At 41.2% G+C, this 46,781-nt stretch carries 38 protein-coding genes, 1 other RNA gene and 2 pseudogenes; 11 read left to right on the top strand and 30 right to left on the bottom strand.

What is annotated here, in order from left to right:
• Nucleotides 1-192, top strand: a 192-nt coding sequence (locus tag V7K41_RS24255) for a hypothetical protein (protein ID WP_334852337.1), incomplete at its 5' end; no start/stop codon positions are given.
• 231 nt (nt 193-423) lie between these two features.
• On the opposite strand, the gene V7K41_RS24250 is transcribed toward V7K41_RS24255, so the two are convergent.
• The 8 genes and pseudogenes from V7K41_RS24250 to V7K41_RS24215 form a co-directional block, all read right to left on the bottom strand.
• Complete coding sequence (locus V7K41_RS24250) at nt 424-2,151, bottom strand: Rqc2 family fibronectin-binding protein (RefSeq protein WP_334852335.1); 1,728 nt, start codon at nt 2,149-2,151, stop codon at nt 424-426.
• A 610-nt stretch (nt 2,152-2,761) separates the two neighbouring features.
• Nucleotides 2,762-3,997, bottom strand: a pseudogene (locus V7K41_RS24245) (glycosyltransferase family 4 protein); the annotation flags it as partial.
• Nucleotides 3,998-5,170: 1,173 nt separating this feature from the next.
• The gene (locus V7K41_RS24240) at nt 5,171-5,470 is read right to left on the bottom strand and encodes a hypothetical protein (RefSeq protein WP_334852334.1); all 300 of its coding nucleotides are present in this window, start codon (nt 5,468-5,470) and stop codon (nt 5,171-5,173) included.
• Between the two features lie 104 nt (nt 5,471-5,574).
• Nucleotides 5,575-5,715 (bottom strand): hypothetical protein, encoded by a 141-nt coding sequence (locus V7K41_RS24235; RefSeq protein ID WP_334852332.1) that lies wholly within the window; start codon nt 5,713-5,715, stop codon nt 5,575-5,577.
• Nucleotides 5,716-5,727: 12 nt separating this feature from the next.
• On the bottom strand, nt 5,728-6,300 hold the full coding sequence (locus tag V7K41_RS24230) for a Uma2 family endonuclease (RefSeq protein ID WP_334852330.1): 573 nt from the start codon (nt 6,298-6,300) through the stop codon (nt 5,728-5,730).
• A gap of 116 nt (nt 6,301-6,416) precedes the next feature.
• Nucleotides 6,417-8,579: a DNA helicase RecQ gene (gene recQ, locus V7K41_RS24225; protein WP_334852328.1), complete on the bottom strand. Its 2,163-nt coding sequence runs from the start codon at nt 8,577-8,579 to the stop codon at nt 6,417-6,419.
• Between the two features lie 612 nt (nt 8,580-9,191).
• A complete protein-coding gene (locus tag V7K41_RS24220; RefSeq protein WP_334852327.1) occupies nt 9,192-10,775 on the bottom strand; it encodes an AAA-like domain-containing protein in 1,584 nt (527 codons plus the stop codon).
• A gap of 142 nt (nt 10,776-10,917) precedes the next feature.
• The gene (locus V7K41_RS24215) at nt 10,918-12,324 is read right to left on the bottom strand and encodes an AAA-like domain-containing protein (protein WP_334852326.1); all 1,407 of its coding nucleotides are present in this window, start codon (nt 12,322-12,324) and stop codon (nt 10,918-10,920) included.
• A gap of 541 nt (nt 12,325-12,865) precedes the next feature.
• Here V7K41_RS24215 and V7K41_RS24210 point away from each other — a divergent pair.
• From V7K41_RS24210 to V7K41_RS24200, 3 genes are all read left to right on the top strand, one after another.
• The gene (locus V7K41_RS24210) at nt 12,866-13,825 is read left to right on the top strand and encodes a protochlorophyllide reductase (RefSeq protein ID WP_334852325.1); all 960 of its coding nucleotides are present in this window, start codon (nt 12,866-12,868) and stop codon (nt 13,823-13,825) included.
• Between the two features lie 220 nt (nt 13,826-14,045).
• Nucleotides 14,046-14,510 (top strand): DUF29 domain-containing protein, encoded by a 465-nt coding sequence (locus V7K41_RS24205; protein WP_334852324.1) that lies wholly within the window; start codon nt 14,046-14,048, stop codon nt 14,508-14,510.
• 897 nt (nt 14,511-15,407) lie between these two features.
• A complete protein-coding gene (locus tag V7K41_RS24200; protein WP_334852322.1) occupies nt 15,408-16,136 on the top strand; it encodes a hypothetical protein in 729 nt (242 codons plus the stop codon).
• A gap of 365 nt (nt 16,137-16,501) precedes the next feature.
• On the opposite strand, the gene V7K41_RS24195 is transcribed toward V7K41_RS24200, so the two are convergent.
• The 5 genes and pseudogenes from V7K41_RS24195 to V7K41_RS24175 form a co-directional block, all read right to left on the bottom strand.
• Nucleotides 16,502-16,954, bottom strand: coding sequence for an Hsp20/alpha crystallin family protein (locus V7K41_RS24195; protein WP_334852321.1), 453 nt, complete (start codon nt 16,952-16,954; stop codon nt 16,502-16,504).
• Between the two features lie 622 nt (nt 16,955-17,576).
• On the bottom strand, nt 17,577-18,263 hold the full coding sequence (locus tag V7K41_RS24190) for a class I SAM-dependent methyltransferase (protein WP_334852319.1): 687 nt from the start codon (nt 18,261-18,263) through the stop codon (nt 17,577-17,579).
• Nucleotides 18,264-18,434: 171 nt separating this feature from the next.
• Nucleotides 18,435-18,515 (bottom strand): annotated as a pseudogene (locus V7K41_RS24185) (IS1 family transposase); the annotation flags it as partial.
• A 198-nt stretch (nt 18,516-18,713) separates the two neighbouring features.
• Nucleotides 18,714-19,226: a DUF3421 domain-containing protein gene (locus V7K41_RS24180; RefSeq protein ID WP_334852317.1), complete on the bottom strand. Its 513-nt coding sequence runs from the start codon at nt 19,224-19,226 to the stop codon at nt 18,714-18,716.
• A gap of 160 nt (nt 19,227-19,386) precedes the next feature.
• Complete coding sequence (locus V7K41_RS24175; protein WP_334852316.1) at nt 19,387-19,584, bottom strand: hypothetical protein; 198 nt, start codon at nt 19,582-19,584, stop codon at nt 19,387-19,389.
• A gap of 178 nt (nt 19,585-19,762) precedes the next feature.
• On the opposite strand from V7K41_RS24175, the gene V7K41_RS24170 reads away from it, so the two are divergent.
• Entirely contained in the window at nt 19,763-21,349 is a 1,587-nt protein-coding gene (locus tag V7K41_RS24170) for an NCS2 family permease (protein ID WP_334852314.1), read from the top strand.
• Between the two features lie 393 nt (nt 21,350-21,742).
• Here the strand turns inward: V7K41_RS24170 and surE are convergent, their stop codons facing one another.
• The gene (gene surE / locus V7K41_RS24165; RefSeq protein ID WP_334852312.1) at nt 21,743-22,423 is read right to left on the bottom strand and encodes a 5'/3'-nucleotidase SurE; all 681 of its coding nucleotides are present in this window, start codon (nt 22,421-22,423) and stop codon (nt 21,743-21,745) included.
• Nucleotides 22,424-23,442: 1,019 nt separating this feature from the next.
• On the opposite strand from surE, the gene psb32 reads away from it, so the two are divergent.
• Nucleotides 23,443-24,180, top strand: a complete 738-nt coding sequence (gene psb32 / locus V7K41_RS24160; RefSeq protein ID WP_334852310.1) for a photosystem II repair protein Psb32 — start codon at nt 23,443-23,445, stop codon at nt 24,178-24,180.
• Nucleotides 24,181-24,243: 63 nt separating this feature from the next.
• Here the strand turns inward: psb32 and V7K41_RS24155 are convergent, their stop codons facing one another.
• The 3 genes from V7K41_RS24155 to V7K41_RS24145 all read right to left on the bottom strand — a co-directional run bounded on the left by V7K41_RS24155 (nt 24,244) and on the right by V7K41_RS24145 (nt 26,964).
• Nucleotides 24,244-24,627, bottom strand: a complete 384-nt coding sequence (locus V7K41_RS24155) for a DUF4346 domain-containing protein (RefSeq protein ID WP_334852308.1) — start codon at nt 24,625-24,627, stop codon at nt 24,244-24,246.
• Nucleotides 24,628-24,942: 315 nt separating this feature from the next.
• Nucleotides 24,943-26,121 (bottom strand): GNAT family N-acetyltransferase, encoded by a 1,179-nt coding sequence (locus tag V7K41_RS24150; protein WP_334852306.1) that lies wholly within the window; start codon nt 26,119-26,121, stop codon nt 24,943-24,945.
• A 102-nt stretch (nt 26,122-26,223) separates the two neighbouring features.
• Nucleotides 26,224-26,964, bottom strand: a complete 741-nt coding sequence (locus V7K41_RS24145) for a RibD family protein (protein ID WP_334852305.1) — start codon at nt 26,962-26,964, stop codon at nt 26,224-26,226.
• A gap of 297 nt (nt 26,965-27,261) precedes the next feature.
• Here V7K41_RS24145 and V7K41_RS24140 point away from each other — a divergent pair, with 297 nt between their 5' ends.
• The gene (locus V7K41_RS24140) at nt 27,262-29,388 is read left to right on the top strand and encodes an ATP-binding response regulator (RefSeq protein WP_334852303.1); all 2,127 of its coding nucleotides are present in this window, start codon (nt 27,262-27,264) and stop codon (nt 29,386-29,388) included.
• 59 nt (nt 29,389-29,447) lie between these two features.
• Here the strand turns inward: V7K41_RS24140 and V7K41_RS24135 are convergent, their stop codons facing one another.
• The 3 genes from V7K41_RS24135 to V7K41_RS24125 form a co-directional block, all read right to left on the bottom strand.
• Nucleotides 29,448-30,536, bottom strand: coding sequence for a Gfo/Idh/MocA family protein (locus V7K41_RS24135; protein WP_334852301.1), 1,089 nt, complete (start codon nt 30,534-30,536; stop codon nt 29,448-29,450).
• A gap of 109 nt (nt 30,537-30,645) precedes the next feature.
• Complete coding sequence (rnc, locus tag V7K41_RS24130; protein ID WP_334852299.1) at nt 30,646-31,365, bottom strand: ribonuclease III; 720 nt, start codon at nt 31,363-31,365, stop codon at nt 30,646-30,648.
• A 116-nt stretch (nt 31,366-31,481) separates the two neighbouring features.
• Nucleotides 31,482-31,664, bottom strand: coding sequence for a hypothetical protein (locus V7K41_RS24125; RefSeq protein WP_118167250.1), 183 nt, complete (start codon nt 31,662-31,664; stop codon nt 31,482-31,484).
• Nucleotides 31,665-31,915: 251 nt separating this feature from the next.
• Between V7K41_RS24125 and V7K41_RS24120 the strand changes: the two genes are divergently transcribed.
• Complete coding sequence (locus tag V7K41_RS24120; RefSeq protein ID WP_334852297.1) at nt 31,916-32,332, top strand: hypothetical protein; 417 nt, start codon at nt 31,916-31,918, stop codon at nt 32,330-32,332.
• 174 nt (nt 32,333-32,506) lie between these two features.
• On the opposite strand, the gene rnpB is transcribed toward V7K41_RS24120, so the two are convergent.
• The 4 genes from rnpB to groL form a co-directional block, all read right to left on the bottom strand.
• Nucleotides 32,507-32,924: RNase P RNA component class A (gene rnpB / locus V7K41_RS24115), an RNA gene on the bottom strand.
• A gap of 44 nt (nt 32,925-32,968) precedes the next feature.
• Nucleotides 32,969-33,667 carry a hypothetical protein gene (locus V7K41_RS24110; RefSeq protein WP_334852296.1) on the bottom strand — a complete coding sequence of 233 codons (699 nt, stop codon included), beginning with the start codon at nt 33,665-33,667 and terminating at the stop codon, nt 32,969-32,971.
• Nucleotides 33,668-33,732: 65 nt separating this feature from the next.
• Nucleotides 33,733-34,875 carry a magnesium/cobalt transporter CorA gene (gene corA, locus V7K41_RS24105; RefSeq protein WP_334852294.1) on the bottom strand — a complete coding sequence of 381 codons (1,143 nt, stop codon included), beginning with the start codon at nt 34,873-34,875 and terminating at the stop codon, nt 33,733-33,735.
• Between the two features lie 286 nt (nt 34,876-35,161).
• On the bottom strand, nt 35,162-36,844 hold the full coding sequence (gene groL, locus V7K41_RS24100) for a chaperonin GroEL (protein ID WP_334852292.1): 1,683 nt from the start codon (nt 36,842-36,844) through the stop codon (nt 35,162-35,164).
• A 158-nt stretch (nt 36,845-37,002) separates the two neighbouring features.
• Between groL and V7K41_RS24095 the strand changes: the two genes are divergently transcribed.
• Nucleotides 37,003-38,085 carry an MraY family glycosyltransferase gene (locus V7K41_RS24095; RefSeq protein ID WP_334852290.1) on the top strand — a complete coding sequence of 361 codons (1,083 nt, stop codon included), beginning with the start codon at nt 37,003-37,005 and terminating at the stop codon, nt 38,083-38,085.
• Nucleotides 38,086-38,545: 460 nt separating this feature from the next.
• On the opposite strand, the gene fabG is transcribed toward V7K41_RS24095, so the two are convergent.
• Nucleotides 38,546-39,292: a 3-oxoacyl-[acyl-carrier-protein] reductase gene (gene fabG / locus V7K41_RS24090; protein ID WP_334852288.1), complete on the bottom strand. Its 747-nt coding sequence runs from the start codon at nt 39,290-39,292 to the stop codon at nt 38,546-38,548.
• Nucleotides 39,293-39,947: 655 nt separating this feature from the next.
• Between fabG and trxA the strand changes: the two genes are divergently transcribed.
• Nucleotides 39,948-40,265: a thioredoxin gene (gene trxA, locus V7K41_RS24085; RefSeq protein ID WP_104907825.1), complete on the top strand. Its 318-nt coding sequence runs from the start codon at nt 39,948-39,950 to the stop codon at nt 40,263-40,265.
• A 467-nt stretch (nt 40,266-40,732) separates the two neighbouring features.
• Entirely contained in the window at nt 40,733-40,945 is a 213-nt protein-coding gene (locus tag V7K41_RS24080) for a GUN4 domain-containing protein (protein WP_334852286.1), read from the top strand.
• A gap of 336 nt (nt 40,946-41,281) precedes the next feature.
• Here V7K41_RS24080 and V7K41_RS24075 read toward each other — a convergent pair whose 3' ends face one another.
• The 5 genes from V7K41_RS24075 to V7K41_RS24055 form a co-directional block, all read right to left on the bottom strand.
• On the bottom strand, nt 41,282-43,201 hold the full coding sequence (locus V7K41_RS24075) for an iron uptake porin (RefSeq protein WP_334852339.1): 1,920 nt from the start codon (nt 43,199-43,201) through the stop codon (nt 41,282-41,284).
• Between the two features lie 549 nt (nt 43,202-43,750).
• The gene (locus tag V7K41_RS24070; protein WP_334852284.1) at nt 43,751-44,293 is read right to left on the bottom strand and encodes a hypothetical protein; all 543 of its coding nucleotides are present in this window, start codon (nt 44,291-44,293) and stop codon (nt 43,751-43,753) included.
• A 220-nt stretch (nt 44,294-44,513) separates the two neighbouring features.
• Entirely contained in the window at nt 44,514-45,272 is a 759-nt protein-coding gene (locus tag V7K41_RS24065) for an isoprenyl transferase (RefSeq protein ID WP_334852282.1), read from the bottom strand.
• A gap of 23 nt (nt 45,273-45,295) precedes the next feature.
• Nucleotides 45,296-46,231 carry a ferritin-like domain-containing protein gene (locus V7K41_RS24060; protein ID WP_334852280.1) on the bottom strand — a complete coding sequence of 312 codons (936 nt, stop codon included), beginning with the start codon at nt 46,229-46,231 and terminating at the stop codon, nt 45,296-45,298.
• A gap of 38 nt (nt 46,232-46,269) precedes the next feature.
• Nucleotides 46,270-46,425 carry a hypothetical protein gene (locus tag V7K41_RS24055; RefSeq protein WP_334852279.1) on the bottom strand — a complete coding sequence of 52 codons (156 nt, stop codon included), beginning with the start codon at nt 46,423-46,425 and terminating at the stop codon, nt 46,270-46,272.
• Nucleotides 46,426-46,781: the final 356 nt, after the last annotated feature.

Below are 46,781 nucleotides of genomic sequence, written 5' to 3'. Positions count from 1 at the left end.
GCCGAAATAACAAATGAGTATGCCGAAATAACAAATGAGTACGCCGAAATAACAAATGAGTACGCCGAAATAACAAATGAGTACGCCGAAATAACAAATGCGTTGGCTAGCAAGAACCGCAGGCATCGCCATGATTGCAACAATTTAGCTTTGTCACGTCAGCGTAACGCACAGCAATTCTTTGGTGGATGAAGTTTTTCCGACTTGTGTGTACACTGTAGCCTTTATAAGGGGGGATTAAGGGGGGTCTATTCGACTTATGCAAGAGGTCTATTCTTAAGCAAGCGCAAGTTACATCGGAAGAGTTCATAGAAAATCTGTGAGCGATCGCTTTGAACGCAAATTAGATTTGATGCAGGTTGAGGGGACTGGGAGACAAGGATAATAACCCATGTCCCATGAGTAATGACTAATGACTAATGACTAATGACTAATGACTATTTGCGGTTTTCCCCAAAGTATGGTTTCCTGCTTGTAAATGGCAATTCCTGGTTTTGCTCCTTTAGGTTTGTAGACGTGTTTTGGCTGGGTGTAAACTACTGGGACTTGCTCACTCTGACGGGCACGACTGTAGTATGCGGCAAGATTAGCTACAAATTGCAAATCAGCTTCTTCGGCAACAGCACCCGGTTCTAGACGTAGTAACACATGGCTACCTGGAATTTCTTGAGCGTGGAACCAGATGTCATAATCCCCAGCTAGACGAAAGGTTAATTGGTCATTTTGGCGATTGTTACGACCGATTAATACTTCAAAGCCACTGGGGGTAAGGTAACGATGAAAGTTAGTGCTGGGAGGTTCATTGGCACTGCGGCTGCGGTATTCTGGATCTTCTAGATACTTTTGCCCAATCAACTCTTCGCGGATTTCTTCTAAAGCTCGCAAATCTTCTGCTGTTTGGTAGGTGTCTATCTGAGCGATCGCAGCTTCTACTTGTTCTAAATACTCAATTTCTGTCTGTACTTCCAATAATAGCGGTTCCACAGCAGCACGAGCGCGCTTGAGCTTTTGGTGCTGTTTGTAAAGACTTTGAGCATTTTGGACAGCATTTTTATCTGGTTGGAGAGCGATCGCTACTGGCAAATTTGTCTCAAAATCAGCAATGATAATTTCTTTCATCCCCGGTTCCCAGTTTTGCAGGTGAGCCATCAATAAATCAGCTTTTTGCCGATACTCATCGGCTCGATCTGATTGCTGCAAGCGCGTCTTAAAGGTTTGAGCTTTATTACGTAATTTCGCCAGAATATTATTCAATTTCTGACTCAACTGATGGCGCAATTGAGAAAATAACTGTTGGTCGATCTGGTTACTATAGTAGCGGTTGAGTAACTCCTGGATATTTTTGACCTTTTCAACTGCACCCCAACCCATTACGGTGTAACCATCTTTTGTCCAAGCGGGTTGAAATTTACTAGAATCCAAGGCTTGCAGCCATTCTTGCCAACGCTCAAACAGCCGTCGCCAGTTGTCAGGGTTGAGAGTATCGGTGGATGTTTCTGGTGCGATATTTGCTTCTAGCAGCATTAACTCCAGTAGTGCTGCACTCAAGCCACTATAACTTTTGAGCAATTGCCGCTTGATTGCTCCTGGTACTAAACTTACCCGTTCTTGCCAACGTTCTTGGGATTCGCTCAAGTAGGGGACAGTTCCAGTTAGTTTCGGTGGTGTTTCATAAGGTTGTCCGGTTTGGATGGGACGGACACTAGATTGTTGCTGACTTACTTGATGAGCGGCGGTGATAATTATATTGTTAGCGTCAGTGAGAATGACGTTGCTATACTTGCCCATGATTTCTGCATAGACATGATATAGAGCGCTTTCTCCAGGACGACGGGCAAATTGCAAATCAATAACACGCTCCCAAGGAGCGATCGCTTCAATCGCCACCAGTGCTAAACCACCCAATTGGTGTATTAATTGTTGGCTAAAGGTAAAGGTATCTGGCGATCGCGGTGGCGGATCGCCAATACAAATATGTGCAGCTTGAGGATGCCAAGAAATCTGTAGCCAATCTCGCTGTTCCAGGGTGCGTAATGCCATCGCAATCGTGTAGCGATCGCGCTGGTAAACTTGTTCTAAGCGTGATGGTAGCCAGTTAGCGCGGATTTCGCTACAAGCAGCTGTGAGAGTGGTAAAGTCAACTGGTTGCAAAGCGATTAGTTGTTAACATTCAAATGGTAGCGATCGCTATGCTTTTATTTTTGTTTAGTTAAAGCATAACAGACCTCACCTATCATAGCGGTTACTTGGTTTGGTGATACCTGCGAATAAAAAAACACAGAAATTATCATCAGATAAGTTCTGCGTTTAGGTAAGAAGTTAGTTTTTTATACAGTTTGTTTTTGGTGTTGAGTTTTTCAAGCTCAGGCGATCGCTGCCAAAGTTGAAGAAAAATTCAGAATTCAGGAGTCAGAATTACTCTCGTGGGAGACTTAAACGTGTTGATTCAGACCCTAACGGACTCGTTAACGCTGCATTATCCACCAGTTTCACAGAATTCAATTCTGTAGCTTGCTTCCCTGAAAGGGTATTCTGGCTTCTGACTCCTGAGTTCTAATTTTGTTAAACCCAAAATATTATCCGAGTTACTCACTCACCATAATCTGTTAAGCAAAAGCGTTATTTAGCAACTAAAACTGGTTTTTTTGCTGCTTGCTGATTGCACTAGTTCTGTGGTTGAGTGTACTAGTTCTTTTGCTGCTGATTGCACTAGTTCGGCGGTTGAGTGTACTAGTTCTTTTGCTGTTGACGCTACTGTTTGTGGCTGCAATAGTTCGGTGTAAAGTTCACTGAGTTGATTTGCGACACCATCCCAGCTAAACTTAGTTTCGACGCGCTTTCTACCAGCTTTACCCAATTCATCTCGCCATTCTGGACTTAAGAGAATTCGGTCAATAGCAGATGCAAAAGCTTCTACATCTTGTGGTGGAGCCAATAAACCAGTTTCTTCATTAACTACAGTAAACTGAAGTCCGCCGACATCACTTGCTACCACTGGTGTACCGCTTGCCATTGCTTCAATCGCCACTAGTCCAAAGGGTTCGTAGTGACTGGGAACAACGCAAACATCGGCAGCGGCGTAATAGGTTGGTAAAATATCTTGACTTAGACGACCAGCAAAAGTGGTAAAGTCGCTCATTCCCAATTCGTTGACGATTTGCTCAATGCGATCGCGCTCAATTCCGTCGCTGTTACCTGGAGTACTACCACCACCAATGATTAGCTGGAGATTGTTGGAGTCACGTAGCCCAGACTGGTTTACTGCTCGGACCAAGGTTTCTATACCTTTGCGTTGGTCAAAACGCCCTACATACACTACAACTTTAGCTTCTTTGTCAATTCCCAATTCAGCCCTAGCTGCTTCTCGTGCAATCGAACCAAATCGCTGAATATCTGTACCACACGGAATAACGTCGATATTACCTTTTGTAGAAACTAGCGATCGCATGTGTTCCTGTTCTTGCGGACTTGTCGCTACAATTCGCTCTGCTTTTTCCAACACCTCTTTTTCCACTGCTAATCGCTGACTAGCAATCAAAGGAATATCTTCTATAGTGTTATACTTTACTGCTCCTAAGGAGTGGTAGGTATGAACCTGTTTACTCTTTTGGATTTTATTTAACTGCATCCCCACCCAACTAGAGAGCCAATAGTTAGTGTGAACCAATTGGTATGTAATTTCGTTTTTTACTTGAAATTTGAGGAAATTATCCACAAATTCTGGCAAATATTCAAAAATATCATCTCGCGGCACAAACTCAAGGGGGCCAGCTTTTAAACGAATAGTTCGACAATTGTTGCTATGTTCAACTATCGAGTCTTGCTCCAGACTCACTTTGCGGGTAAACATATCAACTTGCCATCCTAGTTGCGCTAGTGCTTCACCTACATGGCGCACATAAACATTTTGTCCCCCAGCTTCTTCTTTCCCTATTTCAATCGCTGGGTCTCCGTGGACAGAAATCAAGGCGATACGTTTTTCGGTGGTAGAGTTCATAGTTTGTGTGTTGCAGATTTTAACAAAGTTTTAGGTCGTTCCAAGCTCGTGTATAGCACACTTGGATGGATTGTGTAGGAACTTTGATTATTATTGATTTTAATTTACTATGTCTAATTTTTTTTTACATCTTCTGTCAGAAATAGACTTTTAGGTTAAATACAAATATTTAGTTTCTTGAGATATAGGAAATTGTTATATCCGTATCTCATACTTTTGATAGATAAAAATGAGATTTTTTCATTCATCTCTAGCTCTAATTTCATAGATATGGCAATTTTAATTTGCTCTCTACCTAGAGACTCAGCTAGCTGCCTGACTTGTATGAGGATATATCTGATGAATAGGGGGTTTGACCCCCTAAGACATTTCAGAGCAAGAAGTCAGAACTCAAACATAAAAAGTAGAGTTATGACTTAGATGTTTTCAAAAATCAAATCGGCTTGCTATAGGACTCCTATCGGATTTTTGAACAAAATTTCCGATAAAATCCTTATAAAACAGGCTTTTCAGTCTCAGGATGTTTTCAGAAATCAAATCGGAGTCCAATATATTGCTATTGGATAAAAATATATTTATTTAGCTTATATTCTCTAAAAGAAATCTAAATTCTATTTTTACGCAATTCTACTGATTTTGCTTCAAACTAATAAATATAGTCACCACCAATTTTCAAACGGAGAAGATTAATACATGAGTTTGATAGATGGTATATTTCTGACGATATTAAATAGTGTTGCCTGTCTAGCAGTGCCTAAGCTGCTATCTGTAATTGTAACTGTAAAAAACCAAAACACTGAGCCTTCAAAGTCTGCTATTACATCACAAGATTCTAACTCTGAAATTCCCAGTTTTTCTTAATGTAAACAGATTATCTGTAGATATCGCCTTGATCAGGAGAAAACTTAGTTATTGGTGTAAGGCGATATCTAAACAATAAATTATATAGATTTTTTTGGTAAAAGAATGAGTATGCTAACTTCGACCTTCTAATTTTTGTTATTTTAATCAAAAACGAGAGTTTAATTATTTATTGGTTCTTGCTGTAATTATTTTAGGTCTGAAAGGTTGTTTGAAAAGTGTTTCGCTGTGACTATAGGCACTTTTAGATCCCCCCTAACCCCCCTTAAAAAGGGGGAAACACGAATCAAAGTCTCCCTTTTTAAGGGAGATTTAGAGGGATCTAAAACTTTTGATACCGACAAGAAGACTTTTCAAACATCCTCTGAGGATAATAAAAAATGCCAGCAAAGTAAAAACTAACATTTGCCAGGTTACTAAATTCCAGCATAATAAACCAATGCTAGTACCTACAGCACCACCAATAAAATAGGTAGTCATGTAAACTGTGTTGATCCGACTATTCGATTGAGCATCAAGAGTGTATATCCTTGCGACATTGGTGACTTGGACTGCCTGTACGTCTACATTTACTAACAATACAGCAACAGCGATCGCTAGTGCAGAAAGCAAAGAATTAATTTTTTCTTATTGATTTTATCGCCCAAGGGGATTAAAAAGAAAAGCCCAAAACCGTAACCAACTTGCGTAAGCACAGAAATGCTACCCGCTTCACCTTAACTGACTCGAAAAGATGATGTAATATCTTTGAGGATTGGCTGATTATAATAAACGTTAGCAACACAGACACCAGATGCGATCGCCATAATCAGTACCTGGACTTTAGTTAATCCGCTACTTGAGATTTGTTTTTCCATTTAACCTAAAATTTATACAGGAAAAAACTGGTTTACAGTACAGCTAAAACCAGGTAATAGCGGAGAAATTATATTATCACTACTAAATAAAGTTGCTACCAAGTTAAGTTGACTTTGTTCGCGCCGATAGACCTCTAGTTGACGCGATCGCCAATCCGCAATCCAATATTCTTTGACTCCTCTGGAAGAATAAAGCTTAAGTTTAGCTTCCTTATCTCGTCTTTGGTCTTCCTTACTAGCAGACAAAACTTCGACTACTAAATCTGGTGCGCCAGTTAAATGTCCTGCTTCATCCAATGTTAGCGTCAAGGTTTCTTTAGTAGCCCAAACTACATCAGGAATCACATTATCTGATTCGGAAAATAAAACGCCGGGGTTGATTACAGCTTCTCCTAAACCAGTAGACTCCGACCAAACATCAAGTTGTCGGAAAATTCTGCCACAAGTTTGCTGATGTTTAAAGTGAGGTGCCCTGGTCATAAATAATTCTCCATCAACTATCTCGTAGCGCGTCCCCTCATTTTCTGCAAAGAGTTCCACATCATGAATTGTCCAGCGTATTCCTGTCTTAAGCATCTCACTCATCGGCTAACTCCTTTAATCTTGCTCTTGTCTTTTAATCATAAGATTTAAGTTTAGCTTCCTTATCTAGTTTTTCAAAAAATAAATATATGAGTAAATAGTAAGTCTTAAGCAAATTATCACTTGCGATTTTCGCGCCGCCACTTACACCGTACTAAGCGAATTTCATCAAAAGTGTAGCTTTCACCTAGTTGTTCTTTGATGGGAGTTAGGGAAATGTCACCGAGTACTTCTAAAACTTGCCAAATTTTTTGTTGATGTTCTAAAGGTACTAATTGATTTAAATCAACTGGCTGATTTTTCTCAATTAGTTTTTCTAGATGATTGCTAACTGTTGTCGGACTAAGGTTGCGTTTTTGGGCAATTTGAGCAACATTTAAACCTTGCTGATGCAATTGTAATGTCTGTAATTCTGTGTAAGAAGATGAGTTTGGAGATGATACGGAAGCGGAAGTAACCAATTTATTTTGCAAACCTTTTTCTTGGCGATAGGCGCGAATTTCTGTAATAAACTTTTCGCCATATTGAGCGAGTTTGTGACTACCTACACCAGAAAGTTTGGCAAATTCAGCTAAGTTTTGGGGTTGCACCTGTACCATCAATTTTAAAGTGGAATCGTGGAAGATAACGTAAGGTGGTACAGATTGCTCATCAGCTAATTGTTTACGTAGCGATCGCAACTTCTGTAATAATATTTCTGCAACTTCTGCTTTTTCACTGCCCTGTTCCCAGGTAATCTTTGGTACTGTGGTTACAGCTAGCGAAACTGTGCGTTGTTTTCGCATTACTTGCCAACTTAAGGCATTTAGTTTTAAAACTGAGTAACCATCGCTAGTTTGCTCTATTAACCCTTGATGTAAAAGCGATCGCCCCAACATTCGCCATTCATCTACAGTTCTATCTTTACCAATACCATAGGTAGAAAGTTTATCGTGTTCGTACTGGAGAATTTTGTCTTTTTTTGCCCCTCGCAAGACATCAATTATGTGCAGCATCCCAAACCTTTCTTTGCAACGCGCCACACAAGATAAAAACTTCATGGCTTCAATTGTCCAATCTTGCATCGGTTTGGGATGACGACAATTGTCACAGTTACCGCAATTCCCCGCAAACCTTTCGCCAAAATAACCCAGTTGAATCGTTCGCCGGCAATCAGTACCCTCAGCGTAATCGATCGTTTGTCGCAGTTGTTGTTTGGCAATCAACTGTTCTTGAGGATCGGTTTTTTGATCGATACTCCATTCAATTGTTTTAACATCACCAAAGCTAAAAAATATTGTACATCGAGATGGTTCTCCGTCTCTACCGGCTCTCCCCGATTCTTGATAATAACTTTCTATATTTCTGGGCAAATCGAAGTGAACTACCAAACGCACATCGGGTTTATTAATTCCCATCCCAAAGGCGATTGTTGCTACCATCACCCGGACATCATCTCGAATAAATCGCGTTTGATTACTACTACGTTCTTCATCAGTTAATCCAGCGTGATAAGGGAGAGCAATAACTTTATCATTTTGGAGTTTAAAAGTGAGTTCATCAACTTTTTTCCGAGTTAAACAATAAATAATTGTCGAACCTTCAGTTTCTCGAATTAGTTCCAACAATTGGGCGTAAGCATATTTAGTTTTAGGACGAACTTCGTAATAAAGATTTTCACGGTTAAAACTGGCAAGATGGATGCTTGGTTGCTTTAGTCCTAATTGTTGAATAATATCACTACGGACGCGATCGGTTGCTGTAGCGGTGAGGGCGACGGTAGGAACATCAGGGTAGCGTTTCCGCAGAGATTTTAACTGGCGATATTCTGGACGAAAATCGTGTCCCCATTCCGAAACGCAGTGCGCTTCATCAATAGCAAAGCTAGAAATACCGATTTTTTCTTTAACTAAATCGAGAAAGGGGAGAAACCTTTCACTCAACAGGCGTTCAGGGGCGACGTAAAGTAATTTTACTTTACCGCTGAGGATGGCTTCTTCTCGCGATCGCACTTGGTAAGCATTCAAACTGCTATTGAGAAATGTGGCATTAATATTATTATTTCGCAATGCTTCTACTTGGTCTTGCATCAAAGCAATTAACGGCGACACCACCACCGTTAGTCCATTTTTTAATAAAGCTGGTAGCTGAAAACACAGAGATTTCCCCCCACCAGTCGGCATCACAACCATTAAATCTCGATTTTGCAGCGCATCTTCGATAATTTGCCGTTGTCCGGGGCGAAATTGGTCGTAACCGAAGTGATATTTCAGCGCTTGTTCGAGATGGGGATACTGAAGCATAGCGATCGCTTTTTCCGGGCCGTTCTGCGTGGGTAGTTATTGAAGATATCAGGATTTTAACTCACATCATCGGCAGCTTTGGTCAGACCTGCGTTTCTGTTGGCGATACCTATGGTAAGCTTCTCTACGAGACGCTATGCGTAGCTTGCTTCCCCGTAGGGGTACGCTAACACACTAAATCAATTATCATGCATGAACGATTTAGATGCGTTAGGCTACGCCATAACACAACGCCAGTCCGCTCAAGTCGGGAAACCCGCCCACGCGGCTGGCTCCCCTACAGATACTTAGATTTTTTCATAATAGGACTTACGCAAAATATCTCTCAAACTCTGATTTCTCCGTGCCGCGCCAGTTGCTACAAGTCGGGGAACCCGCCCAACGCACTGGCTTCTCTGTGCCTCTGCGGTTCGTTATTCCGTAACTTGTGCGTAAGTCATACATAAATCAAATCGGATTCCTATATGAGGATTTTAACTTACATCTTCGGCAGCTTTGGTCAGACTTGCGTTTCTTTAGTCAGGGTTTTTGGCTCTGTTGAGATTGTTAAATAAGTAGTTAACGAGCAATGGAAACTTAGCTAATTTTAAGCTGAGTTCCTAACTAAGTTTTTTAACGATCGTTATTCTGAGTTTCCCTAGCAGTTCTTGATTTTGGACAGTGAGAAAATTGAAGAGGTGTAGTAAGTTCGGTGCATTTTAGCTGTGATTCTAAAGCATCAATTTTTCCTAAAAGCGATATTCCCCACACTATAGAAATTACCAACTTGATTGTCATCCCCACGAGCAAAAGTGTCACTATTGTGGCATTTTTCTTTTGTTGAGCCAGCCTTTTTTGTTCTTCTGCAAGTCGTGCTTCGACTTCTTGAGCACGTTCAGCCTCTAATGCCTGTTGTGCTTCTCGCCGATCTAATTCTTCACTAGCAGCTAAAAATCGATAATCTAAGTTGCTCAAGCTTTTACCATTTGCCCAAGTTTGGGCATCTATCAACGCTTGTCCACGCAATAGGCGAGATTTATCTTTTTCTTCTGAGACTACCCATGCATTGAAGTTTTCGTAGTAAGGACGCAAGTAAGCTAGTTTTTTTCCAACCCATTCTAAATTGAAAACTTCTTGATAAATTCGGTTTTTTATTTGGAGAAAACCTTGTTTTTTGATTAACAAGCCAGACAGCAATAATTCTACCTGTTCTCGACTATCATCGGCTGGTACTTTCACTCCTTGGATAATTTGTTGATAAATTCCTAGCAATCTGGCGGCAAATTTTTCGTTTCTGAGGATGCGATCGCGAATTGTCCGCAGATGCTCCGGTTCATCTTGTGATTCCCATTTCTCGATGACGTGCGATCGCACTACATTTTCTATCCAAAATTCTTCTGTACCAGGAGGAATTTTCAGCTTTCTACCCAGATCGTCTTGAGATAAACTCACAAGCAGCCGACACAGCTTTTGAGTCAAAAATGGTTGCCCTTCTGTCCAAGCTAATACTTCTTTCAAAACTTTCTGGGGATGATTGTCTTTAATATCTAGTCCGAAAGATAGTGGTTGAGCTTCTTCAAAAGTGAAACCATTTACTTGTATAGTTTTACCCAAATTAAATGGGGTAGTATAATTTTGATATAAAATTAAGTCTGAAGGTGTGGCAACCCCGAAAACTGCAAATGTAATCCGATGATACTCTGGATCGACTGCTCGTTGGTTATAACAGAACCGAATCAAGCTAAAAAAGTCATCAACAGAGAAATCGAGGTTGAGTATACTATCAACTTCATCAATAAAAATGAATAGTTTTTCGTTAGGAAACTTCGCTAACAGATTTTCCGAAATAAACCGACTAAGTTTATGAACTAAAGAAATATCTTGTTGTTCTTGCCACCAGGTTTTTAAATTGACTTTTCCTAACAGTTTAAAACTTAACCATAGGTCGCTAACTACTCCTTTATACCATTGTTCTGGAGTGATGTTTTCACAACCAATATTAGTCATATCAATGGTGGCACATCTAAAGCCCTCTTGTTGCAAGCGGTGCTTTGTTTTTACCATAAGTGAGGATTTACCCATTTGCCTACAGCTTAAGATATAGCAAAATTCACCTTGTTTCAAAGCTTCGTAAAGTTCTACATCTGCTCTGCGCTCAACATAGCTAGGAGCATCATTAGTAAGAGTACCACCCACTTGGTATCGATAATTTTTCATTTAATTAATTTTTAATTTTAGATTAGTTTTATAATACCTCAATCAAAAAATGAATTTTTTGATAGTTGATAAAATTCATTTAATATCGATGAGTTACTAGGTTCATAGTAATAACTTTAGTACTTACTCTGAACGCTCAAAACTAGATGGTAAATTTACTAGAAGCATTAGCACTATTTTGCTTTTCAAACTGTTGGCTAAAATAAAGACGATATAACTCACACTTGCTGCTAGCTTGATTGCCATTTAATTGAACCAAACCCATGCTTTCTAGCTTGTAAGCAGCGATCGCGTCTAACTCCACTTTTTCATCTGTTCCAATTACCTGTTCCATAGCTGACATTAATTCTGGTTCTGCTTGCAGTAGTGTCAACAGTTCTCGTAAATACTGACCGTAAATTCCTACTGGTGTAGATGCGGTTTCTAATAACATATCGAGCGTCATTTCTCGCTGACAGAGATGATAAAATGCAAGGTTCACCAGATAGGGATGTCCTCCTACCATTGCTTGTAGGGATACAAGGGATTTTGTCCCTTCCGAGTTTCCTGACCAATCTAGTCCGTAACGTAATGCTAAATTCTGTACCTCCTTAAGGGTAAATGGTGGCAATGTAATTGTTATCCCTACATTGAAAGGCGATTGGTTGAGCTTAAGCGGAATATAAATTTCTGTTGTGTGAACCACTACCATCCGCAGTTTTTGCCAAGTCCGATCTTGCTTTGCTTGTTCGTGCCAAAATCGCAGCATTGGCAAAAAGTCTTGGGCAATATTGGGATGTTCAAAAATCCGGTGGACTTCATTCAAAGCCAAAACTATAGGACTATCATCAATGTATTGCAACAGATAAGCTTCAAAATAGATTTTGCAGCTTACTTTGCTGCCCATTTCCGTATCCCAAAAATCATCTAGACAAGGAAGGAGATTTAACTGCCTACTGACATTTACACAAAACCAACGCAAAAATTTATCCAGGGAAACAAAAATGTCTCGATCGGCTTCTTGAAAATCCAAATAAACAGTTTGATAATCTTGCTCTCTAGCATAAGCAATCATCCGATTGAGTAGAGAACTTTTTCCCATCTTTCTAGGTGCTTTGAGCCGGATTAAGCAACCAGGTTGTAAAACCTCATTACAAACAAGTTTTTCCAGAGAAGGGCGATTGATGTAAAGAGGAGAATTTAGTGCTACAGGACCGCTGGGAAATTCTATCTTGCTTGCTGAAAAAAAGTTTGGAGAAACCATTTCTAAGCTAGATTCTTCACCGAACTTTTGTTGGATCTGATTTTTTTGATTACCTATCTCGTCTTGCAAGTGTTTATTCAAAGCTAAATGCAGATTTTTTTTCGTTATTCTTTTTCCAAGTGCGATAGAAAGGTCTTGCCACAACTCAGAACCAATTTCCTTGATATAATTGTTGCCGTAGCCTGATGCCTCTGCTATTTCACCGTAAGTTTTGCCCAACCACGATTGATAGAGCACAAACCACTGAATTGAACCGAGAGGCTTGTCTTGCAGAATTTTTTTTACAGATTCTAGAAGCTTATCCACAGAATATAATAAATTGTTAAACAGCTAGGCAATTTACTTATACTTTTTAGCCTAGTAATAATATACATCTGAAATATATCTGAAAAAAAAATACTTGAAAACAGAAAAAGTTAAGATTGCATTCAGTATACCAAAAATGTTATTATAATTATTTTTTTGAAGGTTCTTTTGTCTAGAGATTAAGTCGGTAAGCACGATAAAACCAATATATATTTAGTTTTGTAAAAACGGTGAAATAACGAATTTGTAAAGTACATGCTATATTTACATTTCGTAAAATACTTGGAAATTTTCTCGCCTACTTACTTAGCGCTCTTTAATCACTCTCACCAGAGTAAAAACATATAATCCTTGCTACGCAGGAGTTTCAAGCAAAATACATATTTCTGATTATAATGTTAAAAAATAAAGCTTCAAACCTAAGTGCTGTATGAAATTTAAATGTTGCCTAGTTCAGCCTAAATACAGCCCTGAAAAACCTGGTGACAATGATGGTTCGCTGGTATGAGATTCTAGAGACAGTCAATGGAAGCTGAACAGAATGGAACAACATCAGAAGCCAACGGTTGTAATTACGGGTGCCTCTTCGGGGGTGGGTTTGTATGCTGCAAAAGCTCTTGCTGAAAGGGGATGGTATGTCGTACTAGCGTGTCGGGATTTAGCGAAGGCACAAAAAGCAGCCCAAGGTTTGGAAATACCCTACAACAGTTATACCAGTATACATATTGACCTCGGCTCCTTGGAAAGTGTTCGACAGTTTGTGAAGAACTTCCGAGCCACTGGAAAGTCTTTAGACGCTTTGGTATGCAACGCTGCAATTTATATGCCCTTAATCAAAGAGCCATTACGCAGTTCAGAAGGTTACGAGTTAACTGTCACCACCAATCATCTGGGGCATTTCCTATTGTGCAACCTGATGCTAGAGGATTTGAAGAAGTCATCTTTAGAGCCAAGGCTCGTAATTTTAGGAACAGTCACGCACAATCCAGACGAACTGGGTGGAAAGATTCCACCACGTCCCGACTTGGGCGATTTGCAAGGCTTTGCACAAGGGTTTAAAGAGCCAATATCGATGATTGATGGCAAGAAATTTGAACCAGTCAAAGCTTACAAAGACAGCAAGGTTTGCAACGTGCTAACTATGCGGGAACTGCATGAGCGCTATCATGAGTCAACCGGTATCGTCTTCAATTCTCTCTATCCGGGATGTGTTGCAGAAACGCCGCTATTTAGAAACCACTATCCCCTGTTTCAAAAAATCTTTCCATTATTCCAGAAGTACATTACTGGGGGATATGTGTCTCAGGAGTTGGCGGGAGAACGGGTTGCTGCTGTGGTTGCCGATCCTGAGTATAATCAATCCGGTGTTTATTGGAGTTGGGGAAATCGCCAGAAGAAAGATGGCAAGTCTTTTGTGCAAAAAGTCTCTCCTCAAGCCCGTGATGACGAAAAAGGCGATCGCATCTGGGAACTCAGCGTCAAGTTGGTTGGACTTGCATGATGGAACAGAAAGAGACAAACTATGCTCATCTAGTGTTCACCGTTCCGCTCAATACTGACGAGTCAACAGAACATCGTAACCTTTACATACAAGAACGCGAGACTACACCTCTAACAAAATTAATACCTCCCAATTCCTAGAGTTCGTAGGGTGCGTTACACTTTGTTAACGCACCGATGTTAATTGTAAATAGATACGAAAAATTATCTAAACATTTCCGATGGAAACTGCTATGTCTTCTTTAAAGGCGCATTCCCAAACGCTATATGAAACTGATTATTTGCAATGGATAGAAACGACTGTAGAAAAATTGCAAAGTCAGGATTACGCAAACGTTGAGTGGGAGAACCTAATTGAAGAAATTGCCGATATGGGAAGGAGTGAGCGCCGGAGTCTCAAGAGTAATTTGATTGTAATTCTGATGCATTTGCTCAAATGGCAATTTCAGCCCGACAAAAGAAGTGGTAGCTGGGAAGGAAGCATCATTGAACATCGTAGACGCGTTAAAGAAGCTCTAGATGATTCACCTAGTCTCAAATCCTATCTTGAGATAGTTTTTGCTGAGTGTTATGCACAAGCAGTTAAGCAAGCAAAAGCTGAAACTGGCATCTCAATGGAATCCTTTCCTCTGAACTGTCCATACCAACTAGCAGAAGTCACAGATGATGAGTTTTTACCTCAGTAAGCACTGAATCGTTCTGTATATGCTTTTTCACCTATTCCCGCAACGAGGCTCACACTGAATGGCTACTAAAACATAGCGCCACTGATATCAAGCGCCATGTGAAAGTTAAAGGCGAATCGTCAAAGAGTTCAGGATAAATGGGTAATGAGGTATGCATGACAAGCACCAAATCATTGAGGAGCCGTGTGAAGGGAAACTTTCATGCACGGTTTTGAAAACCAACGCGGTTGGTGACAACCTCGTTGAGTTTAATGCTGTAACTAGCAATGGTAATAAATAGGAATGGAAAGCAAATCAGCGATGTCAGAGATATAGCAGTTTGCAACTAAGTGAGGTACAAAACCGAGGACTCAAAAATTAAATTATTCTTCTCCCTCCAGCATAACTGCCTCCTGCCTCCTGCCTCAAAACTAGTGACTTTGTACTTCATCCAAACGAAAACTGCTGTAGGTTTTCCAGGGCAAGAACTTCTCTTCAGCTTCGCAAAAATTACTTTCACCCCTCCAACACCTTGGAGGGGTTTTTAGTCAATACTGCTCGGTTAAGAAGATTTGTAGGTTGGGTTGAACAGAGTGAAACCCAACAAAGCCCTGAAAATGTTGGGTTTCGTTCCTCAACCCAACCTACCTCGAAGTGATTTTTTAGGCTTAACCGAGCAGTATTAGGTTTTTAGTTGGTGCTACGGTTGCTACTTGCTCTAGCGTCGTCCTATGCACAGTAGCGCTGGAATGCTTTCTGCTTCCACAAGGGTGTGACCGATCGCACTTTTAGAAAAAAGGGACGGGTCTAAATTATTTACTGTTCTATCAAATTAACGTTGTTAAGTTACTCAGCAGGTGTAGTTTTCACCTCTAGGCTGTGTTAGATATTGTGATGCGAAACAGGAGTATAGATACGTTGCTAAAGCTTTCTCCCGAATCTCCTCTATTTATTGTATTAATCATTATTAGTTTTCTAGTAGTAACTTTGTCAACTTGGTTATCATCTAAACCATTTGTTTTAAAACCATTTGGAGTTAATGATATTGTCCAGCTACTCACATTACAATTATTTATTTCTTTGTTGTTAGAGCGTTCTTTAGAAGTTTTTATAACTACTTGGCGTGGGCCATTCGTCGAACAATTAGATATTAGTATTCAGCAAGAGAAGGCTCTAATATCTGAAAAAATAAAACTTATGGAAGTACAACAGAACCAATTCCCTTCTTTGGCATCAAATCAAATCAGTGGACTTCCACCAGAAGGAATGAGTTTAGAACAGCAAATCATCCAAAACTTTACGCAAAACCAACAAGAAGCATTAAAAATATTCAAGCCACAAATGGATGATGTAAATGAAAAAGAGCGCCAAAGAACAGCCTATAAATCTGATACACGAACAATTGCTCTATGGACATCTCTTTTATTTGGTCTTTTAATGAGCGCAATAGGTATTCGCTCAATCGAACCACTTATAGTTATTGATTTAGATAATCCCATACAAGTAATTATTTTCCGTTGTTTAGATGCATTGCTGACAGGAGGTTTAATTGCAGGAGGTAGCGAGGGAATTCATAAGCTCATAAAAGTTTTTATCGACTTTATGGAAGCTACATCTAAACAAATCAAAAATCAGGGATCGTCTTGATGAAACTTTCAATGCAGGATAAAATTGCAAATATTATGAAAATTATAGTAATATCTATTATGTTTATCTATAATTACTTTTCTACTTGGAATTTTGATAATAAAATTGACTCAGGTATATAAAACTGGTCGCAAAGTCACAGGGAATTTCAAGCAAAGGATAGAAATTGTATTAATGTAAATTCAGTAACAGTACAGCGATCGCCCCAATTATTAGAGCAAAAGAGAGCGACACCGATAGCGTAGTGTTAACGACCCAGGAGCGTCACAGCCTCTTAAAGTAGAGATCGCATACAAAAAAGCCCAGCTAGAGATGACTGGGCTTTTAGCTATCTCAATCAATTATTGAAGATGAGTAGTTTCGCACTATGCAGCAGGTTGTTCTAGATTAACCTTGACAACTTTGTTCTTTTCTTGCTCGGTTTTAGGCAGTGTCAAATTCAAAATACCGTCTTTATAATCTGCGATGACATTGGTATTTTGAACCCTAGCAGATAGAGGAATTACACGCTGGAACTTGCCATAGTAAAATTCACTCTTGGTAATACCCTTGTCTTGGGTTTTAGTTTCAGACTTGCGCTCACCGCTAATGCGAACAGTGTCTTGGGTGACTTGAATATCTAAGTCTTTAGCTTCCAATCCTGGCAGCTCTAACTTGAGATGAATCGCATCATCAGTTTCATGCAACTCAGCAGCCGGAACTCTGATAAAGCCTTTTTCAAACCGTGCAGATGGGACTTTGGTTTCTCCCAATAAGCCGTTGATGTGACGTTCTAAAGCGTTCAATTCTTGCCAGGGGTTGTAACGAACTAGTACCATAACTCTCTCTCGGAAAAATTCAGCTATTGTTTAATCGTTTTTGCACTTGGTTTTGTGCTTATGTATTCATAATAAGTATGGTTCCAACTTGTGTAAATTCGGTTATCATCACCTAATAAAAGGATGATTACCGCACTTAATTAAACCTGAAAAAAGATTACGGGTTACTCTAATTTCTCAGTTCGGTAAACCAGAATAAGAACTATTAAGACCAATAATAATCAACTACTTAATCTGCTGTTGAGGGGATAGTGCAGTTAGGCATTGCTTATATTGCCAAAACAACAACACCCAAGCTCTACTGGCTTATGCCATTTCACAAAAAATACGATCCGAATGTAGGTTGGCTTGAGGGACGAAACCCAATACCTCAAAGTCTTGTAGTTGGGTTTCACTCCGTTCAACCCAACCTACGCATCTACTAATCTGCTCTTGAAGGGGATAGTGGAGTTAGAGGCGATCGCTAAATTGATTTTTTGAGCGCTGCGCTCTTAAATGATACCGTTGGTGGGATTAATATCTGGAACACATCACCAATTAAAAACCCCGCAGTCACACAAGACGCTATGGGGTATAAGGTAGGCTATTGACTTTGGCTATTTTTCGGAAAACTCCCGAAAAATTATTTGTAATTATGCCTTTGATATTCAATCCGCACTTGCTTAACGTCAAGAGGCTCAGATTCTAAAAACACGAGTTTTTCTACTTGCTGTAATCCCACATTTTCAAACTGTGCTAATTCTAAGTCTGATAATGGCCAAGGTGGGCCAGAGGGTTCAGCTTCTGTATCTCGAACACGAGTAATCAGCAAAAGTGTGCCACCGAAAGCAACAAGAGAGGTAACTGAAGAAATAACCCAAGAACGCACATTCAACGGCAAAGCTTGAATATTACGACATTCAAAAACAAAATCAAAAGCTTGATGCCATTGTGGGGGAATCGCTAACAAATCTGCAACTACATAGTTGACAGTCGAATCTGGAAATCGCTGCTTACACCAAGCGATCGCTGTCGGTGAAATATCAAAGGCAGTTACTTCAAACCCTTGATGAGCTAAAGCTTCGGCATCATCTCCCAAACCACAACCAATGACTAGCGCCTTTTGCCCAGAAGCGAACGGTTGATGATTTATCAACCAATCTTGTAGATAAGGGTGAGGAGCTAACTTTGCCCAAGGAATTTTTGCTGTATCACCTTTAGCTTCGGTATATAACACTTCAAACCATGCCGATGGTTCTGATTTTTGTAAAGCTTCGGTAGCTAACTGTTTAACATAAAATCGTAAATCTTCAGGTTGTTGTTTAAACATAAAAACTGACATTACTAACAATTGGGCGTTGCTGAATGGAAGTGTGAATCAAGCGTAGGCGTAGCCCGTCGTAGACATCGCCTCAAGCTTGCGATCGCACAGTGCCCGCAGCGTCACTGAACCGTACTTTAGATAATATATTACCAATCAAATTGAAGATTTAAGTATTTATTCGATTTTAGAGTCACAGAAAGTTTTACGATGTAGAGGAGCAAGATAATGCTTTAATCGGCTATTTTCACCTTCTACTCTGAATATTAGTTTATGCACACACACCTTGGACATTGCATAGCGATGTCTACGACGGGCTACGCCTACGCTTGAATTCATACTTCAATTATGCAACGCCCCAAAAATATAAAAATCACCCAAATTTAGCACACAAGGAGTAACCTCAACTCTTGTATCGACTGGTGTATAGAGAGGTATAGGTATTTGCTAAGAACCAGTTTAGTTTGCAAATAGAATCTGGAAATTGCTCTTGTATGTGTATTCTCGTCCACCCCAAGGAATGTAGCAGGTTTTATTTGGTGGATAGTATTTCCCTGGTGTATACTCTCCATCAACCTTGGCTCGGCAAAAATATAATGTGTTCTTACCATTATTCTCGGTGCCACCAGCAACATTATTACCAACAATGTACCCCGGAAAATTTCCCCATGTCCAGCTATTAGCTTTGTACAATATCAGAGGTGATTTGTAGGAATATTCTTTACCTCCCCATGAAACGTAGCATCTTTGATTTGGTGGATAGTATTTTCCAGGTGTATATTCTCCATCAACCTTGGTAGAGCAAATATACAATGTGTTTCTACCATTATCCTCAGTTCCACCTGTAATATAACGACTATAATTACTAGTACTGGGTTTCACCTGAGTCCTTGAAACAGCCGCTAATGAAGGTATTCCTATAGAAACTGCTATTCCAACTGCTAAGAGTGTAGCGATCCGATTAAATTTCATTAAATTTGTTGCGAGTACTTTCAATTGCATATTCAATAAATCCCCATTTTTGATAGTTGTTACTGAATTTATCCAAAACGCAAAATAACGTAAGAATATGAAAACTCAAGCTTTAGGAGAGTGGTGAATAATAAATTAATATTTGAAAATATTCAACTTATTAAAAACCTAATTTAATCTTTTCGGTTTTTATTATCCGTTTTAAAAAGAAAAATAAAAAGTTACATTTATACTCAGAAACTATCCTGGTAACGTAGAAAAGTAAAATAGTATTAGTTGTTTGAAAAATCAAGATAGCGGTGATGATAACTCCAGCGATCGCAGTTAAAATTATGCCAGTTCTTAACAATGGCTTCATATTGCTTTAGCTCTGTTGTCACAATATTAAAAAAGCACAATCTTAACCGCAGTCAACTACCTACACCTCACAACAGCAACGGCATCGGGTGTGAAAGCTTATCACCTGTAATACCATTGCTGGTATTCTAAAAGCGGCAAGACCATTGCCAGACAATTGGCAAAGCAAAAGTAAAATAATGGAAATCGCTACAACCAGAGTACCGCGTTGGTTCGTTCGCAGAGACATTGATGGTTTATTTGGGCTAGCGCTTGATAATTTTATTCAAATTTTATTGATTGTGAATTTGTGCCAAGGAGTGCTTGGCTTTCCTGCTGAGTTAGTTTATGGGCGGATTTTGCCAGGAGTTGCAATCAGTTTAATTGTTGGTAATTTCTATTACGCAAGGCTAGCCAAAGAGCAAGGCAAAGGTGAGCAGAGGGACGATATTACTGCTTTGCCTTATGGGATTAACACCGTCAGCCTTTTTGCCTATATTTTTCTGGTGATGCTGCCTGTAAAACTGGCGGCAATTTCTAGCGGTGCATCTGTGGAACAAGCTGCTGAATTAGCTTGGCAAGCAGGATTGGTGGCTTGCTTTGGTTCTGGTTTGATAGAATTTGTCGGGGCTTGGGGAGGAGAAGCACTCCGCCGCCTCGCCCCTCGTGCAGCATTGCTTTCCACTTTGGGTGGTATTGCAATCACTTTTATCGCCATTGGTTTTCTATTTCGTACATACGCCAATCCCGTAGTCGGCTTGGTGCCTCTTGGTGTAATTCTGCTGACTTATTTTGGGCGAGTGCGATTTGCCATACCTGGCGGCTTGTTGGCTGTTCTGTTGGGAATTGCCCTTGCTTGGGTCACAGGTTTAGCCAGTTGGGATCATGCCAAGTTTATCGCTACTCTGCAACCAATTAGGCTTTATCTCCCTTCTTTGTGGCTGGGAGAATTGTGGAGCAGTCGTTCAGTCTTGGTCGAATATTTCAGCATCATTCTACCAATGGGATTATTTAATCTTGTTGGCAGTCTCCAGAATTTAGAAAGTGCCTCAGCTGCGGGTGATACTTATCCTGTGGCTCCCTGTCTGAGGGTAAATGGTATTGGTACATTGGTTGCTGCTATTTGTGGTTCCTGTTTCCCGACTACTATTTATATTGGTCATCCTGGCTGGAAAGCTATGGGAGCGAGAATTGGTTACTCTATACTCAATGGTATAATTATGAGCTTGCTTTGCCTAAGTGGAACTGTGGCAATGCTGGCTTACTTTGTGCCAATTGAAGCTGGAATGGCAATTGTGTTGTGGATTGGGATTGTGATTGTTGCTCAAAGCTTTACAGCTACCCCGTCGCACCATGCACCTGCTGTGGTTGTTGGTCTATTACCCGGCATTGCTGGTTGGGGTGCGCTAATTGCGAAAAATGCACTTCGGGCAGCAGGCTTGGGCACGCCGGAAAAACCTTTAACACCAACCTTGATTGAGCAATTTAAGTTGAGCGATACGTATATTGATGGGGCTTTTGCTCTTGAGCAAGGGTTTATTTTTTCTGCCATGATTTTAGCTGGCATCACAGTTTACATTATTGAGCGCAAGTTTCGCCAAGCTGCCTATTGGTCTATAGTCGCTGCTGTAATTTCCTGGGTTGGGTTGATGCACAGTTATCGTTGGACTGTTGCAGATACAGTTGTTAATTTCGGCTGGGGAACTGGTACGCCTTGGGCTATTGGCTATATAATGCTTGCAATTCTCTTTTTCTATGTTGATTGGCAAGAAAGGCGTAAGGCTTGATGCCATCTGCCCTAAATCCTTACCTGCCCAAGAGGGTTGAGCAATTACCAGGTTCACCATTAACACGAGAGCAACAAGAACAATTTTGAGAAACTGCATATATTTATCCTCTTTTTGAAACTAGTGTTCATATCAAGTCCGGTTAATCACTTATGATTACCGGATCTGTGCAAAAATCGGAAAAGTCTCTTTCCCCCTGCTCCCTGCTCCCAGCGCCCTGCGGTCTAAATGATAAGTCTTTGACCGGACATGATATCAGTACCACTGAAAACTTTACCAGATTTCAAATCTTTGAAAATTTTGATTGCGATCGCCCAAACGATAACCATAAAATTAATTCGTCTTACAAGCTCTCCCCAATGCCCAAATAATGCTTAAATTTAGGTTGTGATGTCAAACTCTTAACTGAGTTACGGCGATATTGCCAGAAAAACATACATCCACATCGCTACCAGGAGTGCGATCGCGTTTGCCATATTCCCCTACATAATAAAAATTATCGCCTTCGATTCGATAGTTCACGGGCAAAGGTTTAGTACAAGCTTGGCAAAACACCACATCAGGCTCTGGTTCTCCTGGTTGCAGATGCGGCAGATTCACATTCCAGAAGCTTCCTGGTTCTAAGGGACGCTTGAGTAAGTCCGCTAAAACTTCAGCTGTGAATTTGGCAGCCAGATCCCAATTAAAATTCTGCTTGGCTTTGCGATACTGGGAAATAGCAACTCCAGGAATACCGTGCATCGCCGCTTCCCGCACGGCGGCCACTGTGCCAGAAATGTAGGCATCGACTCCCAAGTTTCCCCCAGCGTTGATACCTGAAAGGACAAATTTGACATTTGGAGCAATTTGTGATATAGCAATTCTTATACAATCAGCAGGAGTACCTGCGATCGCATACTCAGTCTCAGAACGTCGCTGGAGGTTGATAGCACGAGTAGTAGTAACTTGATGTCCACAGCCAGACTGATGATCGGCAGGAGCAGCGATAATAAAATTTTTGCCGTTTACAGCTTTGAGCAGAGCTTGGAGACCAGGGGCATCAATGCCATCGTCGTTAGTTAAAATTATGGTCATGTATAAGTAGGTTGGCGTAAAAATTTGTCGTTGGGATAAGGCAGGAGGCAGAAGGCAGGAGGCAGGAGGGAAAAAGGTTCTAGCCTAGTTTATCTTTCTTTACAGAGTTTGGTTTTATTATGCCTAGTACTTACGCATTGACAGGAAAGACCAAATATAGATGATTTAAAAATACACATTTGTCGTAGGGGCACAGCATTGCTCATTGGTGTCAACTTAACGCTAAACCCGCTTGGTGAAAACATTTTGCCCTCACCCCCAGCCCCTCTCCCAAGAGAGAGGGGAGCTAGACATTCAATTCCCCTTCTCCTTTGGGAGAAGGGGTTAGGGGATGAGGGCGTGAGGGATTTACAAAACGCCTGTCTGATATAGTTTTCGGCTGAAGTTGACACCAATGAGCATTGCTATGCCCCTACAGCGCCGATCTATTTACATCAAAGAATGATTAATAAAAACCTGAAACGATGTATTTACGTTGACACACAACATGATTCTTTTGTACAGTGCGTAAGTCCTAATGCCAACTTACTTATATGATATTGATTTAGCTAAAATATCAGAAAAATGCAGATATCACCCATCACATAAACATCTTTAGAAATTAAATATGCATTATCCAGAACCCTTGTAGAGATGTAGCACTGCTAAGTCTCTACATTCTTTTTCACTCAAATCTCTAATGACCAGGGGAGGAAAAGCTACTCGCAGATATGAAAACTTATGCTTGATTTTGCCAAAAATATTGATGTGCGATATGATTTCTAGATGGTTTGCAAATTCCGCCCTAAGCATTTGGGTTAATTCCCAAAATGGGCGGTATTTCTTGTCATTAGCAAGGGAGTTAGCATCAGGTTAATGCTTGCAGTCACCCTCAAAACAAGTTTGTGCAATCAAAAATCCCGTACAATACATATCTGCTGGCAATATCAGAAATTTCATCCTGGAGAAAACCGGGAAAGAGGTGATTTTGCAGTGGTTCTGTAGTATTTTTGGTGCAAGTCTGTCTTAGGGATCACACGATGAAACAGCTCCTCAAACAAGTTTTTAACAATCAAAAACACCTCATCTGGCTAATTCTACCTTTGGTGACGGTTATTTTAGCAGCCTCGCTGTTTGCCACACCTGCTTTAGCCACAGGTGTGTATCAAATACCCAGCCTCACAGCAGGGAATAACACCTGGGTTTTGGATCAAGGTGAAGTCATCAGCCGTCTGAATGAAGGCAAGATTAGCAGCGCTTTTGAGGATTTGGCAAAGCAAACAGATAAGGAAGTAAGAATTGTTACTGTTCGTCGGTTAGACTACGGCGAAACACCAGAAAGCTTTTCTAAAGAACTGTTTGAAAAATGGTTTCCGACAAAAGCAGCCCAAGCTAATCAAACTTTATTGGTTCTTGATACAGTTACCAATGGTACTGCCATTATTACAGGGGATCGAGTCAAGCCTTTGCTTACTGACTCTATTGCTGAGAGTGTAGCTACTGAAACAATAAGTGTGCCGTTACGTAATGGTGACAAATACAATCAGGCATTTCTCGATGCAAGCGATCGCCTTGTCGCCGTTCTCTCTGGCAAAGCCGATCCAGGACCACCCCAAATAACTGACAATGTGCAAGTTGGAGGCACTTTCAAGAAAGCAGAAGAAACCAACCAAGGTAACGCTACTGCTTGGGTTGTAGGATTATTAATTGCCGCCACCGTTATCCCAATGGCAACTTACTATATCTATCAGATAAATCAGCCTTCATCTAATGGGTAATGGCATTAGGAGTTAGGAGTTAGGAATTTCTAACTCTTAACTTTTAACTCCTCACTTTTAACTTTAATCCTGAACATACTCTTGCCCTGTAACTAAAGCTACCTCAGCCCGGACAAATTCTCGACCCAAATAAGCTGCATGATCTAATTGAGTTACAGGAGGGGGCTGAGTTTCTTCAAAAATCTTTACGCAAAGTTCTTTCGCCGTTCTGGCGCTAAAAACTGTCGTATGAGTTCGTTCTACCTTTTCTCGCGCCGGAATTACCTTTCCCGTTTCTGGATCGACAGCTAAACCGCGATCGTTAATCACATTTGTAAAATGCTTGGCATAAATTAACCTTGCGTCTCGATCTAAGTAAATAATGAAATATCCACCGGCATCGAGGTCAATATGACGCTGGGAAAGTTTATCATCAATTGCGGCTAAATCTTCAACTATTAAATCCATAAGCATTATCAAAAGAAATTTTCTTTTTTCAGGGTTTTACACTCTATATCAAGTGTAATTCCTATCTTCCTTAGTCTGTCCTATGAAGAGGAAGTCGTAACTGAATTTCAGTCTCAGCTTCGCCAAGTTAAAGCCAGGGATATTCAAAGTGCATACGCATTTACAATGAACTTCATCCGTGAGCAGGATGCTTATATTCCCTGTCTAATTGAAGCGGAAGGTTTAAGAACAGGTCAACGCATAACTTTACTAAGCATCTATTTGCCGAGTAAAGCTTAATTATTCGGCAAATGTTACGAAAGTAGTTCCTTTTCCTCAAGCATTTTTCTCGCTAAACGGCAACTCTGCATTAATTGCCTCAATCTGCTGCTGTTCGAGTTGATTCACTTCCTTAATATAGGGACGGATAATTTGTCCTAAACGATTATTGTAAAAGCGGTGCAGACTGTGATTGGGCATAGCGGGGAAACCACGGCGTTTTTTGTGACGCCCGCCCGCGCCAGGGTCAAAAATTTGGATATTGTTAGCGATCGCCCACTCAATCGGTGCATAATAACAAGCATCAAAATGTAAGCAATCTATTTCTTGAAAACTCCCCCAATAACGTCCATAGAGTTTGTCACCTTTAAACAAACAAAAGGACATTCCTAAAGGATGAGAGTTATCTTCTTCGCTATATGCGGCAACAAACAAGACTCGATGGCGATAATCGGTGTGTAACTGCTCAAAAAACCTCCGTGTGAGATACTTGCTACCCCACCAGCCAAACTTATCACAGGTGTCAGCATAGAATTGGTGCATCAAGGGAAACAAAGACTGAGGAATTTGATCGCCAGCCAGTGGTTGCAATCGTAAACCTGCTTTCTCCACAGCTTTGCGTTCCCGTTTGATATTGCGGCGCTGATTGGCGTTAAACACCTTCAAGTAGTCATCAAAAGTTTTAAAGCCAGCATTTTCCCAGACATAGCTGTGGTGCAGCCAAGTTGTAAAGCCATGCCGTTCTAGCATCGGCCGCCATTGGGGATCGACGTAGAGAAAATGACACCCAGAAATCCGATTTTTGGAGCAAAAAGTGTCAATTTCATGCACCATCAGCGCTGTGATTTCATCCTCATCTTCTCCTGGGGCGATTAAGAACCGATAACCTTCCGCTGGGGTAAATGGTGTCATTCCCAGCAATTTTGGGTAATATTGAACTCCAATGCGATCGGCTAACTCTGCCCATTGGTGATCGAATACAAATTCACCAGAGCTATGTCCTTTAAGATAAAGTGGCGCAGCAGCAATCAGCATTTTATCTCGCCACAGTGTCAAGTGATTTGGCAACCAACCAGTTTTAGCCGTAACACTCTGGGAGGTTTCGAGATTGTTCAACCATTCCCATTCTAAAAATGGTGTTTTGAGTGGCATTGCCAAAGCATTCCAGGCATTTTGGGGTACTTCAGCGATTTTGTTCGTCCAAAAGACAGAATAGCGAGGCTTAAGTTGTTCCACTTTTTAGGGACTGGGGACTGGGGACTGGGGACTGGGGACTGGGGAGTAGGAGAATAAGGAGAATACACCATACGCGATGCCCAATCCCTTATTTAGCGTAATCTAATCTGCTGGTCGTTGCAGGCGATAGTGCAAAAATACTTCTTGCTCAACTGTATGAACTTCTAAAAGTTGCAACTTGGGAGCCAAATCGGGTAAAAATCCTTTCCCGTCTACGGATGTGGGTGCAGTATAACCACCTAAAATTAGCGGACAAACAGTCAGCCATAATTCATCAATTAAATCTAGTTCCAGTAAGGAAGCGACTAATTTACCTCCACCCAAGACCACCAAGCGTGTTATATGTAGAGTGGCTAGTTGCTTCAAAGCTGCGAGAATGTCAATTTCTCGCGTTGGTGTTTCAAAAACCAGAATCTGCTCAAATTCTGGAAGGCACTCCTCTGCTCCGTTTCCCAAAGTTGAGGAAAGCGTCTGTAAGCGTTCTTTCCATAAAAGTGCTCCCGGTGTTGTGGTGAGTAGCCAGCGTCTAACTGGTTGCTTAAAAAAGTGAATTTCCGGATTAAGGTTTGCAGAGTTTGTAATCACTATATGAGCTGGTTGCGGAGGTTTCCCTCCTTGCGCCCGAAGTTCCACTAGAGTTGGATCGGTTACGGTAAGTGTTGTTCCATAGGCGTCTAGAGTACCAGCACCGAATAAAACGGCATCAGAAGCAGCGATTTGTTTTTCTAAGTGTGTTTTATCAACCCTTGAGCCAAACCGAGCAGGCGATCGCTTATAATCTGCTATCTTGCCATCTGCACTCATTGCTAAAACAACTGTAGTATGAGGACGATGTTGCAACATTAAATTGATTTGATAGTTTTAATATTTTCTTTAGTTGTGTGTAGATTCTCAAAAAAACCATACCTGCAAGCTACTGTTTTCTAATTTCACCGCTTACTGTATTGATATGCAACAGAAATTGCTTTTACATCTAGCATATACGAGTTTTGGTATACCACGTTTCTTTTTGAATTATAGCAATTTGTTATTTTTAAACATTGAAAATAAAATTCTGATAATTTAATAAAATGTCTCATCTAGCTGATCTAATTGCATATCTTTGGTGTTGTAGTTTGCAGGTGCAAAGTGAGACACTCGATGACTAATTCCCGTCAATCTTCCTTTCGTCGAATTTTAGTAACGAGAATATTGCTGCTGTTCGTTCCAGTTTTACTTATAGGTGAGCTTGTTGCCTTAAATAAGGCACGTTCTAGCATATTGGGAACTGCACGTCAAAATTTAACAGAAAGCGCCATTAGTAAAGGAGAGAGAATTGGAGATGCGATCGCAATCCTAAAAGCTAATTTGCTAAGTGTAAGTAAAACAACGGTTATTCCGTCCGATTCGCCTATACAAGACCAAGAACTTCTCACGCAGCTAAAAAAACAACTTCCAGCCAGTATTGAGTGCATCCAATTAACGAATCTCTTAAACCAGAAAATAGTTGCCAGTAGCTGTGGGGATCAAGCAATTGGAGAATTGAGATTACCTTTACCTAGTAATGGAATTGATGTCAAAACAATCTTCCCATCAAAGGCAGGAATAACTGGAAAAAGAAACACACAAAATCAACTGCAAGTAGTGTTATCGACACCAGTTTCCGATAGCCGAAGAAATTCTATTTACAGTTTAAGTATTCAGTCTGCATTGTACCAACAAACCAGAAATCCACCGGGATCGCTCACAGGGGCTATGGTAGTGATTGCTGAAGATGGCACAATTTTGGCACACCCATTCACAGACTGGGTGGGAACTAATATCAATCAGCACCCTCATGCTTCCCAAATTAGGGGCATAATTAAAAATGCAATTACAGGAAAAAACGATTCGATAAATTTGTCTTTTACAGAGGGAAAAGAATTAGTAGCTGGCTATACAGCTATTACAAATCCACTCATCCAACAGCAGCAAAAATGGATAGTTTTAGCTGTTACTAGTGTTGATAATGCACTTTTTGGTTTAGAGGAAATCAAACTAATTCTCATCGTTTTGACAGTTGGTTTGATTGGTGCAAGTTTGCTAGCATCCCTATATTTAGCTCCTTATTTGGCACGTCCTGTAGAAGAATTGCGAGATTACGCTCTCAATATTCACTCCCACCACGCCGCACAACCAGTTCCGCACAATTTTCAAATTCGGGAATTCAATCAACTGGCCCAAGCATTAGACCAAATGGTAGAACGGCTTAAAGCTGGATCAGAAGAATTGGAAATAGCTTGGAAAGAAGCAAAAGCCGCTAACCAGATTAAAAGCCAGTTTTTGGCTACGACTTCCCATGAATTGAGAAACCCATTACATACTATTATTAACTGTATTCGCCTGGTTGAAGATGGCTTATGTGATAGCCGGGAAGAAGAAATGGAGTTTCTCAAACGTGCCGATGAAACAACAATTCACTTATTAGGTATTATTAATGATTTACTTGATATTTCTAAAATTGAAGCAGGTAAGCTTTCAGTAGTCACCACACCTATTGATCTCCGACAAATATTGTTAGAGGTGATTAATTTACAATCAGTTAATGTTCAACAAAAGGGCTTGCAATTAAAATGCGAGTTAGATCCCCAAGCGATACCAATTAAGGCAGATGCGGCAAAACTGAGGCAGGTGTTGATTAATGTTATCGGCAATGCCACTAAGTTCACCGACACCGGAAGCATCACCATTGCTACAGAAATTCAATCTAGTAATGGTAAATCTCAGGTGGTAGTCGCTGTCAAAGATACAGGTATAGGCATTGATCCCACTCAACAACACAAACTATTTCGCCCCTTTGTGATGGTGAATGGTACAACCACGCGCCAGTTTGAAGGTACTGGACTGGGACTAGCGATTTCACGAAACTTAATCGAACTCATGGAAGGCAGCATTACTCTTGAGAGTGCGGGACTTCATCAAGGTACGACACTGAAAATTACCTTACCTTTGATTGATATCTCGCTGTTAGCTGTTCCAAATAAAGAAGCAAATGTTGGGGATCTTGGATTCTCCTCTGGGAATGAGGGAATAAAGGCAAGCCGCTACTCTAGCCTACAGGAATCTGGGGAAAGTTCCTCTTTGGGGATCAACAAATCTGCAAAAGTAGAGGTAGACAAAGAGAAGTTCCCGAAGTCCCTGCTGTTAGTTGGGAAAGAAACTTGCGAGATTCGTCTTTCGCCCCTGCAAACTATCTTGGTAAGTCTTCCCAAAGAAGGAGTTTATGCGAATGGGACTTTCAAAAGCTAATTTAGTCAAAAGTCCATGCCTTAACCAAACAGTATTGGGCGGTTATTCCCAACGGAAAATTACAGTTGAGAGCAGTTGTTAAGAAAAACAGGTTGACCGCCTTGCTCAAGAGATACTGTTAGTGCAGCAAGAATTTCTACTAACTGGGTGCCTACCCAGCCAGACGAAACCTCTGAGGGAGTATTGTTTATAACAGAGACAACAAAGGTGGAGCAAACTCGCCCCAATGGTTCCCCTGGCTCTAATTCCAGCACTACCTGCCTTTGATTTACCGGAATAAATTGATTACCCTGCTGTTCAAACTCCCCATGTAGCAGCGTTAGAGGTGACGATCGCGACATTTCATCAAAAATCAAACTACCAAGGCTACCTACAATCCCCAGCCGTCGCTGCTTATCAGGATTCAGCCAGCACAAATGAATATAAACTTGAAAGCCATCTGGGTATGTCAGGGTTAACCATACTAGATCGGCCAAACCTTGAGGCAAAGGAGAATTTATATCTTTCTTCCCCTCTGCTCCCCTGCTCCCCTGCTCCCCTGCTCCCTGTAGCCACACCGTACCCGTTGCTTGTACTTTTATTGGAATTTGACCCAACCAAGCGTTAAAGATTGCAATATCGTGAATAGCTAAGTCCCACAGCGCATCAACATCTTGCCGGACAGGCCCTAAATGGGTGCGGGTGGCATAGCCATAGCGCAAATCACCTAATTTACCAGCTTGTACTACAGTTTTTCCTCGCTCAACTGCTGGGTGAAATAAATAAGTATGATCAACCATGAGTATTAAATGACGCTGCTCTGCCAACTGGCAAAGTTCCCGACATTCTGCTGGGTCGAGAGTTAGGGGTTTTTCAGCTAAAACATGGTATCCCTGTTGGAGAGCGTCTTTAATTAAAGCATAGTGAGTGGTAGCTGGAGTTGCGATCGCCACCCCTGTCAACCCTGGCACTTTTTTTAAATCTTCCCACCGGGTTGTTAATAGTACATTTTCATCTATATTAAACTGCTGCTTGACCGCCGCTAATCGTTCTGGATGGGGGTCTACTACAGCAACTACATTTGCTTGGGGATGTGCTAAAAAATTCCGCAGCAAATGCACTCCCCAACGCCCAACTCCGATAACAGCAATATTAATTTTATTTGTCATTTGTCATTTGTCATTTGTTATTTGTCATTAGTTATTTGTATACAAAGGACGAGGGACAAATGACCACTGACAATCAACTGATTATCGACTAATCGCCCTTCTTTTAAGCTCAGGGTATTTGCGGATTAGAAATTGCTAAAAAAGCTACTTTAGCTGCGGCTTGTTCAGCAGTTTTGATCGATCGCCCCTTACCTTCTCCGAGTTTGTTTCCGTGCAGCCACACTTCAGCCATGAAACGTTCTTGATTGCGATGCGGTTGAGTGACTTCCACAACCCGATACTCTGGTAAAACTTTAAATTGCGCCTGAGTCCATTCTTGGAGAGCAGCTTTGTAATTTAGTCTGGCAGGATCGAGGCGAATTTCTGTCGTTAGTTCTTGGAAGTGGGGATCTAGCCAAGAGCGGATCAATTCCAGATTTTGAGTACTTAAGTAAAGCGCACCTAGAACTGCTTCAAAAGCATCTGCCAGTCGTGACTCTTGACCAACTTTATCAGCCGTAGCACTGCCAGCGACTAGTAAGTATAACTCCAAACCATAAGCTCTCGCCAGTTGGGCGAGAATGCGATCGCTCACCAACACCGAACGAATTGCCGCAAAATCCCCCACCGGACAATCGGGATAATTTTCCCATAACACAACAGCCGACACCAGCCGCACCACTGCATCGCCAACAAACTCTAGCTGTTCATAATTTGCCGAATCAGAGACAGTGGGATGAGTTAGCGCTAAATCCAGCAGTTCCCACTTTATAGGTGCTTCTAGCGACAAACCAAATTTTTGGACTAAACTTTCGAGTTGCCGTTGACGGCGTGGATAGGCAAGGGGCATTACGTGACAAGGGGAAAGGGGCAGAGAGCAGGGGGAGCAGGGAAAGCAGGGAGAGACAACTAGCTATCTATCTTATATCCCTAAAGTTCTTGGACTATTAATCTAGCAACTTTTCGCTACTTCTCTCTATCTAGCTTCTCTTGAATAGCTTGACGACAAAATTCAGGAGGATCGTCTTTAGCTTTTACCTCTTCCTTCATTTCTTTGGTGATACGCAAATGTAGATATTCAGTTAGTGGTCGCTCTCTGTCTGTGGTGAATGGCTTTAAGTTATCTGGATTACCTTTATTTTTAGACATTGTATAGAAATACAAATAAAGTTATTCTCCACGTGTATATCAGTAGAGAATGTTAAATCGATGGGCATCTTAGCCTGAGAAACTTGTTGCCCACCGATTCCCACTTTTACAAGAGGTAACTCTATTTTATGTTTACACGCACAGAATTAGAAGTTGTGCGATTCGTTGCTTAGTGAATCTCGGCATCCAGTCCGTAAATAACTAAGCCAGCCTCAACTCAATCATGGGGAACAGGTTGAACTCTCGGTCAGATGCAGGTGCAAGTCCTGCCAATCAGACTCAGATTTGACTCCTTATCTGCACATGAGCAAGAGCGCAAGCTAAGAACATCTGGAGCCGGATGCACGGAAACGCGCACGTCCGGTTCTAACAGAGAGGTGCGTGGGATAATACCCACCATCGACTCTACCAAAAGCTTGAGAGCATTACGCGATTTATGTCTGATACAGTACGGCATCCAAGCAATAGGAAACCCTGCGGATAAGGCATCCTACATTAATGCACTTCTGACCTTCCCTGTTATAGCCTGCAAGCAAGTGTCAGAAAATAAAGGATTGAAGTCTCCTATGCTATCTCAAGTAGAAGCGCTAGAAGCAACGCTTGAAGCGATGGGAATACCGACACCAGAGCAGTCAGCATTACTCAAGGTGACGATGGAAGGAAGCTAGAGTACCCAGCACGATACAGTCAAGAGAAACTGTTTGGACTCTATCGGATTAAATGGCATCTGGATACAGCATTAGAGATCCTGGGAATGCTTTAAATGATGAATTAGCGATCGCACAAAATCCGTACAAAAATAATGGAGTACAAACCGTCAAAGGTTTATACTCCATTGCAGGGGAGAGAGCAGGACATAAGCCGGGTTCTGTTCTCTTACGAGGGCAGTTATCTATCTGGGACGCCTGTTACCAAACGCCTCAAGCGGCTCTCATTGAGCGGAACTGGTAAAAGACCAACCGTAGTTCCTATCGCCTTGCTCCCAACCGGGGTTTACCGAGCCAGCACCTCTCGATACTGCTGGTGCGCTCTTACCGCACCTTTGCACCCTTACCAAATTTAATTCAAAATTCTTGGTTCAAAATCCTTAATTTTGAATTTTGAATTTTGAATTTTGAATTGTTTTGGCGGTATCTTTCTGTGGCACTATCCTCACGATCGCTCGCACTGGACGTTATCCAGCAAGTTTGGTCTTTCGGGAGTCCGGACTTTCCTCAAACCAGTGACTATGACTGATCTGCAACCGCCTGCGCCTACTCTCTCCTTAGATCAAGTGTACCCGGTTGACAGAGAGGGTTGACAGGTTATTGCTTTTTTTTATTCCAAGGTAGAGCGTAAGTCCAAGGTAATTTTCTGACTGTGAAAGGACAATTGATAATACTAATGGGAGGAAAATCACGACCTGGAGATAGACCTAAACGCACTTCAGATATCCTAAGCACTAATTGCAGGGAAAAATCCAACTCTTTTTTTCTGTTAAGAAAGTCGTTGTACAACTTTTTTTGCCCTTTTTGTAGCCCATTGATATCAATTAGTGGTTTTTTTGCTAAATAGGTTCCAGCTACTTGATCGCGCTCGAAAACATCTTCTGCTGTCACTGTTTCAGAAAGTGTTTTCTTGGGAGCAATCAGGCTAGGACTTTGGGGTACTGCTAAGTCGCGGGTTAAGTCTGGTGATTTCCGAATTACGCGGCGCGATTGCTTACTATGTTCAACAACTAAAGAACTGTTATCCCAGTCAACGTATAGGGCAACATTATCCGATTTATTTTCGATACTAATTCCTAAATCTTTCAAATCGTCAATTGGGTATGAAGATTTGAGTTTAAAGGAAATTCCAATTTTATCATCGAGATTTTGTTCTTTGAGTTGCTCGTCAACAATTCCTTTCTTAAACTCAAATTTAACTTGGTCATCGATGGATTCAATCATGCGGTTGAAAACATAGAAAACACCGATAATATAAATCGTCAAAACTACTAAATTCTGGTCGCTACTCCTCATAACTCAAAAATCTTAACTCCCGGTGCTAATGAATATATATTTGACTTGTCGCTAATCTACAATTTTTAATTGTGCTTAATTTCTACAGAATTTTTCAGCCAGCCTCGTCGCCAAAAAAAGAATAGCAAACTAAGTGCGATCGCTAACATCAATGCCCAGCAAAGTGGGTAGCCCCAATACCAATTCAATTCAGGCATATTATATGGCGATTTTTCAGTATTGAAATTCATACCATATATTCCGGCAACAAAAGTCAGTGGGATAAAGATTGTTGAAACTATCGTTAGCACCTTCATGATTTCATTCATTTTATTACTCACTGCCGAAAGGTACACATCCATTAATCCAGATGCTAGTTCTCGATAAGTTTCTACCATATCCATCACTTGCACTGTATGGTCATAACAATCTCGCAGGTAGATTCGCACTTCTTCACAAATCAAATCGGGATCGTCTCGAATTAAGGAATTAATTGCATCTCGCTGAGGCCAGATAGCACGACGTAGTTGCAGTAATTCTCGCCTAATTTGATAAATATTTTGCAGTGTTTGTGGAGTAGGTCTGACTACTACCTCTTCTTCTAACTCTTCAATTCGCTCACCATAAAGCTCCAGTACTGGGAAAAAGCCATCAATAATTGCATCTAACAGAGCATAAGCTAAGTAATCCGCTCCCTGTTTGCGGATAAGACCTTTATTTTTTTCAATTCGCGATCGCACCGCTTCAAAGCAATCATGTTCTGGTTCCTCTTGTACTGTCAGCAAATAATTTTTTCCCAATATCAAACTCACTTGCTCACTATAAAAACCACATATTCTTTCCTTTGGTACTACCATCCGGGCAATGAAAAGCAATTGATCTTCATAATCCTCTGTTTTGGGACGCTCTGGTACATTGACTACATCTTCTAAAACTAGAGGATGTAACTTAAAAACATTACCCAATCGTTGTAATATGTCTTGACTACCTAAGCCTTGTACGTCTACCCAAGAAATCGATTCCGCCTCCAGATAGGGGACACACTCCTCTGGAGTTTCTATTTGTTCGCGGATGAAATTGGTTTGGTTATAGTCAATCAAAAAAATTACTGGTGGTGGAGCATCTGCATCAATAAAAATGGTTCCAGGTATAGTCCCTGGTTGGTGATGGAACTCGTCTTCATAAAGCTTGGGAACTATTTTAGGAAAGCGACGTAGTTTTCGTGCCATGCAATATTACCTAATAGTAATTTGTCATTGGTCATTGGTCATTTGTCATTAGTAAATAACAAAGGACATAAGGATAACTTACACGTTATTTTACAAATATTAATATAAAGATGGTAATTTCTAAATTAGGCAATTATTTAGGTTGCTAATTTGATCGTCAGCCAGATTTAATCTGACGAATTACGAATTGGTATAACATATTGCCTCTGAATGAGCAATGCTACAAAAAACAGTTTGCCTTGGCAAGACAAACTGTTTAAAAAATATTTATCTGGGTCAGCAGAAGTTAGAACATGCCCATACCGCCCATGCCGCCCATGCCGCCCATGCCGCCCATGCCGCCCATGCCACCCATGCCACCCATATCAGGGGCAGGAGCAGCAGATTTCTTCTCTGGCTTTTCAACAACGATCGCTTCGGTGGTTAAGACCAAACCAGCAATGGAACCAGCATTTTGCAAAGCTGAACGCACGACTTTGGCAGGGTCGATAATACCAGCAGCAATCAAGTCTTCAAATTCGCCAGTAGCGGCGTTGTAACCAATGTTGAAGTCGCTATCCCGGACTTTCGAGACGATCACAGAACCTTCAGCACCAGCGTTGTCTGCTATTTGGCGCAAGGGTGCTTCTAGCGCTCGTTCAACAATATCAGCCCCAATTTTTTCTTCGTCATTTTGTAAGGTGTTTTTAATCGCTTCTACCGCTTTAGCTAAATGAATTAAGGTTGTCCCACCACCAGGAACAATGCCTTCTTCCACAGCAGCTTTAGTAGCATTCAGCGCGTCTTCAATCCGCAGTTTGCGGTCTTTGAGTTCGGTTTCGGTTGCCGCACCCACTTTAATCACTGCCACGCCGCCAGCAAGCTTGGCGATGCGTTCTTGCAGTTTTTCTTGATCGTACTCAGAATCAGTTTCTTCCAACTGTCTGCGAATTTGACCAATCCGCTTTTGTACTTCTGGCTTGGTGACACTGCCAGCGACAATTGTAGTGCTTTCTTTGTCAATGGTGATTTTACGGGCAGTTCCCAGCGCTTCTAGAGAAGCGGTATCCAAGCTTAAGCCGATTTCTTCAGAAATCAACTGTCCATCGGTGAGAATAGCAATATCTTCTAACAAAGCTTTGCGGCGATCGCCAAACCCAGGCGCTTTAATCCCAGCCACGGCTAGTACACCCCGCGCTTTGTTCACCACCAAAGTTGCCAAAGCATCACCTTCGACATCTTCAGCAATAATTAGCAACGGCTGACCAGAACGGGCAACTTTTTCTAAAATCGGCACTAAATCTTGGATGCTGCTGATTTTTTTATCTGTCACCAAGATTCGGGCGTTTTCAAATTCGACGATTTGCCGTTCGTTGTTGGTGACGAAGTAAGGAGAAATATAACCCCTGTCAATCTGCATCCCCTCAACTACTTCTAGTTCGGTGGTTAGGGATTTGGATTCTTCAACGGTAATTACACCATCTTTGGTGACTTTTTCCATTGCTTGAGCTAACATTTGGCCAACTTCTTCATCGTTACCAGCAGAAACAGTGGCAACTTGAGCGATCGCACTTCCTTCTATGGGCTTGGCTACCCTGGCAATTTCTTGCACCAGTGCCTCAATAGTTTTGTCGATCCCGCGTCTCAAGCTAACAGGGTTACTACCCGCCGCGACGTTCTTCAAACCTTCTCGAATTAAGGCTTGTGCTAAAACTGTGGCGGTGGTTGTACCATCTCCAGCGACATCTTTAGTTTTTGAGGCCACTTCCTGGATGAGTCTTGCACCAGTATTTTCCAAAGGATCTTCTAATTCAATTTCCTTGGCAACAGTGATACCATCGTTGACAATTTGAGGTGCGCCAAATTTTTTCTCTAAAAGGACATTACGACCTTTGGGCCCCAAGGTGATTTTTACGGCATCGGCAAGGGCGTTAACACCCCTTTCTAGAGATCGCCGCGATTCCTCGTCAAATGCAATAATTTTCGCCATGTTTTATTTCTCCAGCGCTTCCATTAGACAATTTAGCACTCACAGCGCCAGAGTGCTAATCTCTCAAGTGGCTCAAGTTACAAATGGAAATAAAAAAAATTGATTAATATACAGGTGATGCTCATATTAGATACTGGCAGTAATGCTTGAATTGGGAGATGAATCTAGACAACTCCCTTAAGTCCCTTGGTATTGCCGACCCTAGCGGCACCGGCTGGTTGGCAGTAGTATTTACGTTCCTCTTGGCTTGGCTTGTAACTTGGCGTTTAATTCCGACAGTCCGCAAATTCGCCTTGCGAGTAGGTTGGGCTGACCAACCCAACGCCCGGCGACTCAACCGAGAACCTTTACCCAATGCTGGGGGGCTGGCTATCTACGCGGGTGTGATTGCCGCGCTGGTATTAGCTAGCCTTTTACGACCGATCGAACTCCAAAACGTATTGGCTCAGGTGCTCACTATTCTGTTGGGGGGTTCGATATTAGTTCTTGTGGGCTTTATCGACGATCAGTTCGGCTTACCGCCCTCTGTGCGATTGTGGGCGCAAATTGTCACGGCGCTGTTGCTCGTAGCTAATGGCATCAGTGTCAAAGTCCTGTTTGGCACTCCCATCGACTCGCTTCTGTCCATGTTGCTAACAGTACTATGGGTAGTAGGGATTACCAACGCCATCAACTTGATGGATGGTATGGATGGCTTGGCAGGAGGAATTAGCTTTATTACCGCCATGAGTTTGTTGGGCGTTGCAGCTCAATTTAACAATCGTGCCGCGGCAATCTTAGTACTCGCAGCTTTGGGAGGTGCTGCACTGGGATTTTTGCGCCATAATTTCCATCCATCACGAATTATTATGGGTGATGCCGGAGCATACTTTTTTGGCTATGTCCTGGCAGCAACTAGTATTTTAGGCAAACTGCAACAAAACACAGTTTATGCACTAATTCCCACAGTTTTATTTCTATTATTGCCAGTACTAGACACCACTCAAGTATTTGTGCGGCGTCTACTAGCAGGAAATAACCCTCTAAGTACTCCTGGCAAAGACCATCTGCACCACCGCTTACTTGCTTGGGGACTCTCCCAGCGCCATGCTGCGTTTACCCTTTGGTCAATTACCTTAGTTTTCAACTTGCTAGCGATGAGAATACAAGGTATGAGTTTGGCTGTGATGCTGACAACCGCCAGTAGTATTATCCTGCTTTTGGCTTTTACGGTCTGGCAAAGGATACGCCAACAGCCCTAGTACCGCAAGGCAAAAGTCAAAAGTCAAAAGTCAAAAGTTTTATAGAATAAGCTCTTTAGAGCTTTTCAATGGTCTGCTTATTTACGCCGTGCTGTACTGGTTGCTTGTAGGGTGGGCATTGTAATGCTGGCCCTACTATGGTTTATTCTGTGCATGAAAGCGATGTCTGTCTTGAAAAGTTCACAGACGGTCGCAGACTCGCTATCGGTGCGCTAAGGCATCATGTAAAAATAAGTTGTACAAAATTTATTTGGAATAGATTACTAAGAGGCTATAAGAGGTTTACGAGCCGTGAAGTTAGTTTAGAAGTTAAAAACTCGATTTTGAAGTTAAAAACTCGATTTTGAAGTTGAAAACTTGATTTACGAGAGTGAACTACTGAAATAAAATCGGTGTGTTACGCTTTTGGCGTAACACACCCTACGAAAATTGCTGTAGACACGATTCATCGCGTCTCTACTTACGCCATTACCATACCGCCATCGACGTTAAAAACCTGTCCAGTGATGTAGGTGGCGGCGGGATCGGCAGCGAGGAAGCGCACCATGCCAGCAATTTCTTCTGGCTGACCGAAGCGACCGAGTGGGATGTATTTGAGAATATCTTCGGGGTTATTGAGATCGCTGGTCATGTCGGTGGTGATGAATCCAGGGGCGACAGCGTTAACGGTAATCCCACGAGAAGCAAGTTCTTTGGCAACGCTTTTGGTGAAGCCGATTACACCTGCTTTGGCGGCGCTGTAGTTGGACTGACCGGGGTTGCCTATTTGCCCAGCAACGGAGGTAATGTTGATAATCCGCCCCGATCGCTGCTTCAGCATGATTTTACTGACGGCGCGTGTACATAAGAAAACACCAGTTAGATTAAGGTCTATCACAGCTTGCCAATCTTCTGGCTTCAAACGCAAAAGCAGGGTATCGCGGGTAATACCTGCATTGTTGACTAAGATATCTACACGCTTAAACTTTTCCATAACGGCGTTAACTAGTGCGTCTACTCGATCGCTTTGAGAAACGTCAGCTTGGATTGCGATCGCCTGACCTCCCGCACCTGTAATTTCTGTAACAACTGCCTCAGCGGCGGCACTCGAACTAGCATAATTGACAACTGCGATCGCTCCTTGTGAGGCTAATTCAATTGCGATCGCTCGGCCAATTCCTCTTGATGCACCTGTGACAATTGCGACTTTATCTTGTAATAGTGTCATTTAATGTTCCTCAATCTTAGAAATACCGCGCTAATTATCTTATGGTGATTTCGGGAACATCTGAATATTGTCTGGATAATATCTAACTCTTGCGGGGTGAAAATCTTGCTGTCATACTGCAAATTAGATAGCTAACAGATAAAGTTATATGTCGTATTTAGCTAGATATAACTATCTGAATCAAACGCGCAAAAACAAGATCGCCGACTTCATAAAAGTTATCAAGAATCTGCGATTTGCAATTCTCACAAATCAAATAAGATTCCTATATAACTCGAATAACAAGAATTAACGTTTTACTATAATTAAATATCTATAGTTATTTCTCTGTGAATGGATGAATAACTTTAAGTAATATATTAGCCTGACTGGATAAACTAGAAAGTGTTGTATCTACACCCTTGGTAAATATCACTCTTGTGAAAGCCTTTATAATTATTTGGTTGGTCAGGATAGGTTTAAATACATATCTAATGCAAATGCACAACTTAAAAGAATATACGTGTTTTATTATAATTATTTAAGATTTTTGGTTAGCAAATCATTCTATATTAACTAATCTAATCTTTTACCAACAAAAACCTATGAACCTATACCGATTTTATTTTCTAAGAACTACTATTGAAACAAACAATTGAAAATCGGTGTGTGTCACATGGCAACGAAAAAGCAATTTAACAGCTTTGAAGATATGCTGTCTGCTTCTGATGTACCTGTATTAGTAGATTTTTACGCTGACTGGTGTGGCCCCTGTCAAATGATGGTGCCAATTTTAGAGCAAGTCAATGCCCAACTTAAGGATCGCTTACGGATTGTCAAAATCGACACAGAAAAATACACAGATTTGGCTACTGAGTATAAAATTGCTTCTCTCCCAACCTTAGTACTGTTTAAGCAGGGTAAGCCTGTAGAGCGGATAGAGGGAGTGATGCAAGCACCGCAGTTGGTGCAATATCTACAAACAAAGATTTAAGCTAACACTTAGAATTTTAATTTTGGTTCTTAGAGGCGCGAGATATCGCGTCTCTTTCAATAGATAGATAATAATGTCCGCCCATATTAATCAAATCACTGTTTGATTGAACTTCTAGGAGCTATAAGACTCCCATTTGATTGCGTGAAAAAACTCTGTATAACTAAGGCTGATTCCCTACTCCCGACCTATCACGCTTGCGCTGTACTTTGAGTACTACGCAAATAAGTTTAAAAATAAAATCGGATTGCTATAAAACATTAAGCAAATGTTAAGCATATTTACTTATATGTCTAGAGAAAGTAGTTTAGAAATTGAGAAGACTATACTGTATAGATATAACAAAATATATTGACAAGTAAAACCATATATAAAAATAAAGCAGCAAAGACCTGACAAAGCCTATATTTGGGTGAATATTGATTTTGATAAGGTTAAAAATAGAATAGATGCGGTGACTTGCCAGATTGAGCGGGTTATACAAAAGCACCACCTTTCAAATCAAACTGCTAAATCAGGTAGAAGAAATAATCCTTTATATTATTAATAAGCTCTGGGTTCAATATAGTGAAGGCAAATTTGGTTTTAGCGTCCAACAACGTATTTGGCAAGCCAAAAAAGATTGTAAGCGCTTTGCTTATAAAGTTGGATGGCTAACAAATGTTGCCAATAGTGAATAGGTTAAATATGAAGAATATATAGCAGGAGGCAGAAGGCAGGAGGCAGGAGGCAGGAGGTAAAAGTATTACTATTCCTAGCTTTCATGCTTTCAAAATGTCCTAACCTGTGTGACTACGGCTATACTTTCAGCTTAGACGCACCTAAAGGACACTTCCATCTATATCTCGGTTGGTGGGTTTAGATTCTACAAACCTTGGTGTGGTTCAGCATCGAGTAAAGATTTTTTGTCACGATATTAGTGAAAAAGGGCAATATTTTTCTTACTGTGAACTTTGTTACCCAATTCCTAAATCCCCCAAGAAATTGGGGGATTTTGACTGCCTACTCCCAATCTCTTAAAATGTAAAAGTAGTCCGAAGTACACCTACAGTCGTAGTCTCATTGTTGCTGTTACCTTCTGGGTTAAAGAGAACAAACGCACCAGGGGTAATGCTAATATTATCGCTAACTTGAAGGCGGTAATAGGCTTCTAAATGGTAAGGAGTCGCCCGATTGTCGCCTGTGGGGGTAAGTTGAGCAGAACCACCAGTATCAGTACGGTAAAGTGGCTGACCAAAAAGAATCCCAGCAGTGTTTCCTGACTTGAATAAATCTCTGAAGTGAATTCCCGCCATCCAACTTGTAAAGGTGGTGGAAGCATCCACGCTATTGGAAGCAGCATCAACAAATATTGCTGCACCGTAGCCAGATAATGCTATTTTGGGAGACAATCGCCATGTTATCGTACCGCCAACAGAGTTGAGTGTGAGCGGTGTTCCAACTGCAACCCCTGCTAAAGCACCGATATCACTACTAACTAATCCTGTAGCCAAAATATTAATTTCGTGATAACTGTGGGCATAGTTTAAACCAATATCCAGAGCAGAACTTGGCTTGAAGGTTAACTGTGTGGCAATAATACTACTACCACTAAATAAACCTGCTCCCAAAGGTGTAGTAGAAACTCCTGGTACTGCTTCATTAGCAGATTTTTCAGGTAAATTGGCATTTACACTGCCGTATAAAGCTCTTAAATCAAAATTTGGCGAAATGTTAAAAATAAATCCCGCCGCCGATGCTAAACCAGTACCCGAAGTCCCACCAGAAACCCGTAGCACAGGATTCAAGTTGCCAAAACGAGAAATTGACTCTTGTCCTTCACCATAAAAAGGTGTAATTACTGGGAAAGCATCTGATGTCTCTGCCGCAGTTCCCGCAAACAAGGTTAATTTATTAGCGACGGGAAAGACATACAGCAATTTGTAAACCTGAATACTGTTTGCGCCAACACCCGACAAAGTATTGACATTTAACCCCGGAAATTGCGGCTCAAAACTGGTACGAGCGCTACTTGCACTTAAAAGTGGCGAAGCTAATCCTAAACTTTGTTGCAGGCTACCCTGTCCATCGGCTCCACCCAAAAAGTTATAGGCTTGCAATCCAGTAATTAATGAATCTTTACCAGTAAAGCTAGTGGTGAGATTTAACCGCACTCTATTGACTAGGATGATGTTCGGGTCACTCTGATTAGGAGCGCCACCGCTAGCACCAACACCAGCAATAATTACCTCACCATTGAGTTTGGTCGTAGTAGAAAACTGATTTGCTTCTAGTTCTGCTGTGCGAGCTTCTACAGCATCTACTCGACCCCGTAATGTTGCCAATTCCGCCGCAAATTGTTCTTGTAGTTTCTGCAACGTGGCTAAATCTTCTTTCTTGACCAAATCACCAGTTGCAGTTGCAATCAGTTCGTTAATTCGGTCTAAACAAGCATTTAAGCCAGCAGCAAATTCATAGCGAGTTAGCGCCCGATTACCGCGATAGGTTTGATTGGGATAACCTGCGATACAACCATAGCGCTCGACTAAAGATTGGAGTGCCTGAAAAGCCCAATCATTCGGCTGTACATCAGACAATTGCGATACAGATGTTACTTGTGCAAGTTTGTATGAGGTTGGAGATGAACTTGCAGGTTGTGGTATGATTGGCTGCCACAAGTTAACAGCAGAATCTACTCCTATATCTTGAATTTTTTGCTGTTGATTGACTGAGGGTAAGTTTTTTTGAGTTTCATTAGCTATCAGCAATTTACTAGAGATATTATTTGTTAAATCGCTTTGATGAGAATTATTTTTTTGATAGCTGCCGTCATTTGGATTAACAGCTACGTTTTTATCTGCAATTTCTAAACTAGGAAGGGCTTGCACAGGTGATAACCCGACAATTAAACATAAAAATCCCATCCCACTAGCAAAAGCTAGTAGATATTTTGCCATCATAACTCCCAACACCTATAAAATAGTGAAAAAATTGATTGCGATTTTAAAATGTATTGATAAGTAAATTTAAAGTAGATTTAGCAAGAGAGTCTTGTCAACTTTAAATTTTGGATATCAGGATTTTTTCTGAATTAACTTATCAAAACATCAGCTTATATCGCAAGTATTAAATTATAGTAAATACTATTTTGGGAAAGAATTAACAATACATCATATTGATAGTTTTTATAATTACGATAGCAATTCTAAATGGTTTTTGAACAATGCATTACATAAAATGCTTGATTCATAAGCCTTCCAAATTTTCTCTGTTCAAATATAAAACTGGATTGCTATATTGACAAAATAATAATTAAATAAGTCTGATTTTGTGATATCGAATATAGGTATTGAGCCAAAATCCTCGGCTCAATACCTAGCAAAGAATAATTTACTCAAAAAAAATTAAGAGACTGCGATCGCTGCTCAATTTCGGTGCAGGCTAAGATTGGGAAGAAAACAGCATATTGTAGTCCACGATTTCTCTGATTGAGATATTTCAAGTATTCAATCCCACCAATAACAAACAATGACCGCATCAGAATATCGGTGAACATCTTCACCTGATAGGGCCCCTTCCAATCTAGTTCTCAGTCGGCGCTTCAGGCGCAAACCATAATCTTCATTCGTGCCATCACTTACTTCTACCGAATCAGCTCGCCATTTTTTGCCCAAGTCTAAAAGCTCTGACACTTTTGTGTCTTGGTTCTCTGCAAGGATGTATAGTGTATCGGCAGGATAGGCAATGAAATGGATGATGCTGGTTTCAGGCATGGGACGATAGTTTGCCATTGCAAGTAGTGTATCGACCATACCACCAAAGCTTAAACCGTTTTCATCTGGTGCAAAGATTGGTTTTGTGAATAGAAAGCTTGCCCATAAATTTCTGTGGCTGGAAAGGTCAGTAATCACTTCTTCGCCATTAAACTCATTGAAGCGACGCTGCCAAACCAAAGCAGCAAAGAGTTCTTGGGGAGAATATGATTTCGCAATCGTTTGGATTTTGCCTAAATCAAGCATCACATTTACGGTAAGTAATATTTTTAACAAAACATTTGTAACTACCCTTGCAGTTTATTTACTCAGTGCCTGCTATTCTTATAGTTACTTCGGTCTGTCATAGCAGATAGATTATCCTCGATAATGTTTTATTTGTGAGCGCTCATATACCATCGTGGTAGTGTGGGTGCTTTTACTTTATCAAGAAAGGCAGAAGGAATATTGCCCTCTGCCTCCTGCCTTCTTCACACGATGTTTGGTGTTTGGTACACTAAGCTGATAATGAAGCTTTGACTTGACCAAAACGGCGATCGCGATTTTGGTAGCTCAACAAAGCTTGATGAAATGCTTCTCGATTAAAATCTGGCCAAAGAATATCGGTGAAATACATCTCTGTATACGCCATTTGCCACAAAAGAAAATTACTCAATCGCATCTCACCACTAGTACGAATCAGCAAATCGGGTTCTGGAGTATCTGCTGTGTAGAGATGTTGTTCTACAAGACTTTCATTCACTTCTTGGGCACTGAGTTCGCCCTGTTGTACGAGTTGAGCTACTTGACGGCAAACTCTGGTAATTTCGTTGCGGCTACCATAGTTGACTGCAACAGTAAAGTGGATTGCTTGATTGTTCAATGTCTCTGTCATTGAACGTTCCATTTCTGTCTGTAGAGACTTGGGTAAAGCCGATAAATCTCCAATAAAGGAGATTCGTACTCCTTCTTGATGCATTTGAGCTAACTCGCGGCGTAGTAATCGCTCAAACAAATGCATCAGAAAATCCACTTCTTCAACGGGACGCTGCCAATTTTCTGTTGAGAAAGCATAGGCTGTCAGCGCTTTGATTCCCCAATCTTTGCAACAACGCAATAGTTCTTTGAGTGTCTTTGCTCCTTGGCGATGTCCGGCGATGCGTGGTAATCCTCGACTGGTTGCCCATCGTCCGTTACCATCCATGATGACGGCGATATGTTGGGGAATTTTTTGAGGGTTTAAATCGGTGGGTAATTTTGATTTGTCATTTGTCATTTGTCATTTGTCCTTTGTTTTGACTAATTAGTTTCAAATAAATTTTGCAGATAGTCTGGTGTGAGGCTATTGTTCCAACTCCACAAGCGATGCATTATGTAGGTGAAGGTGAAAAAGAGAGTTATTTTGTTGGTTAATGACCAAGCATTCCAGTTGAGTGTACCCATCATGCGGTGGAGAGTACGCATGAGGTTGTTGCGTTGATAGTTTGGCGATCGCGTTTTGATTAGCGTGCGTCCAATTCGCATCAACCCAGTATCAGGGAAAGCCCAGACTCCAAACCCCCAAAATTTGGTCGTATGATTGATTTCATCCTGTGCTAGTTCTTCTAAAACATCCTGGAGTGCGCCAGTCGTGTGAGCCATCAACCAAATATAAAGACAGGTTGCACCGTATTCTGTAGCAATGCGGTGTAAGCCGTGGCGATATAAATCTTCTTTGGCGTCATCTGTGGGGAGATAGCTTCTAACAGTACGAAGTTTTGGGATAATTTTCTCGCCTGTTAATTGGGTGTAGATTTTGATTAATGCAGGTGTGTGCTGACGTTCTTCTTTTTCCCATAAACCAAGTTCCAGCAGTTCGCCATCTTTACCGACTGTTCCACCAACAAACCGAGCCATTTGAGGATGCAATTTTTCCAAATACTGCCGACTTGTTTGGGTATAGCTGCGAATGGGAGCTTCTGTATCCATTGCACCTATCAATATAGATAGAAATACCTCTGCGTCTAAGCCGATAATTTGATTGCGATTAATTGTTTGCCAGTTGATGGGTTTCCAAGGGCGCGGTTGCGGATTGGCAAACTGTAACGGTAAATCTTGTAGGCGCTCATGTAGTTTTTCGACTGCAATATATTTATCTATCAGAGAACGAATGCGGCGCTGTGTTTGCAAGTAATGAGGAATAGGATAGCTTTTAGCTGCTAAGTCTTCTGCAATTGGGCTGAGGGTATTAAGCATATTTTTATACTTAAGTTTTTATCTCTATGCCCAATAGCCTAAGCGATCGCACTTTGTTTTGTCAGTCGGCTGAAGTCGGCAGTTTTATGTGATGGAGTTGGAAAAGTTGGTGAAAAAGTCGGATTTGAATTGTGCTGATTTGATATTGAGGATAGGCTAATCAATACGGTTCGGTTAACGTGTTTATTCCTCAAAGATCCCCCCAACCCCCCTTAACAAGGCTTGCTCACAACCCTCTTTTACCCCCTTTTTAAGGGGGTCGCCGTAGGCGGGGGGATCTTAACCGAACCGTATTGATAGGCTAATCAGATCAAAACCAAGATTTGAAGTATAAAAAATAACGATATACTTTTTAAGCTTTTAACACATGTTCATATTGTCTTTACGAGTTATCTGGAAAAATTAGAATTTTTGCTAAGGTGGTTTTCCGTTGCCGAATTCTTGGGGGTTGCCCAAATTCAATCAACGACTGCCCAAATTCAATCAACGACTGTCCGAATTCAATCAACGACTGTCCGAATTCAATCAACGACTGCCCAAATTCAATCAA

Origin of the sequence: Nostoc sp., assembly GCF_036917415.1 — a bacterium.
Classification (GTDB): domain Bacteria; phylum Cyanobacteriota; class Cyanobacteriia; order Cyanobacteriales; family Nostocaceae; genus Nostoc.
Note: the sequence above shows the minus strand (reverse complement) of the source record. Positions and strands in the feature narration are given on the sequence as shown.

Bases quoted from the DNA above. Each gene is read 5' to 3' on its own strand.
- V7K41_RS24235 (WP_334852332.1), bottom strand. From the start codon at position 5,715: ATGGAAAAACAAATCTCAAGTAGCGGATTAACTAAAGTCCAGGTACTG.
- V7K41_RS24230 (WP_334852330.1), bottom strand. From the start codon at position 6,300: ATGAGTGAGATGCTTAAGACAGGAATACGCTGGACAATTCATGATGTG.
- recQ (WP_334852328.1), bottom strand. From the start codon at position 8,579: ATGCTTCAGTATCCCCATCTCGAACAAGCGCTGAAATATCACTTCGGT.
- V7K41_RS24220 (WP_334852327.1), bottom strand. From the start codon at position 10,775: ATGAAAAATTATCGATACCAAGTGGGTGGTACTCTTACTAATGATGCT.
- V7K41_RS24210 (WP_334852325.1), top strand. From the start codon at position 12,866: ATGGAACAACATCAGAAGCCAACGGTTGTAATTACGGGTGCCTCTTCG.
- V7K41_RS24205 (WP_334852324.1), top strand. From the start codon at position 14,046: ATGGAAACTGCTATGTCTTCTTTAAAGGCGCATTCCCAAACGCTATAT.
- V7K41_RS24195 (WP_334852321.1), bottom strand. From the start codon at position 16,954: ATGGTACTAGTTCGTTACAACCCCTGGCAAGAATTGAACGCTTTAGAA.
- V7K41_RS24190 (WP_334852319.1), bottom strand. From the start codon at position 18,263: ATGTTTAAACAACAACCTGAAGATTTACGATTTTATGTTAAACAGTTA.
- V7K41_RS24180 (WP_334852317.1), bottom strand. From the start codon at position 19,226: ATGAAATTTAATCGGATCGCTACACTCTTAGCAGTTGGAATAGCAGTT.
- V7K41_RS24175 (WP_334852316.1), bottom strand. From the start codon at position 19,584: ATGAAGCCATTGTTAAGAACTGGCATAATTTTAACTGCGATCGCTGGA.
- V7K41_RS24170 (WP_334852314.1), top strand. From the start codon at position 19,763: ATGGAAATCGCTACAACCAGAGTACCGCGTTGGTTCGTTCGCAGAGAC.
- surE (WP_334852312.1), bottom strand. From the start codon at position 22,423: ATGACCATAATTTTAACTAACGACGATGGCATTGATGCCCCTGGTCTC.
- psb32 (WP_334852310.1), top strand. From the start codon at position 23,443: ATGAAACAGCTCCTCAAACAAGTTTTTAACAATCAAAAACACCTCATC.
- V7K41_RS24155 (WP_334852308.1), bottom strand. From the start codon at position 24,627: ATGGATTTAATAGTTGAAGATTTAGCCGCAATTGATGATAAACTTTCC.
- V7K41_RS24145 (WP_334852305.1), bottom strand. From the start codon at position 26,964: ATGTTGCAACATCGTCCTCATACTACAGTTGTTTTAGCAATGAGTGCA.
- V7K41_RS24140 (WP_334852303.1), top strand. From the start codon at position 27,262: ATGACTAATTCCCGTCAATCTTCCTTTCGTCGAATTTTAGTAACGAGA.
- V7K41_RS24135 (WP_334852301.1), bottom strand. From the start codon at position 30,536: ATGACAAATAAAATTAATATTGCTGTTATCGGAGTTGGGCGTTGGGGA.
- rnc (WP_334852299.1), bottom strand. From the start codon at position 31,365: ATGCCCCTTGCCTATCCACGCCGTCAACGGCAACTCGAAAGTTTAGTC.
- V7K41_RS24125 (WP_118167250.1), bottom strand. From the start codon at position 31,664: ATGTCTAAAAATAAAGGTAATCCAGATAACTTAAAGCCATTCACCACA.
- V7K41_RS24120 (WP_334852297.1), top strand. From the start codon at position 31,916: ATGCAGGTGCAAGTCCTGCCAATCAGACTCAGATTTGACTCCTTATCT.
- V7K41_RS24110 (WP_334852296.1), bottom strand. From the start codon at position 33,667: ATGAGGAGTAGCGACCAGAATTTAGTAGTTTTGACGATTTATATTATC.
- corA (WP_334852294.1), bottom strand. From the start codon at position 34,875: ATGGCACGAAAACTACGTCGCTTTCCTAAAATAGTTCCCAAGCTTTAT.
- groL (WP_334852292.1), bottom strand. From the start codon at position 36,844: ATGGCGAAAATTATTGCATTTGACGAGGAATCGCGGCGATCTCTAGAA.
- V7K41_RS24095 (WP_334852290.1), top strand. From the start codon at position 37,003: ATGAATCTAGACAACTCCCTTAAGTCCCTTGGTATTGCCGACCCTAGC.
- fabG (WP_334852288.1), bottom strand. From the start codon at position 39,292: ATGACACTATTACAAGATAAAGTCGCAATTGTCACAGGTGCATCAAGA.
- trxA (WP_104907825.1), top strand. From the start codon at position 39,948: ATGGCAACGAAAAAGCAATTTAACAGCTTTGAAGATATGCTGTCTGCT.
- V7K41_RS24075 (WP_334852339.1), bottom strand. From the start codon at position 43,201: ATGGCAAAATATCTACTAGCTTTTGCTAGTGGGATGGGATTTTTATGT.
- V7K41_RS24065 (WP_334852282.1), bottom strand. From the start codon at position 45,272: ATGACAAATGACAAATCAAAATTACCCACCGATTTAAACCCTCAAAAA.
- V7K41_RS24060 (WP_334852280.1), bottom strand. From the start codon at position 46,231: ATGCTTAATACCCTCAGCCCAATTGCAGAAGACTTAGCAGCTAAAAGC.